Genomic DNA, 54,887 nt, shown 5'->3' with positions numbered 1-54,887 from the left:
GGGCGAGGTGAAGCGGAAGTTCTCGACGGCGTCCAGCACCCGGCCGGTGCCGGCCATGACGCCGTAGCGGCGGCCGCTCGGCAGGCGGCGGGTGAACACCTCGAAGACGGAGCTGCGGTGCGCGGCCCCGCTGCGCAGGGCGGCCTGCAGCATGGTGAGCTCGTAGCGGTCGGTGAGCAGGGCGGTCGAAGCGGCCGCTCGCACGGAAGTGGCGTCCATACGGATGATGCTACTACCACTTAGCGTCAGAGTGACGATTTCTCGTCGAGCGTGCCGGGGCGGAATCGCCCGGGTGTCCCCCGGATGGCAGCATGGGGCATGAGTGGTTACGGACGACTGTGCAGCGAGGAGGACCGGGGTGAGCGTCGCGCCCGTGGAGATCGAGCGCCCGGAGGTCGAGGGGGTGCCGGTGACCGAGCCGGACACGCCCTGGGTGACCATCGTGCACAACGACCCGGTCAATCTGATGAGCTACGTCCAGTACGTCTTCCAGGCCTACTTCGGCTACCCGAAGGACAAGGCCCGGAAGCTGATGATGGACGTCCACACCAAGGGCCGGGCGGTGGTCTCCAGCGGTTCCCGCGAGGAGATGGAGCGCGACGTCCAGGCGATGCACGGCTACGGCCTCTGGGCGACGCTGCAGCACGACTGATGCCGGGCTGACTGACGCCGAGCCGACTGACACCGGGCCGACCGGCGCCGGCCGTACGACCGAAGACGACGAAGACGGGCTGACCGATACAGATGGCTGGGTTGTTCGAGAGCGCCGGCAGTGGTGGCGCGGCGATCGCGCTGGACGAGTGGGAGGCCTCCATCCTGCGCTCGCTGGAAGTGCAGGTACTGGAGCTGATCGGCCCCGGTCCGGGCGGGGAGGGCGACGACCCGCTGGCCGCGCTGTTCGCCGAGGGCCCGACCGAGGCGCCCGCCGACCCGGTGCTGGCCCGGTTCTTCCCGGACGCCTACAGCGACCCGGAGGAGCCGGCGGACGAGGAGGCCGAGGTCGCGTCCGGGGAGTTCCGCCGCTTCACCGAGCTGGACCTGCGGGCCCGCAAGCGGGACGACGCGCTGTTCGTCGTCCGGGCGCTGGACGGGCTCGGCGGCGGCGGGGTGCTCAAGCTGGCCGCGCCGGACTGCCTGCGCTGGCTGGGCGCGCTGAACGACCTGCGGCTGGCCGTCGGCGTCCGGCTGGAGGTCACCGAGGACGACGAGGACGGCCTCTACGAGCTGCCCGACGAGGACGAGCGCAAGCCGCTGGTGATGGCGTACCTGTGGCTGGGCGCCCTGCAGGAGTCGCTGTTGGAGGCGATGGCGGACTGACCTGCGCGGACCGCTCCGCGCGGACCGCTCCGCGGGGGTCGCCGTATACGCACCGTGTCGCACGGATCGCCCTGCGGGGTCGATCCTGCCCGATTCCGGGCAAGCCCCGGCCGTTTTGTCCAGAATATGGACGATCAGCCGGGGCTTTTGCCATCAAAATGGGACAGAACATACCAGGTCATGCTCAAATAACGCTCAGATGGACGCCGCTATCCGAACCCTGCGTGGTACGACTTCTCCACCCCCGAGACCGACCAGGACGGTGCACAGTGGCCGAGAAGTTGTACGACGAAAGGGTCGATACTCCACCGGATGCGGAGGGCTACGAGCGCGGGCTCGGCAGTCGCCAGATCCAGATGATCGCGATCGGCGGTGCGATCGGCACCGGTCTGTTCCTCGGCGCGGGCACCGCGATCTCCCGCTCCGGTCCCAGCCTGATCCTCTCCTACGCCGTCGCCGGCCTGGTGATCTTCGTGATCATGCGGGCGCTCGGTGAACTGCTCACCTACCGCCCGGTCTCCGGCAGCTTCGCCGAGTACGCCCGGGAGTTCCTCGGTCCCTTCGCCGGCTACGTGACCGGCTGGACGTACTGGCTGTTCTGGGTCGTCACCGGCATGGCGGAGACCACCGCCGCCGCCGTCTACGTGCGGTTCTGGGCGCCCGGCATACCGCAGTGGGCCAGCGCGCTGACCTTCCTGGTCCTGCTCTACGCGGCCAACCTGATCTCGGTGAAGCTGTTCGGCGAGATCGAGTTCTGGTTCTCCATGGTCAAGGTCACCGCCATCATCGGCATGATCCTGATCGGCGTCGGCGTGCTGACCCTGGGCTTCAGCAAGGCCGGTGACACCGCGTCACTCGGCCACCTCTGGCAGGACGGCGGCTTCTTCCCCGAGGGCATCGGCTCCACCGTGATGACCCTTCAGATCGTCATGTTCGCCTACCTGGGCGTCGAACTCGTCGGCGTCACCGCGGGCGAGAGCGAGAACCCCGAGAAGACCCTGCCGCGGGCCATCAACACCCTGCCCTGGCGGATCATGCTGTTCTACATCGGCGCCCTGGTGGTCATCCTCTCGCTCGTGCCGTGGACCGAATTCCGGCCCGGCGTCAGCCCGTTCGTCGCCGCCTTCGGCAAGATCGGCATCCCGGCGGCGGCCGGCATCATCAACTTCGTGGTGCTCACCGCCGCGCTCTCCTCCTGCAACTCCGGGATGTACTCCACCGGCCGCATGCTGCGCGACCTCGCGCTGCGCGGGCAGGCCCCGGGACGGCTCACCAGGCTCAACTCCCGCCGCACCCCGGCCTTCGCGATCACCGTCTCCTGTCTGCTGATGGGCATCGGCGTGGTGCTCAACGGCGTCGTCCCGGCGCGGGCGTTCGAGTACATCACCTCGGTCGCCACGGTCTGCGGCCTGTGGACCTGGGCGATGATCCTGATCTCCCAGATCCGCTACCGCCGGGCCTGGCGGGCCGGCCACCTGCCGCCGCCCACCTTCAAGGCGCCCGGCGGCACCTGGGTCAGCGGGGCCGCGCTCGCCTTCCTCGCGGTGGTCGTGGTGCTGATCGCGCTGGACCGGGAGAACCGGATCTCGCTGTTCGTCTTCCCGGTCTGGGCCCTGCTGCTGGTCGGCGGCTACCAGGTGCTCAAGCGCCGCGACCCGCAGGCCGTCCTCGGCGCCGCGCCGGACGGGGCGCCCGCCCCCACCGGGAACACCCTCGACGGGAACGCCCTCGACGGGAACGTGGACGCCCGCTGACCGAGCCTCGGACACCCGGCGGACGGCCGCCGGGGCGTGGCTATCCTGACCGCATGCTGACCATCACCCGAGAACTCCGCGACCGGATCGTGGCCCACGCCCGCGCCGACCACCCGGACGAGGCCTGCGGCGTGGTCGCCGGACCGGCCGGCAGCGGCCGGCCCGAGCGGTTCGTCCCGATGCTCAACGCGGCCCGCTCGCCCACCTTCTACGAGTTCGACTCGGGCGACCTGCTCAAGCTCTACCGCGAGATGGACGACCGGGACGAGGAGCCGGTGATCGTCTACCACTCGCACACCGCCACCGAGGCCTACCCCTCCCGCACCGACGTGAGCTACGCCTCCGAGCCGTTCGCCCACTACGTCCTGGTCTCCACCGCCGAGGGCAACGGCGAGGAGGACCCCTACCAGTTCCGCTCGTTCCGCATCGTGGACGGCGAGATCACAGAGGAAGACGTGCAGGTCGTCGAGGCCTACCAGGTGTGACCGGTACCGGCGCGGACCCGGCCCGCCGACCCCTCCGAGGGGGCGGCGGGCCGTCGTCGTCTCAGCCCTGGGAACGGGAACATCCGGATCCCGAGACGGGCATGTCGAAGCGAGCCCGGGAATCTATACGATGAGCCCATGCGTTCCGTCGATGTGAGCACCCAGGCCCCGGGCACCCGCCTCGTGGCGCGCCTGCACATCGACCTGTGCCGGCACGCCGGTGCGATCTGTCCCGGCACGCCCGCGCGCTCGCGCTGAGAGCCGCTTCACCACCTCACCCGGGCCCGCCGCCCCGCGGCGACGCCGGGCCCCGGGCGCCCGCCCCGCCGCGTCCGCCGCGGCCCACCCACTCCACGACTCGCACAGGAGCGCACCCATGGCCATCGAGGTCCGCATCCCGACCATCCTCCGCACCTACACCGACGGCGCCAAGGCCGTCGAGGGCAACGGCAGCAACCTCGGGGAACTCTTCACCGACCTCGACGCCCGCCACCCGGGCATCGCCGCCCGCCTGGTCGAGGGCGGCGAGCTGCGCCGCTTCGTCAACGTCTACCTGAACGACGAGGACGTCCGCTTCCTGGAGGGCATCTCCACCGCCCTCGCCGACGGCGACAGCGTCACCATCCTGCCCGCCGTGGCCGGCGGCGCCCGCTAGCGTTGACCGGTTCCCCCGTCGCCACGGCGGGGGAACCATCCCTCTCCACCCTCACCGCCGTGGCCGGAGGCCTCCCTTGCGTTACGACAGTCCGCTCGAAGCCGTCGGCAACACCCCGCTGGTCCGCCTGCCGCGGCTGTCCGCCGCCGTCCCCGGCAACGCCGACGGCCTGGTGACCCTCTGGGCCAAGCTGGAGGACCGCAACCCCACCGGCTCGATCAAGGACCGCCCGGCCCTGCACATGATCGAGCGCGCCGAGGCCGACGGCCGGCTCACCCCCGGCTGCACCGTCCTGGAGCCCACCAGCGGCAACACCGGCATCTCGCTGGCCATGGCCGCCAAGCTCAAGGGCTACCGGATGGTCTGCGTGATGCCCGAGAACACCAGCGAGGAGCGGCGCGAGCTGCTGCGCATGTGGGGCGCCGAGATCATCCCGTCCCCGGCCGCGGGCGGCTCCAACACCGCCGTCCGGATGGCCAAGGAGATCGCCGCCGAGCACCCCGACTGGGTCATGCTCTACCAGTACGGCAACCCCGACAACGCCGGCGCCCACTACACCGGCACCGGCCCCGAGATCCTCGCCGACCTGCCGACCGTCACCCACTTCGTGGCCGGCCTCGGCACCACCGGCACCCTGATGGGCGTCGGCCGCTACCTGCGCGAGAAGGTCCCCGGCGTGAGGATCGTCGCCGCCGAGCCGCGCTACGACGACCTGGTGTACGGGCTGCGCAACCTGGACGAGGGCTTCGTCCCCGAGCTGTACGACGCCGAGGTGCTCACCACCCGGTTCTCGGTCGGCTCCGCGGACGCCGTCCGCCGCACCCGTGAACTCCTCCAGCAGGAGGGCATCTTCGCGGGCGTCTCGACCGGCGCCATCCTGCACGCGGCGATCGGCGTCGGCCGCAAGGCGGCGGCGGCCGGCGAGCGCGCGGACATCGTCTTCGTGGTCGCGGACGGCGGTTGGAAGTACCTCTCCACCGGCATCTACACCGCCGAGTCCACCGAGGCCGCGGTCGAGGCGCTGCAGGGCCAGCTCTGGGCGTAGGGCCTATCCGCCCTGCAACACCTTCCGCGCCCGGGCCCAGACCTGTCGGTCCACCGTGCCGGCCCGGCGGCGGAAGTCCGCCAGCGGCACCTCGCGCAGCTCGTCGGTCTCCAGCCAGCTGGCCCGGCCCTGCCGGTCGCCCACCACGCCGGGCGGCAGCGGCAGCACGCCCGGGCGCTCCGCGTGGTGCTTGCTGGTGATCTTCGCGACGGTGGCGGTCCGGCCGTGCACCCGCAGCACCAGGCACGGGCGGTCCTTGGCACCGGGGCCGTCCTCGAACGGCACCAGCGCCCACCAGACCTCCTGCGGCCGCGGGCCGGCCCCCGGCCGCGGTCGCGGACCGGCCGGCCCGGACGGACGCGGCGCCGGACGGGTGCGCCGCACCAGCGCCGCCGCGGCGGCGGCCAGCAGCGCGACGCCCAGCAGCGACAGGACGAGCCAGGTAGCGGTCATGCCGTTCATGCGGCGAACCGTACCGGGCCGGGGGTGAACGCCACCACCGCGGCGGCCGGACACCCGTCCGGGCATTTGTCCGCGCATTGCTCCCGGTTCGTCACGGAACTGCCACAATGCCCGTTCTGCGCCCGGAGCCCCGGCCGTCCCGGCAAGGCTGCGTCACGAACGTCCGCCCCCGTCCCCCGGAGGTGCCCCGTGGCCCGTGGCCCCGAGCTGTGGTCCTACGCCGAGATCGCCCGCCACATCAACGTCCGGCGCGAGACCGTCCGCAGCTACCGGAGGCACCGGCTGCTGCCCGATCCGGACGTGATCGACGGCAGCGGCCACCCGCGGTGGTACCCGTTCACCATCCGCAGCTGGGCCCGCAACCGGCCCCGCCGCCGCTGATCCCCCGGCCCGTCAACCGCCCGCGCCCCCGCCCCGGGCGTTCTGGTGATTCCGCCCACAGCCCGGCACGGGGACGGGGGCAAAGTGCCGCTCCGCCCTTACCCTCGACACACCAACGCAGTGCTACCGGCCGGTCCACCGGGCCCGGCCTGCCGTTTTCCATGCTGTTTTCCACGCTGTGCCCGTGGAGGACGGCGATGCCGTTTTCCAGCAGCAGCCAGGATGTGTCGGGGCGGAGGGGCTCGGATGAAACTGACCGTGGTGGGGTGCTCGGGGAGCTTCCCGGCCGCCGACTCGCCCTGCTCCAGCTACCTGGTCGAGGCCGAGGGCTACCGCGTCGTGCTCGACCTCGGCAACGGAGCCCTCGGCGCCCTCCAGAAGTACACCGGCCTCTACGACGTCGACGCCGTCCTGCTCAGCCACCTGCACGCCGACCACTGCGTCGACCTGTGCGCCTACTGGGTGGCCCGCAACTACCGCGCCGAGGGCTGCCCCGAACTGCTGCCCGTGTACGGCCCGGCCGGCACCGCCGAGCGGCTCGCCCGCGCCTACGACATGCCGGAGAACCCCGGCATGAAGGAGGTGTTCGAGTTCCGCACCCTCACCCCCGGCGGCTTCCGGCTCGGCCCGTTCCGGATCGACGTCGCCCAGGTCAACCACCCCGTCGACGCCTTCGCCTTCCGGCTGGAGCACGACGGCCGCTCGCTGGTCTACAGCGGGGACACCGGCGAGAGCGCCGAACTCGTCGAACTCGCCCGCGACACCGACCTCTTCCTCTGCGAGGCCGCGTACATCGACGGGCGCGACACCTACCAGGCCGTCCACCTCAACGGCCGCGAGGCCGGCGAGCACGCCGCCGCGGCCCGCGCCCGCCGGCTCGTCCTGACCCACATCCCCCCGTGGACCGACGCCGAGCACAACCGGCGGGACGCCGCGGCCGCCTACCCGGGGCCGGTCGAGGTCGCCCGGGCCGGCGCGGTGTACGAGGTCTGAGAGCGGACCGGCGAGGTCTGAGAGCGGGCCGGGCCTGAGAGTGGGCCGGCGGGGTCGGGCGGGATTCCCGGAAAAATGCTTCGGGACGACCCGCAACCTCCGCGCCCCCCGCACGTCCTTGTGAGTGAGCGGCGGGAAACGCCGCCGGAACGGCCGGCCCGTCGGGCACGGACGCGATCACACTACTCATCAGGCCCGCTTCGTGCTGCCCGGATCCGGTCGTACCGGTCCGGGACGGATATCCAGGGGGAAATCCCATGCGCAAGACCAACCGTGCCCTGAACCGGGCCCGCCGGCTCACCCCGGCGCTGGCGCTGACCGCCGCGCTGCTCGCCGGCGGCGCCGTGACCGCGGCCCCGGCCTTCGCCGCCGCCGGGCCGCTCAGCCTCACCGTGCACACCCCGGCGGTGGTCGGCTTCGCGGGCGGGCCGGTCGAGTTCACCGAACACCTCGGCAACCCGGGTGACCAGGGCACCTCCGTCGTGCTGGACTTCGAGATCGAGAGCGACCTCGGGACGCCGCCGAACGCCCTGAGCCTCGACTACTTCAGCGAGCTGACCGGCGGCTGGCTGCCGGTGGAGCTGACGGAGCGCCCCGGGGCGGACAAGGTGGTCAACGCGGGCGGCACCGGCAAGGTCGTGGTCCCGGCGGGCGGCACCGACGTCCGGCTGCGGCTCGGCGTGCCGATGGGCAGGCCCCACGACGGGGCCACCAACGGCGGCACCGGTCCGAGCCTCACCTTCCGCACCGGCGTCAAGGGCTGGTCGCAGGACTCCCCGGTCGAGCCGCCGCTCACCGACAGCCACGTGGTCAAGGTGGAGGGGATCAGCAACGGCGTGTCCGGGGTCCCGGCCGAGGTCGTCGCGGGCGGCGAGCCCGTCGAGTTCGACGCGGTGCTCTCGAACCCGACGCCGTCCGCCTACACCAACCTCGGCAACGTGCTGTTCACCGACCGCCTCGCCAAGGTCGAGGTCCGCGGCGCCGACGGGAAGTGGACCACCGTGCCGGGCGTCACGGCCCCGGCGGAGCCCGTGGCGGGCCACTACCTGGACGGTCGCAACTCCTCGGCGGCGCCCCAGAGTTCGACCACCCGGCGGGTCCGGGTCAGCTACCCCGCCGACAGCCCGCTGGGCAGGACGGCGCTGAACCCCTGCGTGTTCGTCAACGAGGGCGAGGAGATGCCCTTCCGGGGCACCACCATGTGCTCGCAGGGCGCCACCACCGAGGTCGTCGCCCCCGCGCCGAAGCCCTCACCGACCGGCACCCACAAGGCCGGCGAGCCCTCGACCGGGCCGGCCGGCTCCGACGGCTCGCAGCCGAAGCCGGACGGCGGCGCGGGCGTCGCCCAGCCGGCCGGCGACACCACCACGGCGCCGGCCGCCCCCGCTCCGGCCGCTTCGCAGCCCGCCGTGTTGTCCGCGGACAACGTTCCCGCCGCGGCCGCCCGGCCGGTGGACGCGAACCTGGCCTCCACCGGTGCGGACAGCGACCGGACCGGCCTGATCGCGGGCGTCGGCGCGCTGCTGGTCGGCGCCGGTGCGGGGGCCTTCGTGCTGATCCGCCGCCGCCGCACCGGCTGACCGCGCACGGCAGTGCCGTCCCCGGCCGGACGGCTAGCGCAGGCCGGGGACGGGCAGCCCGAGGTGGTCCCGCAGGGTGGGGCCGGTGTAGTCGGTGCGGAAGACCCCGCGCTCCTGGAGCAGCGGGACCACGCGGTCGACGAACTCGTCCAGACCGCCCGGGGTGAGGTGCGGGACGAGGATGAAGCCGTCGGCCGCGTCGCTCTGCACGAAGCGGTCGATCTCGGCGGCGACGGTGGCGGGCGCTCCGATGAAGGACTGCCGGCCGGTCAGTTCGATCACCAGTTCGCGGCTGGTCAGCTTCTTCTCCGCGGCCACCGCCCGCCACCGTTCGGCGACGGCCACCGGGTCGGCGTGCCGGACCCGGCCCTGGACCAGGCCGCTGTCCGGGTCGGGGTCGACGGCCGGCAGCGGTCCGTCCGGGTCGTGGTCGGACAGGTCGACGCCCCAGACCTGCTCCAGGAAGGCGATCGCGGTCTGCGGGCTCACCTGGGCCCGGCGGATCTCCCGGGCCCGTTCGTCCGCCTCGGCGTCGGTGTCGCCGAGGACGAAGGTGACCCCGGGCATGATCTTCAGCTCGTCCGGCTTGCGGCCGTACGCCGCGAGCCGGCGCTTGACGTCGGCGTGGAAGGCCTGGCCGTCGGCGAGGGTGGAGTGCCGGGAGAAGACCACGTCGGCGGCGGCGGCCGCGAACTCGCGCCCCTCGTCGGAGTCCCCGGCCTGGATCACCACCGGGTGGCCCTGCGGCGGCCGCGGCAGCGAGAGCCTGCCCTCGACCTCGAACTGCGGGCCGGAGTGCCGGACTGGCTCCTCCCCGGCGTCCCAGAACTTCCGTGCCAGCTGGACGGATTCGGCGGCCCGGATGTAGCGGTCGGCGCGGTCCAGGTACCCGCCGCGGCGGAAGTTCTCCCCGGTGAAGGCGTCCGAGGAGGTGACCACGTTCCAGGCCGCGCGGCCGCCGGAGAGGTGGTCCAACGAGGCGAAGCGGCGGGCCAGTTCGTACGGCTCGTTGAAGGTCGCGTTGACGGTGGCGGCCAGGCCGAGCCGTTCGGTGACGGCGGCCAGCGCGTTCAGCACGGTGATCGACTCGGGGCGGCCGACCACGTCGAGGTCGTGGATGAGGCCCTTGGTCTCGCGCAGCCGCAGGCCCTCGGCGAGGAAGAAGAAGTCGAACTTCCCGCGCTCGGCGGTCTGCGCGAGGTGGCGGAAGGAGGAGAACTCGATGTGGCTGCCGGCGGCCGGGTCGCTCCACACCGTGGTGTTGTTGACGCCGGGGAAGTGCGCGGCGAGGTGGATCTGCTTGAGCGGTCGGTCCGTCATCGGGTCACCTCGGCGAGGGCGGGAGCGGCGGTGGAGGCGGGGGAGGCAGGGGAGCCGTCGGCGGGGCGGGCGGCGTAGCGGCTGGCCGGGCGGGCCAGGCCGAGGTGGTCGCGCAGGGTGCGGCCGGTGTACCCGGTGCGCAGCAGTCCGGCGGCGCGCAGGGCGGGGGCGATCCGGTCGGCCAGCGCGGCGAGGTCGCGCGACGGGTCGGCGGGGGAGAGGTGGAAGCCGTCGACGCCGGTGCCGGGTGCGGTGAGCTCGGCGAGCAGCCGCTCGTCGGCGGCCCGGTCGGGCAGGGCGGACAGGTCGGTGTCGAGCCGGGCGAGGACGCGCAGGTTCTCGCCGGCCCGCAGCCGCAGTTCGGTGGCGGCGGTCAGCCGGGTGGCCCGGTCGGGGGCGTCGAGTAGGACGACGTCGGCGTGCCGGATCGCGGCGTCGACCCGGGCCCGCCCGCCCGGGGAGGCGTCCGGCGCGAGGTCGGCGGCGGCGACGGGCACCACGACCACCGGGCGGCCCTGCGGCGGGCGCGGGGTGATGGACGGGCCGCGGACGGAGAAGCGCGGGCCCTCGAAGTCGATGTAGTGCAGCTTGTCGCGGTCGATGAACCGTCCGGTGGCGGTGTCGCGGATCTCCGCGTCGTCCTCCCAGCTGTCCCAGAGCCGGGCGGCCACCTCGACGGCGTCGGCGGCCTCGGCCCACAGCTCGTCCTCGGCGGCGACGGGGCGGCGGCCGAAGGCCCGCGCCTCGGCCTCGGTCGTGGAGACGCCGACCAGCCAGCCGGCCCGGCCCTCGCTCACCCAGTCCAGGGTGTTGACCGAGATCGAGGTGTGGAAGGGCTCGGTGTGGGTGGTGGTGACGGTCGGCACCAGCCCGACCCGGCCGGTCAGCGGGGCGGTCCGGGCGAGGGCGGCGAGCGCGTCGGGGCGGCTCGGCTCGGCGGCGAAGGAGTCGTCGAGGGTGACGAAGTCCAGGGTGGCCCGCTCGGCGAGGCGGGCGAGGGCGGTGTAGTGCCCGGCGTCGAGACGGCCGGGGCTGTCGAGGGCTGCGGACAGGTGCAACTGGCGGGGCATGGTGAGCCTGGCTTCCTCGTGCGGACGCGTGCGGGCACCGGCGCACCCGTACGGGGACACGGGTGCGCGGGGGCGCGCCGGAGCGCGGTGGCGGCCCGCGGGCGGAGCCCGTACGGGCGGGGGAGGGAGGACCGGCGCCGGGCGGGACGTCAGCCGGGCGGCGGTGGGGGAACGGTCAGCTCAGCCGCGACACGCCGCGGACCACACGCGACCGAAGTCGATGTGGCTGCGGGTGACCAGCGGGCACGAGGCGTTCACCGCTTCAGTTGACCAGGGCGTCCGGCGGTTCGTCAACCGTCGTTTCCGCCCGCCGGAGCCCGCCGGAGCCCGCCGGAGTCCGGCGGAGTCCGGCGGGAGTCCGGTCGGGGAGCCGCCGGAGCCGCGTGGGCGCGCCCGGGTACGCCGAAGGCCCCGTCCCGCCGCGGGGGGAGCAGCGGCGGGACGGGGCCTTGGGAGCGGGCGGTGACGCGGGCGTCAGGCCTTGGTGACGTCCTCGATCTCGTCGTCGTCCTCGCGACCGGGGGTCTTGATGTTGAACTTGACGATGGCGAAGCGGAACGCGAAGTAGTAGATCGCGGCGAAGACCAGGCCGATCGGGATGATCAGCCACGGCTTGGTGGCCAGGTTCCAGTTGAGCGCGTAGTCGATCAGACCGGCGGAGAAGCCGAAGCCGTCGTGCACGCCCAGGCCCCAGGTCACGGCCATCGAGACGCCGGTGAGCACCGCGTGGATCAGGTAGAGCACCGGGGCGATGAACATGAACGAGAACTCGATCGGCTCGGTGACACCGGTCACGAAGCTGGTCAGCGCGAGCGAGATCATCAGGCCGAGGACGGCCTTGCGGCGCTCGGGGCGCGCGGTGTGGGCGATCGCGAGGGCGGCGGCCGGCAGGCCGAACATCATGATCGGGAAGAAGCCGGACATGAACTGGCCGGCGGTCGGGTCGCCGTGGAAGAAGCGCGGGATGTCGCCGGTCCAGGTGTGGCCGGAGGCGTCGGTGAAGCTGCCGACCTGCTGCTGGAAGAAGGTGTTGAGGAACTGGTGCATGCCGACCGGGATGAGGCCGCGGTTGGCGACACCGTAGATGGCGGCGCCGCCGGAGCCGAGGCCGGTCAGCCAGTCGCTGGCGTTGGTCAGGCCGGTGCCGATCGGGCCCCAGATCAGGCCCATGACGACGCCCAGCAGGGTGCCGACGAAGGCCATGATGATCGGCACGAGACGGCGGCCGTTGAAGAAGCCGAGCCAGTCGACGAGCTTCGTGCGGTGGAACCTCTGCCAGATCACGGCGCTCAGCAGACCGACGATGATGCCGCCGAAGACACCCGGGTCCTGCGGCTTTCCGGCCGGCAGCGCCTCGGTGACGGTGCCGTCCATCGGGAAGACGGTCAGCACGTTCTTGAAGACCAGGTAGCCGACCAGGGCCGCCAGCGCGGTGGAGCCGTCTGCCTTCTTGGCGAAGCCGATCGCGACGCCGACGCAGAAGAGGAGCGCGAGGTTCTTGAAGACGGCGTCACCGGCGGTGGCGAAGACCTCGGCGACCTTTCCCCAGCCGAGCCCGTCCTTGCCGAAGACGTCGGGCTGGCCCAGCCGGAGCAGGATGCCCGCGGCCGGGAGGACGGCGACCGGCAGCTGGAGGCTGCGGCCGATCTTCTGCAGACCCTGGAGGAGGTCCTGGCCGAACTTCTTGACGGGGCTGGGTGAGGCCGGAGCCGTGGCGGGCGCCGGTGCCTGCGCAGACTGACTCATGGGGGTGGGTTCCTAACGGCATGGCGGTCGGTCGGGGGGAAGGCACAGGGGCCGAACCGCGAACTGGTCTACACCACACGTGGTGTAGACCAGTTTTGTAGCACGGGTGGAGAAGTCGAGGAACCCCGGAAAGCGGTGTCGCCGGGAAGCGCTATGAAATCGAAACCTACTTACCGAATGGCGATCATGGTAGCGACCGCGATTGGGATTTTGGCCGACTGCGCAACAAAATCGATTTTGGCTAATCGCGCAACAAAAGCACAGCGTGCTCCGGTGGGCCCTGCCAGGCGCGTTGGGCCCGGTCGGCCGGGCTTTCGGAAATGCCGAAGGCCCCCGGACCGGTGGTCCGGAGGCCTTTGCGGGGATAACTCGGGTGACGCCCGTGTTCAGGCCTTGGTGACGTCCTCGACCTCGGCCTCGTCCTCCCGACCGGGAGTTTTCAGGTTGAATTTGACGATGATGAACCGGAAGAGCGCGTAGTACACGACGGCGAAGCAGAGGCCGATCGGGATGATCAGCCACGGTTTGGTGGCCAGTCCCCAGTTGATCACGTAGTCGATCAGGCCGGCCGAGAAGCTGAACCCGTCGTGCACCCCGAGCCCCCAGGTCACCGCCATCGAGGCGCCGGTCAGCAGCGCGTGCACGGCGTACAGGGCCGGGGCGATGTAGGCGAAGGAGTACTCGATCGGTTCGGTGACGCCCGTCACGAAGGAGGTCAGGCCGACCGAGAGCATCAGGCCGTAGATCTCCTTGCGCCGGTGCGGCTTCGCCGAGTGCGCGATCGCGAGCGCGGCGGCCGGCAGCGCGAACATCATGATCGGGAAGAAGCCGGACTGGAACTGGCCGGCCGTCGGGTCGCCCGCCAGGAAGCGCGGGATGTCGCCGTGCACGATCGCGCCGTCCGGCCTGGTGAACTCCCCGAACTGGAACCAGACGAAGGTGTTCAGCAGCTGGTGCATGCCGATCAGCAGCAGGGCCCGGTTGAACAGGCCGAAGATGCCGGCGCCGCCCGCGCCCAGGTCGGAGAGGGTCTGCGAGAAGTCGTTCAGGCCGCGGCCGATCGGCGGCCAGACCCAGAGCGCCACCACGGCGGTCAGCATGCCGACCAGCGCGGTGATCATCGGCACCAGGCGGCGGCCGTTGAAGAAGCCGAGCCAGTCGACCAGCTTGGTGCGGTGGAACCGCACCCACAGCCAGGCCGACATCAGGCCGATCAGGATGCCGCCGAGCACCCCCGGGTTCTGGAACGTCGCGGCGGCCGCCTTCGCCGAGCTGTAGTCCACGCACTGGTCGCTGACCAGCACCGTCGGCGGCTTGCAGCTCTCCGGGAAGGCGTGCAGGACCTTGTAGTACACCAGGAAGCCGACCACGGCGGCGAGCGCCGTCGAGCCGTCCGCCTTCTTCGCCATGCCGATCGCGACGCCGATGCAGAACAGCAGCGGCAGGCCGAAGGAGGAGTCGAGCAGCGCGCCGCCGGCGGAGGCGAAGACCTTCGCGACGTTGTCCCAGCCGAGGCCGTCCTTGCCGAACACGTCCGGCTGGCCGAGGCGGTTGAGGATGCCCGCGGCGGGGAGCACCGCCACCGGGAGCTGCAGGGAGCGGCCCATCTTCTGGAGGCCGCCGTAGAAGATGTGCCATCGTTTGGCCTGCGGGGCCGTGGCGCCTGCCGAACTCATCCTTCGCCCTCCGAGAGCAGTTGCCTGCCGGGGGCCCGGCGGGACCCTCGGGCAGGGCTCGGGAACACCCGGGGCCGTTCCCGCGTTCGTCGGAGTACACATATATTGGTGTAGACCACTTGACGCAGGTCGCACTCCGGAGGCGCGAGCCCCGCTGATCGTCATCCTCGGGCGGCGATCCGGAGCCTGCCCGCCGGAATGGGCCGAAAGTGGACTAACGTGGCGGACCGGACCGGCACGGGTGATGCTGGTCGCGCCGCTCGCAGGCCGACCGCGGCCGAACCCGCGTCAGCCACCGGCACGCACCTCACCGCACGACGGTCGAGGGACACCCAGCACCAGCGCAGGACGGCACCCGGCAGAGCCGCCGAAGGGCCGAGACAGAGGGAGAAACCAGATGGCCAGCAAGGCTGAGAAGATCGTCGCCGGTCTGGGCGGCATCGACAACATCGAAGAGGTCGAGGGCTGCATCACCCGCCTGCGCACCGAGGTCAAGGACGCCTCCCTGGTCGACGAGGCCGCCCTCAAGGCCGCCGGCGCCCACGGCGTCGTGAAGATGGGCACCGCGATCCAGGTCGTCATCGGCACCGACGCCGACCCGATCGCCGCCGACATCGAGGACATGATGTGAGCTGAACCACCCAGGTTCAGCCCGCCCGGCCCGCCGACCCGCTCAGGGGGACGGCGGGCCGTGGCGCGTCCCCGCCCTCTCCGGCTCGCCTCCGGAAGCGGCCCCCCGGAGCGACTACGCTCAGTGCCTATGTCACGCATCGACGGCCGCACCCCCGACCAGCTCCGCCCGATCACCATCGAACGGGGCTGGAGCAAGCACGCCGAAGGCTCCGTCCTCATCTCCTACGGCGACACCAAGGTGCTGTGCACCGCCAGCGTCACCGAGGGCGTGCCCCGCTGGCGCAAGGGCAGCGGCGAGGGCTGGGTCACCGCCGAGTACTCCATGCTCCCGCGCGCCACCAACACCCGCGGCGACCGCGAGGCCGTCAAGGGCCGCATCGGCGGCCGCACCCACGAGATCAGCCGGCTCATCGGCCGCTCGCTGCGCGCCGTGGTCGACCACCGCGCGCTCGCCGAGAACACCATCGTCCTCGACTGCGACGTCCTCCAGGCCGACGGCGGCACCCGCACCGCCGCCATCACCGGCGCCTACGTCGCCCTGGTCGACGCCGTCGCCTGGGCCCGCGACAAGAAGCTGCTGCGCGCCAAGGGCCAGCCGATCACCGGCGGCGTCAGCGCCGTCAGCGTCGGCATCATCGACGGCGTCCCGATGCTCGACCTCCAGTACGAGGAGGACGTGCGCGCCGAGACCGACATGAACATCGTCTGCACCTCCGACGGCCGCTTCGTCGAGGTCCAGGGCACCGCCGAGGGCGCCCCGTTCGACCGCGAGCTGCTCGACCGGCTGCTCGACCTCGGCAGCCTCGGCTGCGCGGAGCTCGACGAGATCCAGCGCAAGGCCCTGGAAGGCTGAACCGGCGAGGGCCCCGCGGCCGTGGAGCGGAACGGACGGACGGTCAACCCGTGGGTGGGGACGGCCGTTCGGACCGGTACGGACGCGCGTACGGGCCGCGGGTGGGGCCGCGGGGCGAACGGCCCGCCGAAGGGTCGACCTGACGGTCGGCCTGCTGTACAGGCCGGGTCCGGAGACCGTACGGTTCCCGCAGCACCCCCGCTGCGGGAACCGCGCACCCCTCTGCGCGCGTCCCACCCCACGGAACCCGCGCCCCCCAGGAGGATCGGATGCCGTCGAGCATCGCCCGCCCCGCCGCCCTCGCCGTGGCCGGACTCATCGCGATCCTCCCGCTCAGCATGGTGAGCTGCTCCGCCGCCCAGAAGGCGCTCGACTGCGGCAACACCGCCGTGAGGATCACCGGCGACCTCGCCGACGTCACCCAGGCGTACGACAACGCGAGCAACGACTCGGCGGCCGCCGGGAAGGCCCTGCAGAAGCTCAAGAACGACCTCGACCAGGTCGGGAAGAACTCCAAGAACACCGACGTCGCCAAGGCCGTGACCGATCTGCAGAAGCAGGTCGAGAACGTGCAGCGGGCGGCGGACAGGAACGAGGTCCCGGACCTCAAGCCGCTCGGCAACGCGGCCGGCAACCTCACCTCGCTCTGCACCGGCTGACCGCCTCCGGCCACTCGGTAGGGTGGGCGATATGTCCACCCGCCTGATCCTCGCCACCCGCAACCAGCACAAGGTCACCGAGCTCCGCGCCATCCTGGCGGACGCCGGCCTGGACGTCGAACTCGTCGGCGCCGACGCCTACCCGGAGATCCCGGACGTCCCCGAGACCGGCGTCACCTTCGCCGAGAACGCCCTGCTCAAGGCCCACGCCCTGGCCCGCGCCACCGGCCTGCCCGCCGTCGCCGACGACTCCGGCCTCTGCGTGGACGTGCTGAACGGCGCGCCCGGCATCTTCTCCGCGCGCTGGTCCGGCAAGCACGGCGACGACCGCGCCAACCTCGACCTGCTGCTCGCCCAGCTCTCCGACATCGCCGAGCCGCACCGCGGCGCCCACTTCTTCTGCGCCGCCGCCCTCGCCCTCCCCGACGGCACCGAGCGCGTCGTCGAGGGCCGCCTCCTCGGCACCCTGCGCACCGCCCCGGCCGGCGACGGCGGCTTCGGCTACGACCCGATCCTCCAGCCCCTCGGCGAGACCCGCACCTGCGCGGAGCTCACCGCCGACGAGAAGAACGCCATCAGCCACCGCGGCAAGGCCTTCCGCGCCCTCGCCCCGGTCGTGAAGGACCTCATCGCCTGACGCCCCGTCCGCCGGACACGTCGAAGGCCCGCCCCGAGATCACTCTCGGGGCGGGCCTTCGAATTTAAGGCTAGTGCGGCCTGAGGGACTCGAACCCTCACGGGATTTCTCCCATGGGCACCTAAAACCCAGGCGTCTGCCAATTCCGCCAAGGCCGCATGGCGACCAGTCTAGGGCTTCGCCGAGTGTGGGGACAGCGACTTCCGCCGTCGCCCCGCCGGTGCCGCGTCCGGGCCCCGCGGCGGCGGTGGCGCCGGGTCCGTCGGGTCGGCCCGGGGGTGTCGGGAGTGGGTTTCAGCCAGGGGGCTGACTGGATGTCGCGCGCTTCCGACCTGTGATGTTTGGCTGTTGATTACCAATTGGTACAGACCTATTGACCTATGTGGTTCAGACCACATAGCTTCTCCGCCAATTGCAACCCCCCACGTGCGTGCTCCCCCACAGGCACGCGCCGACACTCTCTCCTGGAGGACCGAGTGTTGATCCGAAACACGGCGGAGCGGCGTCCCACCGCCGCGCACCGCCGGAAGAGCCCGGCGGCCCGCGCCGGTGTGGCCTCGCTCGCGGCGGCCTCGTTGGCCGGACTGCTGATGGCGACGCTGGGTGCGGCGCCCTCGCAGGCGTCGGCGGCCGTCGACAACGCGGCCTGTCGGCCCGACGGCCTGTACCAGACGCCCGGCGTGGACGTCCCGTACTGCTCCGTCTACGACACCAGCGGGCGCGAGAAGATGGGCGCGGACCACCAGCGCCGCATCATCGGCTACTTCACCGGCTGGCGCACCGGCAAGAACGGCGACGCCCCGTACCTGGCGACCGACATCCCCTGGGACAAGGTCACCCACCTCAACTACGCCTTCGGCCACGTCGGCGGCGACAACAAGCTCTCGGTCGGCACCGACGGCCCGACCAACGAGGCCACCGGGATCTCCTTCCCCGGCGTCCCCGGTGCCGAGCTGGACCCGAGCCTGCCGTACAAGGGCCACTTCAACCTGCTGACGAAGTTCAAGAAGCAGTACCCGAACGTCAAGACCCTGATCTCGGTGGGCGGTTGGACCGAGACCGGCGGCTACTTCGGGGACGACGGCAAGCGCGTCAACTCCGGCGGCTTCTACTCGATGACCGTCAACCCGGACGGCAGCGTCAACCAGGCCGGCATCGACACCTTCGCCGCCTCCTCGGTCGACTTCATCCGCAAGTACGGCTTCAACGGCGTCGACGTCGACTACGAGTACCCGACCTCGATGAAGGACGCCGGCAACCCGCTGGACTGGCAGCTCGCCAACGCCAAGCGCGGTTCGCTGGCCAAGGGTTACGCGGCGCTGATGAAGACCCTGCGCGAGAGCCTGGACAAGGCCGGCGCCGCCGACGGCAGGCACTACCTGCTGTCGGTCGCCGCCCCGTCCTCCGGCTACCTGCTGCGCGGCATGGAGACCTTCCAGGTGGCGAAGTACCTGGACTACGTCAACATCATGTCGTACGACCTGCACGGCGCCTGGAACAAGTACGTGGGCCCGAACGCCTCGCTGTACGACGACGGCAAGGACGGCGAGCTGGCCGCCGCCAACGTCTACGGCACCGGGCAGTACGGCGGCATCGGCTACCTGAACGCCGACTGGTCGTACCACTACTTCCGCGGCTCGATGCCCGGCGGCCGGATCAACGTCGGCCTGCCGTACTACACCCGCGGCTTCAAGAACGTGCAGGGCGGCACCAACGGCCTCTGGGGCACCGCCTCGGCGACCACCTGCCCGGCCGGCTCCGGCCTGACGGCCTGCGGTGACGGCGCGGTCGGCATCGACAACATCTGGAACGACAAGGACGACGCGGGCAAGGAGTCCCCGGCCGGGTCGAACCCGATGTGGCACGCCAAGAACCTGGAGAAGGGCATCCTGCCCGACTACCTGGCCAAGTACGGCGTCTCCGACACCGCGCTGCAGGGCACCTACACCCGCAACTACAGCTCCGCGCTGGTGGCGCCGTGGCTGTGGAACGACGCCAAGAAGGTGTTCCTCTCCACCGAGGACGAGCAGTCGGTGGGCGCCAAGGCGGACTACATCGTCAACCAGGGCGCCGGCGGCGCGATGATCTGGGAGCTCGCGGGCGACTACAAGTGGGACGCGGCCGCCAACGGCGGCAAGGGCGAGTACGTGCCCGGTTCGACGCTGACCTCGCTGATGTACGACAAGTTCAAGTCGGCGGCCCCGTACGGCGCGATCCGCGCGACGACCGCGCTGCCGCAGCAGACCCTGCCGATCGACGTGTCGTTCACCAACTTCGCGCTGGGCGACTCGAACTACCCGATCAACCCGAAGCTGCACATCGTCAACAACTCGACGCTGACCCTGCCGGGCGGCACCGAGTTCCAGTTCGACTACGGCAACTCGGCCCCGGGCAACGCCAAGGACCAGTCCGGCTTCGGCCTCCAGGTCATCAAGCAGGACAACCCGGGCCCGGGCAACGTGGGCGGCCTGAAGGGCACCTACAACCGGGTGTCGGTCAAGCTGCCGGGCTGGCAGTCGCTGGCGCCGGGCGCCTCGATCGACATGGACTTCGTCTACTACCTGCCGGTGTCCACGCCGTCGAACTGGACGGTCAACGTGGGCGGCACGCTGTACGGGATCAAGGGCGACCTGACCCGCGGCGCGGTGGACGGCGGCACGCCGACCCCGACCCCGACGCCGTCGCAGACGGCCACCCCGACGCCGACCCCCACGGGCACGCCGACCGGCACGCCGACGGCCACCCCGACCGGGACGCCGACGCCGACCGCGACCCCGACCTCGGGCACCTGCGCGGCCGCCCCGAGCTGGGACGCCGGCACCACCTACGCGACGCCCACCAAGGTCTCGTGGAAGGGCCACTACTACCAGAACAAGTGGTGGACCAAGGGCGACGACCCCGCGGCCAGCGGCTCGTGGGGCGTCTGGAGCGACCTCGGGACCTGCTGATCAGGGCGGTCCGCTGAGGTGAGGACGGCGGTGGCGGTGCACCCGGTCGGGGGGTGTGCCGCCACCGCTTCGTCGTACCGGCCGTGCTTACGCGCCGACGCTTACGCGCCGACCTTGAGGTCGCGCAGCAGCTTGGCGACGTGGCCGGTGGCCCGCACGTTGTAGAACGCGTGCTCGACCTTGCCGTGCTCGTCCACGACGATCGTGGAGCGGATGACGCCCAGGTAGGTGCGGCCGTAGTTCTGCTTCTCGCCGAAGGCGGCGTACGCCTCCAGCACCTCCTTGTCCGGGTCGGACAGCAGGGTGACCTTGAGGTTCTCGGCCTCGCGGAACTTGCCGAGCTTCTCCGGCTTGTCCGGGGAGATGCCGATGACGTCGTAGCCGGCGTCCGCGAGGACCTCCAGGTTGTCGGTGAAGTCGCAGGCCTGCTTGGTGCAGCCGGGCGTCAGGGCGGCGGGGTAGAAGTAGACGATGACCTTGCGGCCCGCGTGGTCGGCGAGGGACACCTGGTTGCCGTCGGCGTCGGACAGGCTGAAGGCGGGCGCGGTGTCGCCGGGCTGGAGACGCTCACTCACGGTCGTACTCTCCTGGATGCTGGGACGGGCGGTCGTACCACGGCAAACTTACCTCCGATGGTGGGTGGGGCCGCGCGACCGTGTGCGGCAGCTGACACACTGGGTCAGTCGCACCGATCGCAGGGATCGGATGGAACAACATCGGCGAGTGAATGGGGTGGCCCGAGTGGGCGAGGCGAGCACGCAGGACAAGTCGGCGCGGACGACCGCCCAGATCGAGGCGGACATCGAGCGGACGCGTGACCGGCTGGCGTCGACCCTGGACGAGCTGGCCGTCCGCGTCCACCCGAGCACGGTGACCGCCCAGGTCAAGGCCAAGGCGGTGGCCGCCGTCGAGGAGAAGACCGCCCGGGCGTACGTGGCCGCCAGCGGCGTGGTGGAGAAGGTCCGGGCGCAGTTCGTGGACGAGAAGGGGCAGCCGCGCCGCGAGCGGATCGTCCCGGCCGCGCTGGTCGGCGTGGGCCTGGTGCTGCTGGTCGCCTCGGCGCGCAAGCGCCGCAAGGGCTGAGCGCACAGCGGGACGGCGGGGCCGGGCGCGACGGGTGCCCGGCCTTTCGCGTGCCCGGGCTTCCGCGCGCCCGGCGCTCCGCCTGCCGGGCCTTCCGGATACCGGGCCAGCGTCACGCCCCGCGCCCGGGGGAGGTACCTTCGGGACCGTGAGTACGAACCACGAACCGACGCGCTCCGACGACGCGCAGGAGCCCGCCCGCCACGACCGGCTCGGCGAGAAGCTGCCGATCCGGATGCTGCACGACCGCGTGCTGGTGCGGATCGAGGGCGGCGAGGGCGAGCGCCGTTCGACCGGCGGCATCCTGATCCCGGCCACGGCGGAGCTGTCCAAGCGCTGTACCTGGGCGGAGGCCGTCGCGGTGGGCCAGAGCGTGCGCTCGGTGGAGCCCGGCGACCGGGTGCTGTACGACCCGGAGGACAAGCTGGAGGTCGAGGTCCGCGGCGCCACCTACGTGCTGCTGCGCGAGCGCGACCTGCACGCCGTCGCCGCCACCCGCTTCGGCGACACGGAGGGCTCGACCGGGCTGTACCTGTGACGGTCTGATCCGCTCCGTGCCCTGAGGTGCCCCCGACCCGGGTCGGGGGCACCGTGCTTTCGCGGCGGGGGTCCGCGACATGGCGGTCCGCCGCGGGGATCGGGGGCGTTGTCGGTGCCGCGCGCTAGGGTCCCGGCATGAGTGTGCCGGTGATCGGGGACGGGGAGCGTCGGGCCAGGCTGGGGCGGCGTCAGCTGCTGGCGCCGTCGGTGCGGGCGGCGCGGGTGGAGGACGTGGCCGACGCGGTGGTCGGGCTGCACGCGACGGACGCGGCCACGGTGTACCTGTCGGCCTGCGCGCGGCTGGCCGAGCCCTCGGCGGCGGAGGTGGACCGGGCGCTGTACGAGGACGTCTCGCTGGTGAAGCTGCTGTCGATGCGGCGGACGATCTTCGCGGTGACGGAGGGCCTGGCCCCGTACGTGAGTTCGGCGGCGGCGCGGGCGATCGCGGCGAAGGAGCGGGCGACGTTGCTGAAGCACCTGCGGGACCACGCCGAGGGCTGGGACGAGGCCCGGCTGGCGGAGGCGGAGCGCGAGGTGCTGGCCGCGCTGGCCGGGCGCGGCGAGGCGACGACCAAGGAACTCTCCGAGGACGTACCGCAGTTGCGCGAGACGATGCTGATGTCGGCGGGCAAGGCGTACGAGGCGCGGCAGAGCGTGGGCAGCCGGCTGCTGCGGCTGCTGGCCTCGGACGGGCACGTGCGCCGCTGCCGTCCGCGCGGGTCGTGGCTGAGCAGCAGCTACCCGTGGGCGCTGGTGCCGCAGTGGCCGGAGGTGCCGGTGCGGGAGGCGAAGGCCGAGGTGGTGCGGCGCTGGCTGGCGGCGTACGGGCCGGCGACGGTCGAGGACGTGAAGTGGTGGACGGGCTGGACGCTGGGGGACGTCCGCCGGGCGCTGGCCGATCTCGGGGCGCTGGACGTGGCGTTGGCCGACGGGGCGCCGGCCCTGGTGCTGCCGGGGGACGAGGGGCCGGTGGCGGAGCCGGAGCCGTGGGCGGCGCTGCTGCCCGCGCTGGACCCGGCGGTGATGGGCTGGCGCGGGCGGGACTGGTACCTGCGGCCGGAGGACGTGTCGGCGCTGTTCGACCGGGCGGGCAACGCCGGGCCGACGGTGTGGTGGTGCGGCGAGGTGGTGGGCGGCTGGACGCAGCGCGCGGACGGCGAGGTGGTGTGGCGGTTGTTCCGGGGGGCCGGGGCGGAGGTGGAGCGGGCGGTCGCGGCGGAGGCGGAGCGGTTGGCGGGCTGGCTGGGCGAGGTGCGGGTGACGCCGCGGTTCCGCACCCCGCTGGAGAAGGAGCTCAGGGGCTGACCGGGAGCCGATCGGGGGCTCAGGGCGTCGGGGGCGGCGGCGGTACCGGGTGGCTCGCGGGGCCGCCGGTGGCGCTGGGCAGGGCCGTGGGGCGGGTCGGCTGGACCAGGGTGGGCTTCGGGGTGGGGCTGGGCTGCTCCGGGTCGGTGGTCGTCGGCCTGGTGGCCTGCGGGCTGGGGGTGTTGGGGCCGGTGGGGGGCTGGCCGGTGGCGGCGGGGGCGCTGGGCGTGTGGCCGGCGGGCGTGCCGGGGGCCGGGTCGGTGGTGGTGGGTTCGCCGCCGGCGGCCGGGGCGGTGGTCGGGGTGGTGGCGCTGGGGCTGCTGCCAGCGGACACGCCGGGCCAGGGGGTGGCGGTGGTGGCGCCGTGTCCGGTCCGGAGGTCGAAGTCCTGGGTGGGGGTGCCGTCGAGGGCGGCGGCGGTGTAGGCGGTCCAGATCCGGGTGGGGAAGGCGCCGCCGTTGATCCGGCTGAGTCCGGCGGTGCCGGCCAGCGGTTCCTTGGCGTGGGTCTTCGGGTTCTCCCGGAACAGGCCGACGGTGGTGGCGAGTTCGGGGGTGTAGCCGGCGAACCAGGCGGAGAGGTTGGAGTCGGTGGTGCCGGTCTTGCCGGCGGCGGGGCGGCCGAGGTCGAGGGCGGCGGCGCCGGTGCCGCGCGGGCTGATGACGTCGCGCAGCACGTCGGTGACGGAGTCGGCGATCTCCCGGTCGAGGGCGTCGGTGGGGTTGTGCTCGGGCATCTTGGGGACGTCGACGGCGCCGCCGGGGTTGACGCGTTCGAGTTTGAGGACGGACCAGGGGGTGTGCGCCTGGCCGTGGTCGGCGAGGGTGGCGTAGGCGCCGGCCAGGTCGAGGGCGCTGGGGGTGGCGGTGCCGAGGGTCATCGAGGTGTTGGCCGGGTCCATGCCGCGGACGCTGTCGGGGATGCCGAGTCTGACGGCGGTCTCCCGGACGCGGGCGAGTCCGGCGTCCACGCCCTCCTGGGCGTACACGGAGTTGACGGACTTCACCATGGCGTAGCGCAGGGTGATGTTGCCGTAGTCGACGCCGTCCTCGTTGGGCGGGGCGTAGGGGGTGGGGCCGCCGGTGACGGGGCGTTCGCTGGTGCCGTCGTAGCGGGACTCGGTGGTGATCGGGCGGCCGTCGAGGTCGTGCTGGGCGACCAGGCCGGCGGCGAGGTCGATGGGCTTGAAGGTGGAGCCGATCTGGTTGTCCTGGCGCAGTGCGTCGTTGTAGGGCTGCTTGGCGTAGTCGGGGCCGCCGTAGACGGCGACGACCCGGCCGGTGGCGGGTTCGACGGAGGCGCCGGCGACCCGGACGTCGGTGTCGGTGGTGGGGCGGGCCTGGGGGTCGAGTTCGCCGGTGAGCTGCTCCTGGACGGCCTTGGCGAAGGCGTCCTGCCGGGGCTTGTCGAAGGTGGTGGTGATGCGCCAGCCGCCGGCCTTGAGGGTGGCGGCGTCGATGGTGCCGGAGGAGACGAGGTAGTCGTCGGCGACGCCGACCAGGTACCCGGCCTGGCCGGCGAGGCCGGTGGCGGGCTGGGGGTCGATCGGGTCGGGGAAGGTGGTGGCGGCGCGGTCGGCGGGGGTGAGGAAGCCGAGTTGGACCATGCCGTCGAGGGCGTAGTTCCAGCGGGCGACGGCCTTCTCGCGGTTGGCGGGGGTGGCGGTCTTGACGTCGTAGAGGCTGGGGGCCTGGAGCAGGGAGGCGAGGTAGGCGCCCTGGCCGAGGGTGAGTTGGGAGACGTCGACGCCGTAGTAGGCGTGGGCGGCGCTCTGGATGCCGTAGGCGCCGCGGCCGAAGTAGCTGCTGTTGAGGTAGCCGGCGAGGATCTCGCGCTTGTCGCGCTGCTGGTCGACCTTGAGGGCGATGAGCAGTTCGCGGCCCTTGCGCTCGATGGTGCGGTCCTGGGTGAGGTAGTAGTTCTTGACGTACTGCTGGGTGATGGTGGAGCCGCCCTGCATGCCCTTGCCGAGCAGGGTGTTCCAGCCGGCCCGGAGCATGCCCTTCAGGTCGATGCCGCGGTTCTGGTAGAAGGTGCGGTCCTCGGCGGAGACGACGGCCTGCTGGGTCGGGAGCGGGATCTGGTCGATGGTGACGTCGGTGCGGTTGACGGCGCCGGTGCGGGCGATCTCGGTGGTGCCGTCGGCGTAGAGGTAGATGTTGTTCTGGGCGACGGCGTGGGCGTTGGGGTCGGGCACCGGGACGATGACGTAGAGCACGGCGAAGCCGCCGGCGGCGAGCAGGAGCAGCGCGGTGAGGGTGCCGAGGGTGATCCGCCAGGTGGGCAGGAGCCGGCGCCAGAGCGGGAGGGCGCGGCGGGCCTCGCGGCGGGCGGCCCGTTTGGCCTGGCGGCGGGTGCTCAAGGTCATGCCGAGATTATCTGCTATTTGACGTCGGCTCAGGTCGGAAAAACCGGGTGCGGGTGGTGCGGGCCGGAGGTACGGTGAAAGGTGAAAACCGCATAGCGCACCGACTTTTCGGCGCACTGGCCTTCCAGTGCACCGGCTTTCCGGCGCACCGACTTCCGCAGCTCCGCCCGCCAGGCCCGGCACCCCCCGGGTACGGCCGGTCGGAGCCGCTGGGGCGTGCGCGGATGTCGAGGGGCGCCTCCCTCTGCCCACATTTGTCGACAAGGAGACAATATGCTCTACGCCGCCGTTGCCCGCGGCGCCTTCCGCCGCTACTCCACCTACCGGGCCGCCACCGTGGCCGGCACCTTCACCAACACCGTCTTCGGCATCATCCTGGCCTCCTCCTTCCTCGCCCTCTGGCAGGCCCGCCCCGGCCTCGGCGGCTACGACCAGAGCCAGGCCGTCACGTACATCTGGGTCAGCCAGAGCCTGCTGGTCACCGTCGCGGTGTGGGGCGGCGGCTTCCAGGACGACCTCCAGGACCGCTTCCGCAGCGGCGACATCGCCGTCGACCTCTACCGCCCGGTCGACTTCCAGGGCTGGTGGCTGGCCTCCGACCTCGGCCGGGCCGGCTTCCAGGCGCTGGTGCGCGGCACCGTGCCGATGCTGATCGGCGCGCTGGTGTTCCGCATCCGGCTGCCCGAACACCCGCTGACCTGGGCGTTCTTCCTGCTCTCGGCGCTGCTCGCGGTGATCGTCAGCTTCGGGCTGCGCTTCCTGGTCTCGATCACCGGCTTCTGGCTGCACGACTCGGAGGGGGTGCGCTCGGTGATGCTGGTGGTCTCGATGTTCTTCTCCGGGATGCTGCTGCCGGTCGCGCTGTTCCCCGGCTGGCTCGGCGACCTCGGCCGGGTGCTGCCCTGGTCGGCCCTGGTGAACGTCCCCACCGACGTCTTCCTGGAGCGGACCGGCGGCGCCGCGCTGCTCGGGGCGCTCGGCTTCCAGCTCGGCTGGGCGGCGGTGCTGCTCGCCGCCGGGCGGGGCGCCCAGTGGCTGGCCACCCGCAGGGTGGTGGTGCAGGGTGGCTGAGCAGCTCGTACGGGAGCCCCTCGGGCCCCGCGACTCCTTCGGGCCCCGCGAGCCCCTCGGGCCCCGCACCGCCTGGGCGCTGCGCTCCTGGTGGCTCTGCGCCCGGATGTGGATGCGTTCGATGATGGCCTACCGGGCCTCCTTCGCCCTGAACCTGGTGGCCAGCCTGGTCACCCACTCCCTCGACTTCGTGGTGCTGGTGATCATGTTCCGGCACACCGACCGGCTCGGCGGCTGGAGCCTGCCGGAGACCGCCTTCCTCTACGCCACCGCGGCCTTCTCGCTCGGCACGGCCAACCTGCTGGTCGGCTCGGCCGAGGGCCTGGGCGCGCGGATCAGGAGCGGCTCGCTGGACACCATGCTGATCCGGCCCGCGCCCGCGCTCTCCCAGCTGTGCGCGGAGCGCTTCTCGCTGCGCCGGCTCGGCCGCCCGCTCCAGGCCGTCGCCGTGCTGGTCTGGTCGCTGACCGCCCTGGACGTGCACTGGACCTGGGACCGGGTGCTGCTGGTGCCCGTCCTGCTGCTCTGCGGCACCGTCATCTTCGGCGCGGTCTACGTCGGCGGCGCCACCGTCCAGTTCTGGTGGGGCGAGTCCAAGGAGATCCAGAACTCCTTCACCTACGGCGGCGCGACCCTGCTGCACTACCCGCCGACGATCTTCGCCAAGGAGCTGGTCGCCGCGGTGGTCTTCGGCGTCCCGCTGGCCTTCGTCAACTGGCTGCCCACGCTGCGCATCCTCGACCGGCCCGACCCGCTCGGCCTGCCCACCGCCTTCCAGTTCGCCTCCCCGGTGGCCGCCGCGGTCTGCGTCCTCGCCGCCGGACTCGCCTGGCGGGCCGGGCTGCGCGCCTACCGCGGCACCGGCAGCTGAACCCCCCGCTTCGCTTCGCTTCGTGAGGAACCCCATGGCACTGATCGAACTGCAGGACGTCCACCGCACCTTCACCGTGCGGACCCGCACCGGCCGGTTCAGCCGGGCCAGGCGCGAGGTCCGCGCGGTGGACGGGCTCGGCTTCACCGTCGAGGCCGGCGAGTGCGTCGGCTACATCGGGCCCAACGGGGCCGGCAAGTCCACCACCATCAAGATGCTCACCGGCATCCTCGTTCCCAGCTCCGGACGGCTGCGGGTGGCCGGGGTCGACCCGGCCCGGGAGCGCGTCGCGCTGGCCCGCCGGATCGGCGTCGTCTTCGGCCAGCGCACCACCCTCTGGTGGGACCTGCCGCTGCGCGACTCCTTCGAGCTCGCCCGCCGGATCTACCGGATCCCGGACGCCCGGTACCGCGAGAACCTCGACCGCTGCGTCGAACTGCTCGACCTCGGCGGGCTGTTGGACACCCCGGTGCGCCAGCTCTCGCTCGGCCAGCGGATGCGCGGCGACCTCGCGGCGGCGCTGCTGCACGACCCCCGGGTGCTCTACCTGGACGAGCCGACCATCGGCCTGGACGTGGTCAGCAAGGGCCGGGTGCGGGAGTTCCTGCGCGAGGTCAACCGGGACCGGGGCACCACCGTGCTGCTCACCACCCACGACCTGACCGACATCGAGCAGCTCTGCGGCCGGGTGATGGTGATCGACCACGGCCGGCTGGTGTACGACGGCGGGCTGGAGGGGCTGCACGCCACCGGCCGCAGCGAGCGGACGCTGGTGGTGGACCTCGCGCAGGAACTCGGGCACCCGGTCGAGGTGCCCGGGGCCCGGGTCACCAGGGTCGAGGGGCCGCGCCAGTGGCTGGCCTTCCCGGCCCAGGAGAGCGCCGCGCCGATCGTGGCGGCGGTCGCCGCGCGCTACCCGCTGGTGGACCTGTCGGTGCGGGAGCCGGCCATCGAGGACGTGATCGCCCGGATGTACGCGGAGGTCGCGATCGGCTGACGGGTGCCGGACCGCGGTTCGCCTTCCCGGCCGTCGCTCACCCGTGCGACGGTCGGGGGTGCGTTCTGTTCCGCGTCACCGGTGTGGGTGATCGTCGTGACCCCCGGCCCCCACCGTGAGTTGACCCGGCATCACTCGCCGATGTCCGGAACCGGAGGCCCGCCACCCGATGGCCGTACCCGACGTGACCGTGGTGGTCGCGGTCTACAACACCATGCCGTACCTCACCGCCTGCCTGGACTCGCTGGTCGGGCAGTCCCTGGCGCCGGGGCGGCTGGAGGTGGTGGCGGTGGACGACGGCTCCACGGACGGCGGCGGGGAGCTGCTGGACGAGTACGCCGCCCGCCACCCCGGGCTGTTCACGGTGGTGCACCAGTCCAACTCGGGCGGCCCGGCCGGCCCGACCAACCGCGGCCTGGAGCTCGCCCGCGGCCGCTACGTGCTGTTCCTCGGCGCGGACGACTGGCTCGGCGAGGAGGCGCTGGAGCGACTGGTCACGGCCGCCGACGCCTGGGGCTCGGACGTGGTGGTGCCCAAGCAGGTCGGGGTGAACGGGCGGCTGGTGCCGCAGGGGATCTTCCACGCCGACGCCGAGTCGGTGGGCTTCGCCGACTCCGCGCTGGCCTGGGCGCTGGCCGACACCAAGCTGTTCCGGCTCGACCTCGTCCGGCGCCACGGGCTGCGCCGCGACGAGGGGTTGAAGGTCTTCTCGGACCAGCCGTTCACCCTGGAGGCCTGCCTGCGGGCGGCCAGGGTGTCCGTCCTCGCCTCCTACGACTGCTACTTCCTGGTGCTGCGCGAGGACCGGGGCAACGTCACCGAGCGGGCCGGGGTGCTGGACCGGCTGCGCGGGATCGCCGCGCTGCAGCAGGTGGCCGTCGAACTGGCCGAGCCGGGCGAGGAGTTGGACGCCATCCGGGCCCGCAGCTTCGGCTGGGACGTGCCCCGGCTGCTGCGGGAGGGCTTCCTGCTGCTGACCGCGGACATGCAGGAGCGGGTGTGCGTCGAGACCGCCCGGCTGGTCGAGCGGTTCGGTGCCCGCGAGGTGTACCACCGGCTGCCGGTCGCCGAGCGGGTGCGGCTCGAACTCGCCTGCGCGGTACGGCCGGAGGCGCTGCGCGACCAGGTCCGCTACGAGGCGGCGCACGGCGATCCGCCGGTGGTGGTGGACGGACGGCGGCAGTACGCGGGCTACCCGGCGTTCCGGGACGCCCGGCTCGGTCTGCCGGACGAGCTGTTCCTGCTGCGCGAGGAGGCGGCGGTGGCGGAGGTCGAGGCGGCCGCCGGGCCGCTGGACCTGGCGCGGCAGCTGTGGCGCGGTCTCGTCCCGGAGCAGGTGCGGCGCGGGCTGCGGAGGAACCCGGCGTGGCGCCGGCTGGCCGACTCGGTGAACGGAGGACGGGGATGAGCCTGGACGTCTGCGTGATCGGGCTGGGCAAGCTGGGCCTGCCACTGGCGGTGCAGTTCGCGCTGAAGGGCCACCGGGTGACCGGCGCGGACATCGCGCCGGGCGTGGTGGACAGCGTCAACCGGGGCGTGCCGCCGTTCCCCCGGGAGGCGGGCCTGGACCAGGCGCTCAAGCGGGTCGTCGCCGAGGGCCTGCTGCGGGCCACCACCGACACCACGGCCGCGGTCGCCCGGGCCGAGGCCGTCGTCGTGGTCGTCCCGCTGGTCACCGCCGCCGACGGCAGCCCGGACTTCGCCCTGCTGGACGCGGCCACCGACGCCGTCGCGGCCGGGCTGCGCCGGGGCACCCTGGTCAGCTACGAGACCACCCTGCCGGTCGGCACCACCAGGGAGCGCTGGGCGCCGCGACTGTCGGCCCGGTCGGGGCTCGCGGCCGGGACGGACTTCGCGCTGGTGTTCAGTCCGGAGCGGGTCCGCACCGGACGGGTCTTCGCGGATCTGCGGCGCTACCCCAAGCTGGTCGGCGGTCTGGACGCGTCCTCCACCCGGCGCGGCGCCGAGTTCTACCGGGCGGTGCTGGACTTCGACCCGCGCCCCGACCTGCCCCGGCCCAACGGCGTCTGGGAGCTGGCCTCGGTGGAGGCGGCCGAGTTCAGCAAGCTCGCCGAGACGACGTACCGGGACGTGAACATCGCGCTGGCCAACCAGTTCGCCCGCTACGCGGACGAGGTCGGGGTGGACTTCGCGGAGATCGCCGACGCCTGCAACTCGCAGCCGTACAGCCACCTGCACCGGCCGGGCATCGCGGTCGGCGGGCACTGCATCCCGGTGTACCCGCGGCTGTACCTGTGGAACGACCCGGGGGCGACGGTGGTCCGGGCGGCGCGCGAGGCCAACCTGGCGGTGCCGGGGTACGCGGTGGGCGTGCTGGCGGGCGCGGTGCCGGGCGGGATCGCCGGGCAGGGCGTGCTGGTGCTCGGCGCCTCGTACCGGGGCGGGGTCAAGGAGACGGCGTACTCCGGGGTGTTCCCGCTGGTCGAGGCGGTGCGGTCGGCGGGCGCGCGGCCGTACGTCAGCGACCCGCTGTACGAGGCGGAGGAGCTGGCGGCGCTCGGGCTGCCGCCGTACGGCGGGGAGCCGGTGGTGGCGGCGGTGCTGCAGGCGGACCACCCGGAGTACCGGGACCTGGCGCCGGTGGACCTGCCGGGGGTGAGGGTGCTGCTGGACGGGCGGCGGTGCACGGACCCGAAGCGCTGGGCGGGCGCGGAGGTGCGGCGGATGGTGCTGGGCGGGGAGTGAGGCCCCTCCTCGCCCGGCATGTGAGGCCCCCGGGGGCGCGTGATCGCGATGCGCGCCCCCGTCCGCGCCGGGCAACGGGCAGACTGGCGGGGTGAGTGACGATGCCTTCAGCGGGACCGGCCCCGGAGTCCGGTTCACCGCGGCCGACGAGGAGAAGAGACGCGGCGTCCGCCGGATGAAGACCATCGCGACCGGCCTGCTGGCCTTCGCGACCCTGGTCTTCGCCCTGGCCACCTGGGCCAAGGCGGCCGGCGCCGGCCCCTGGGCCGGGTACGTGGCGGCCGCCGCCGAAGCGGGCATGGTCGGCGCGCTGGCCGACTGGTTCGCGGTGACCGCGCTGTTCCGCCGGCCGTTCGGCCTGCCGATCCCGCACACCGCGATCATCCCGACCAAGAAGGACGCCTTCGGCCGCTCGCTCGGCGACTTCGTCGGCGAGAACTTCCTCTCCGGCCACGTGGTCCGCGGCCGCCTGGCGGCGCTCGGCATCGGCCGCCGGCTGGGGGAGTGGCTGGCCGCGCCGGGCAGCGCCGAGCGGGTCACCAAGGAGGCCTCGGCGGCGCTGCGCGGCCTGCTCGCGGTGCTCCGCGACGACGACGTGCGGGCGGTGGTCGCCGAGGCGGTGACCAGGCGGGCCGCGGCCACCTCGGTGGCCGAGCCGATGGGCCGGATGCTCGGCAAGGTGGTCGCGGACGGCGGGCACCACGGGGTGGTGGACCTGGTCGCCGTCCGGGCGCACGGCTGGCTGACCACCAACCACGAGGAGGTGGTCCAGAAGGTCACCCAGAAGACCCCGGGCTGGACGCCCAGGTTCATCGACCACCAGGTCGGCGAGCGGGTCTACAAGGAGCTGATGCGGTTCGTCACCGAGATCCGGGACGACCCGGACCACCCGGCCCGCGGCGCGATCGACAACTTCCTCGCCGACTTCGCGACCGAGCTGCAGACCGACCCGGAGACCATCGCCCGGGTCGAGCGGGCCAAGGGCGAACTGCTGGCCCGCCCCGAGGTGCAGGACCTGATCAACTCCACCTGGGCGGCCGTGCGCACCCTGGTGATGGGCGCGGCCGAGGACGAGGACAGCGAACTGCGCCGGCGCATCCGCGACGGCGTGCGCCGCTTCGGCGAGCGCCTGGCCACCGACCCCAAGCTCCAGGCCAAGGTGGACGGCTGGCTCCAGGACGCCGCCCAGTACCTGGTCGACACCTACCGCACCGAGATCACCTCGCTGATCTCCGAGACGGTGGCGGGCTGGGACGCCGACGACGCCTCCCGCAAGATCGAGGCCAACGTCGGCCGCGACCTCCAGTTCATCCGGATCAACGGCACCGTGGTCGGCGCCCTGGCCGGGCTGCTGATCCACACCGTGGCGGTCGCGCTCGGGGGGTGATCCGGGGACGGCGCCCCCGGCGTGGGCCTATCCTGGGCCGAACTTCGCGATACGCGCGTAGAAGCACGGAGAAGGAAGAAGGGAACCACCGTGGTCCAGCCGGACGGAAGTCGGATCGTCCCCCACACCAGCCGGATCGGCTCCACCGACCGGAGCATCGAGGCGTTCATCGCCGGGATGCCCAAGGCGGAGCTGCACGTCCACCACGTCGGCTCGGCCTCGCCGCGCGTCGTCGCGGAGCTGGCCGCCCGGTACGCCGGGAACTCCAAGGTGCCGACCGACCCGGCGGCGCTCGCCGAGTACTTCACCTTCACCGACTTCGCGCACTTCATCGAGGTCTACCTCAGCGTGGTGGACCTGGTCCGGGACGCCGAGGACGTCCGCGCGCTCACCTACGGCGTGGCCGAGGACATGGCCCGGCAGAACATCCGGTACGCCGAGCTGACCATCACCCCGTACTCCTCGGTCCGCCGGGGCATCCCCGAGGTCGCCTTCATGGAGGCGATCGAGGACGCCCGGCTGCGCGCCGAGAAGGAGCTCGGCGTGGTGCTGCGCTGGTGCTTCGACATCCCGGGCGAGGCCGGGCTGCGGTCCGCCGAGGAGACCGCCCGGCTGGCCACCGAGCTGGGCCCCGAGGGCCTGGTCAGCTTCGGCCTGGGCGGCCCGGAGATCGGCGTGCCGCGCCCGCAGTTCAAGCCGTACTTCGACCGGGCCCGGGCGGCCGGCCTGCACAGCGTGCCGCACGCGGGCGAGACCACCGGGCCGGAGACGGTCTGGGACGCGATCCGGATGCTCGGCGCCGAGCGCATCGGGCACGGCACCCAGGCGGTGAAGGACCCGGCGCTGCTCGATCACCTGGGCGAGCACCGCATCCCGCTGGAGGTCTGCCCGACCTCCAACATCGCCACCCGGGCCGTGGAGCGGATCGAGGACCACCCGATCAAGCGGATGGTGGACGCCGGACTGCTGGTGACGGTCAACAGCGACGACCCGCCGATGTTCGGCACCGACCTCAACACCGAGTACGCGGTGGCGGCGCGGCTGCTGGGCCTGGACGAGGCCGGGGTGGCGGGGCTGGCCCGCAACGCCGTCGAGGCCTCCTTCCTGGACGGGGCGGGCAAGACCCGGCTGACCGGGGAGATCGACGCCTACCTGGCGGGCTGGCAGCAGGCCTGACCGTCCCGCGGTCCGCGTTTCCCCTGGTGAACCGCCCCGTCGACCCCCTCGTTCCCGGGGGTCGGCGGGGCGGTTCCGTGTTCCGGCATGGGTTGGCGCCACCGCCGTTCGGGTGATGGCGCCACAGTGGTGCCATAAATGCTCGACATGGTGCCATCGCTGTGCCATGCTTACGGCCATGGACCTCACGCCATATGTGGAAAACCTCCGGAACGAGCTCGCGGTGGCCGCCGCCACCGGCGGGGACGAAGCCCGCGCGCTGGCCGAGCGGCTGACGCTCCCGCTGGAGTCGGCCGTGCGGCTCACCCTGCTCAACGCGCTGTCGGCGGCCATGGGAGAAGTCACCCGCGACCTCGCCCCCGGCTCGGTGGACGTGCGCCTGCGCGGACTCGACCCGGAGTTCGTGGTGACGGCGCCGCCCGGATCGGATGCCTTCCACGGCGATATGGCGCCACCGCCGGCACCGGTGGCACCAGTCGTGCCGCCCGTGGTGCCACCGGTGGTGCCTCCGGTGTCGCCGGAGTCGGACGAGACGGGCACCGCCCGGATCAACCTCCGGCTGCCCGCCCACCTCAAGGCCCGGGCGGAGGAGGCCGCCGTCGAGGCCGGCCTCTCGCTCAACGCCTGGCTGGTCCGGGCCCTGGCCGGTGCCCTGGAGGGCGGTGAGCCGGCCCGCCGGCCGGTCGCCGACCCGGGCAGCCGGGTCCCGCGCAGCATCGGCGGCCAGGGCTTCACCGGCTGGGTCCACTGACAGCTCCGTAGCGCCCGCAGCACCTCCCGCACCACCTTCTGCACCTTCGACGTCACCCCCGCTCCGACCAGCGGGGACACCCACACGAGTCAAGAGGACGGGACAGCCATGCCTACGTACGAGACCGACGGACCGATCTCCGCCATCCTCGAGTTCGACATCGGCTCGGTCTGGATCAAGGCGAGCAAGCGCACCGACGCCGTGGTCGAGGTCCGGCCCGCCAACCCGGCCAAGGAGGCGGACGTCAAGGCCGCCGAGCAGACCCAGGTCGACTTCTCGGGTGGCCGGCTCGGCATCAAGGCCCCCAAGCAGCGCTCCGTCTTCAGCGGCAAGAAGGGCGCGGTCGAGATCCTGGTCGAGCTGCCGGTCGGCTCCGAGGTCCACAGCGAGTCCCCGATGGCCGAGTTCGTCACCGAGGGGGCGCTCGGCGCCTGCCGGCTGAAGACCTCGCTCGGCCGGATCCAGGTCGAGCACGCCGACAGCGCCCGGCTCGACAGCGGCTTCGGGGACATCCGGCTCGGCGGGACGGCCTGGGACGCCGAGGTCTCCGGAGCGGGCCGGATCGAGATCGGCTCCGTCGGCGGCCGGCTGACGGTCAAGAACAGCAGCGGCGACACCGAGATCGACGAGGTCCGCGGCGAGCTGCACGCCAACGCCTCCAACGGCCGGATCCACGTCGGTCAGGCGGAGGGGAACGTGACCGCCAAGTCGGCGCACGGCCACATCCGGGTCGGCCGGGTGGTCCGCGGCCAGGTCACCCTGCAGACCAGCGTGGGGGACGTGGAGGTCGGCATCGCGGAGGGCACGGCGGCCTGGCTCGACGTGCACAGCAAGGTCGGCGGCGTCCGCAACGACCTCGGCCCCACCAAGGGCCCGGGCGACGCCGTGGAGACGGTCGAGGTCCGCGGCCGCACCCAGGTCGGCAACGTCATCGTCCGGCGGGCGTGATGGCGGCGAACGCGGCGGCCCCGGCGGACGCGGCGGTCCGTTCGCTCCCGGCGGTCTCGGCGACGGGGCTCACCAAGTCCTACGGGGACAAGGCGGTCCTGCGGGGCATCGACCTGGAGATCCCGGCGGGCAGCGTGTTCGCCCTGCTCGGGCCCAACGGCGCCGGCAAGACCACCACCGTGCAGATCCTCTCCACCCTGATCCCCGCCGACGGCGGCTCGGCCCGGGTGGCCGGGCACGACGTGGAACGCGAGGCCGACGGGGTGCGGAGGGCGATCGGGGTGACGGGCCAGTTCTCCGCGGTGGACAACCTGCTCACCGCCGAGGAGAACCTGCTGCTGATGGCCGACCTCAACCACCTCCGCCGTCGGGAGGGGCGGAGGCGGGCCGAGGAGCTGATGCGGCGCTTCGACCTCACCGAGGCGTCCCGCGAGGCCGTCGCCACCTTCTCCGGCGGCATGCGGCGCAAGCTCGACCTCGCGATGACCCTGGTCGGGGACCCGAGGGTGATCTTCCTGGACGAGCCGACCACCGGGCTGGACCCGCGCAGCCGGCGCACCATGTGGGAGATCATCCGGAGCCTGGTCGCCGACCACGGGGTGACGATCTTCCTCACCACCCAGTACCTGGAGGAGGCCGACCAACTCGCCGACCGGATAGCCGTCCTGGACGGCGGCCGGATCGTCGCCGAGGGCACGGCCGAGGAGCTGAAGCGGTACGCCCCCGGCGGGCGGATCCGGCTCCGGTTCGCCGACGCCGGCTCGCTGGCCGCCGCCGCCGTCCTGTTCCCGTACGCCACGGCCGACACCGAGGCGCTGCGGCTGGAGATCCCGGGGGACAACTCCGTCCTCACGGTGAAGGCCGTGCTGGACGCCCTCGACAACGCGTCCGTGCAGGCCGAGTCGCTGGTCGTGGAGACGGCCGACCTGGACGACGTGTTCCTGCAACTGACCGGGGAGGGCTCGCGATGAGCACGGCCACGCACACGGCCACGCGTATGGCCACCAGTACCGCCGGCCACGCGCTCGGCGACTCGCTGACCATGCTGCGCCGCAACCTCAAGCACGCGCTGCGGTACCCGTCCCTGACCTTCGCGGTCGTGGTGACGCCGGTCATGATGCTGCTGCTCTTCAACTACGCCTACGGCAGCACGCTGGGCGCCGGCATCGGGGGCGGCCACTACATCGACTACGTCACGCCCGGCATCGTGCTGATGGCGGCCACGTCCGGGGCGCTGGTCACCGCGATCGGCATCTGCACCGACATGACCGAGGGCATCGTCAACCGCTTCCGCACGATGGCGATATCGCGCTCCGCCTTCCTGGCGGGGCACGTGGTCGGCAGCGTCATCCAGACCATGATCGGGCTGGTGCTGGTGGTCGGCACGGCCCTCGCGATGGGCTTCCGGCCCAACGCCGGACCGGTGGAGTGGCTGGCCGCGGCAGGGCTGCTGCTCTTCCTCACCATCGCCCTGACCTGGATATCGGCCGGCATCGGCCTGGTGGCCAAGACGGTCGAGAGCGCCAGCAACATGCCGATGCCGCTGCAGTTCCTGCCCTTCATCGGCAGCGCCATCGTGCCGACGGACTCCATGCCCACGGCGCTGCACTGGTTCGCCGAGTACCAGCCCTTCACGCCCATGATCGAGACCCTGCGCGGGCTGCTGCTGGGCACCGGGATCGGCAGCAGCGCCTGGATCGCCCTCGCCTGGTGCACCGCGCTGACGCTGGTCGGTTACTTCTGGTCGCGGAGCGTCTTCTACCGGCGGTGACGGGGGTATCGCCGGTGCGCCGAGTGACCAGGGCCGAGTGACCAGCGCCGGGTGACCAGTACGCAGTGACCAGGCCGGGCGGCCCGGACAGCGGAGCACCCGCCGTCCGGGCCGCCCGGCACCCCCGTAGTAAAGTCCCGGCAAAGGGCAACTCCGGGGGGAGCAAATGACGGTGACGCGCCGCGGGCAGGTCGTCTGGTGGCTCCGTGGCGCGGCGCTGGCGGCCTTCCTGGTGTACCTGCCGGGCTACTTCTCCTCCCGCCAGGGCGGGCTGGTCGAGGTCGAGCGCTGGCTGAACCACCCGGTGCTGCTGCTCGGCACGGCCGTCACCCTGGCCATGGCCTCGGCGGTGGCCCAGGTCGAGTTCCGCACCAGGTGGGCGCAGATCGGTTTCGCGGCCGTCCTGTCGCCGCTGCTCGTCATCGGGGCGGCGGTCGGCGGCCTGGCGTACGTCTTCGGCGGCGACGGCCGGCTGGTCGACCGCAAGCCCGACCCGAGCCGCTCCGACCACGTGCTGAGCGTCACCGACGTCGCCTTCTCGATCGATCCGGTCTACCGGGTGGAGCTGGTGGCCGGCAGCGGCTGGTCGGCCCGTCACTGGGGCCTCGGCACCTGGGAGGAGGAGGACGGCTTCGTCAGGGCCGAGTGGTCCGGTCCGGGCCGGATCACGGTGACCTTGGAGAAGGAGATCGAGGTCTTCACCGTGGGCGAGGACGGGACGCCGGCCGGCCCGTCGTCCACGCCCCGGCCGCGGTAGGGGGCCTGTAGTAGGGTCCGCGCCAAAGTTCGGTCAAGAACCGCCGGGGGGCGAAGGTGACAGCGGTACGCCGCAGAGGGATCGCGTGGGGGCTCAGAGGCGTGGCGCTCGTGGCGCTGTCGGCCTACCTGGTGGGCCGGCACGCCTCCCGTTCGGGAGGGCTGGTGGAGCTCGAACGCTGGCTCGACCACCCGGTCCTGCTGGGCGGGGCGACGGTCGTGCTGGTGCTGGTCTCGCTGATCGTCGAGCTGGACTTCCGTACGCCGGAGTCGCAGATCGGCCTGGCCGGCGGCCTGGTGGCGCTGGTCCTGCTCGGGGTGCCGCTCGCGCTGTCGACGCTCGCGGCCGGGGACTCCGGGGGGCGGACCGCGCGGGAGGCCGCCCCGGGCCACCCGGACCGGGTGCTCGTCTTCACCGATGCCGCCGACTCGTTCGAGCCGGACCGCCGGGTGGAGCTGCTGACCGGCAGCGGCTGGTCGGCGCGCCACTGGTCCCTCGGTGCCAGGGGGCCGGGCGAACGCCTGCTCAGGGCCGAGTGGTCGGGCCCGGACCGGATCACGGTGACCTCGGAGAAGGAGGTCCAGGTGTTCACCGTGGGCGAGGACGGGACATTGGGCGGCCCGTCGTCCACGCCCCGGCCGCGGTAGCGGGCCTGTAGTAGGGTCCGCGCCAACGTTCGGTCAAGAACCGCCGGGGGGCGAAGGTGACAGCGGTACGCCGCAGAAGGATCGTGTGGGGGCTCGGAGGGGCGGCGCTCCTGGCGCTGCTGGCCTACGCGGTGGGTCGGTACGAGTCCCGGTCGGGAGGGCTCGTGGTGGTCGAGCGCTGGCTCGACCACCCGGTCCTGCTGGTCGGGACGGCGGTCGTGCTGACCGCCGTCGCGTTGTACATCGGGATGGAGTTCCGGACCTGGGTGTCGCAGATCGGCTGCGCCGTCGCCATGGTGGCGCTGGTCTTCGGTGGGCCGCTGATCGCGTTCCTTGCGCTCGTGAGCGGCGAGGGGCGGACCGCGCGGACGGCCGCCCCGGGCCACCCGGACCGGGTGCTGACCATGACCAACGTGGCCTCGATCGACCCGGTCTACCGGGTGGAGCTGGTGGCCGGCAGCGGCTGGTCGGCCCGCCACTGGAGCATGGGGATCTGGGACACCCGGGGCGGCGACTTCGTGCGCGCCGACTGGTCCGGCCCGGACCGGATCACCATCACCGGCCGCAAGAAGCTCACGGTCTTCGACGTCCACCCGGACGGCAGCCTGAGCGCGCCCCGGGAGGAGCCCAAGCCCCCGGAGGGCTGAGGCCGGCCCGGCCCTCCTCCGAAGTCCGGGGGAGGGCCGGGGCGTTCGGGCTCAGCGGGGCGGTGTCACCACGTGTCGATGTGCATCGTGTTGGCCGCGTTGTGGATGGCGTTGTAGTGCGGGATCGACATGTCGGACCTCTTCTGGCTCGCCGGCAGGTTCTTGTCGGCGGCGCGGAACTCGTCGCGGGCCTCCGCCAGCAGGCTGACGCCGTGGGAGACCGGGACGTCCTTCGTGCCGTGCGCCGGGTGGGACTTGGCGGCCGTCTTGCTGCCGGCGTTGATCAGGGTGCCGCGGGCCTGGTTGTAGTCGGCCACCTTGATCGTCTTCGGGTTGCGGAGCTCTGCCTGCACCCCCGCGGTCGGCGGCGTCTGCTCGGCGGCCAGGGCGGCGGGGGCGGCGGCGGTCGTGAGCGCACCCGTCACGATGACGGTGGCGAGGGCGTTGCGGAGGGTCCTGTGCATGAGGGTGTCCTTCCGATAAGAAAGCATCAAGGATTTCGCGCCCGCCGTGATGATGAAACGGTCGGGATGCGAACGTCTCGGCCCTACCCCGGCCCTCGGTGGCGGAAAACCGGCTTCCGTTCCGGGAATTCGCAGAGGATGAGATCAGGCCTTTTTCTGATGATGCGCCAATACGATTGGTGTAATGGGGCGATGGGGAATCACCGGCCCCGGCCCCGGTGCCGCGAGCGCGGCGTCCAGGCTCGGCCGAGGGACTGCGCCGGGGGGAGGGGGAGCCCGGGCGCGGCCCCGCGCTGCGGCAGACGGGGCAATGCGATTCGTACGCTGACTCCACCCGGGTTACTCGGCGTTGCGGGGGCCCGGTGCGGGTGGTTCCCTCGCGTTCGTGACCGGAAGTGCGGTCACGCGATTCGAGGAATCACCCTCGCAGAAGGAGAGATCCTTGTTCAGCATCAAGAAGGCGGCCGTCGTCACGGCCGCCGCCCTGGCCGTCGCCGGCTCGGTGGGCGCGGCGGAGCCCGTCAAGGCGGGCGGAGTGCGGGGCCCGGGCCAGGAAGTGCGCTTCTTCAACGAGGCCGTGAACGGCTTCCTGGACTCGGCCAAGCACGGGCCCGTCGCCATCACCTGGCAGGCCAACGGCACGGAGTGGCAGAACTGGGTCCTCCGCCCGACCTCCAACGGGTACCTGGTCGAGGCCAAGGCGAAGCCGGACAAGTGCCTCCAGGCGATCATGAAGCCCGGTTCGGAGGTCCCGCTCGTTCCGTGCAACGTCGACGTCCCGACCCAGCACTGGCAGCTCGACCGGGCGGGCGACAAGTACGTCATCGCCGAGGCCACGGACGAGGACTACGTCATCGCGGCACAGGGCAACGACAGCCCCGTGGTGAAGGCGCTCCGCGACAACAGCCCGCGTCAGCTCTGGGACGTGGTGTCCCCGAACTGACCGACCGATGGTCTGAGGGTTCCCGCCGGATCCGCCTCCCTCCGGCCGGGTCGTCGATGTGTTCCTGATGGCGGCCCGACCGGAGTGAACCGGATCGCGGCGGTGAAGGAGGGCCGGGCGATCTGCCACACTCTTGCCCACTCTCGCCGACGCGGACGGAGTGTGGATGGAAGAGCAGAGGAACGGTTCAGGGGCGGGCCCGGCGGCAGGCCGGCGTCGGCCCCGGAGGACGCGGGGGGCGGAGAACTCCGCAGGCCAGGGCCCCGTCCAGCCGGTCATGTTGGAGGTCGAGAAGAACGCCGAAGGAGTCCGGGGCCGTGTTTCGGCACCGGATTCGCCCCGGGCCCATGGGACGGTCCGGATCGTGGCGTCCCTCGGTGCCGCGGTGGCCATCGTCCTGGGCGGGGGGTCGCTCGCGGTCAAGTACGCGACCAGTACGGGCAGCGCCGGTTCGACACCGTCCGCGCAGCACCCGGAGCCGCCGCCGGCCGCGGTGGCGGGGGAGCAGTGCGCTGCGGAGTCGCCCGGTGACGCCGCAGGGAGCACGATCAGGGTCTGCTTCCGGCGGGCCGGGAACACCGTCTACATGGTGGCCTACGCCAAGGCGGACCCGGCGACGTCCGCGGACGTGTACCTGTGGCTCAAGGACGGCAGCGGCACCGCGGCCGTGTACCCGGCGAACGGCCAGGCCGTGTCGTGGACCGGCGTCCCCCTGGAGTCCTCCGCCGAGGTGCGCAAGGAGACGCCCGTCAACCAGTCCCTGGTCCGCGGTACGACCTACAACGTGTCCCTCGCCGTGAAGCCGGCCGGCGGTCCGGCGCCGAACATCAGGAACCACGCCGTGGACGGCCGACAGATCCAGTTCACGTACTGAGGCTTCGGCGGGCGACTGGGCGCCGAGTGATCAAGTGCCGGGGGGAACGCGGAAGGGTCCGGCACCTGTGTGGTGCCGGACCCTTTCGACTGTGGAGCGCCAGGCCCGGGTTGCACGGACTCTTCCTACTGAAAGTAGGACGTGCTCTGGTAGCACCGCTGACGCCTGACGAGGACTCATGTCCCTCGCGACATCAGGAATATTAGCAGCTCAACGCCGGTGCGCCGAATCGCGTCCCCGGTACCAGGGCCTTGCCGAACTCCAGTGGGGCGTGCGCATGTCGGAGGCTGTCGGCCCGAACCCGGTTGGCCGGGCGCCGGCCGGGTGCCATCACCATCAGCTGACCGTATTCGTGTGCGTGGCCTGCGACCGTCCGACCACCGGGGAGCTGACCGGGCTCCCCGGGGTCCCGGAGCGGCCGATGGGCTAGGGCAGCAGCAAGGCCGACGGGTCCCGGTAGGCCACGTCCACCGTGCTGCTCGGCTTCTTCGCCGTGGAGCCCGAGCCGTGGGGCGCCCCGCTCGTTCCCTCCAGGGAGTGCCTGGCGGTCTTCCTGGGCGGGCCCGCCGTCGTGGACCCGGACGGCTCCGGGTTCCTGGTGTCGCGGGGCCCCGCGACACGGTCGTCCTCCACCCCGGGGATGCGGCGGAACTCCAGCCGCATCCCCGGGGTGGGGGCACGCGGGGTGCTGCGGCACCACAGGTCGGAGCGGCATGAACCGGCTGTGCCCCCGCGGTGCGGAAGTGGCCACGCTGGTCAGCGATTGCAGTACCCCGTACGAGCTGCACCTGGATCCCGACCGGGTGCGCGCCGTCCGCCAGGGTTCGCCCCGCGAACGCGAAAGGGTCCGGCACCTGTGTGGTGCCGGACCCTTCCGACTGTGGAGCGCCAGGCCCGGGTTGCACGGACTCTTCCTACTGAAAGTAGGACGTACTCTGGTAGTACCGCTGACGCCTGACGAGGAATCATGTTCCTCGCGACATCAGGAATATTAGCAGTTCAGCGCCGGTGTGCCGAATCGCGTTGCCACGAGGCCGGGGGTTCGGGGTTCAGGGGGCGACGGCGTACTCGGTGAACAGGCCGCAGGGCTGGAATCCGAGGCGGCGGTAGACGGGCTCACCGTCGGAGGAGGCCTGGAGGACGGCGGTGCGGTAGCCCGCGTCGTAGGCCGTGCGCAGGGTGGCCAGGGTGATGGCTCCGCCGTAGCCGCGCCGGCGCTCGGAGGCGAGGGTGGCGATGTTGTAGATCCCGGCGACCCCGGCGAAGAGGAAGACCTCGGCCGAGCAGACCGGCCGCCCGGCCACGTACCCGACGAGGTAGCGGGCGGGGCAGTCGGGGGAGAGGGCGTTCTCGGTCGCGTCGGCGTAGAAGCGGCGGACCGTGGCGGCCGGCGGGTCCCAGTTCGCGGCCACGATCGTCGCGTAGTCGGCGAGTTGTTCGGGAGTTGTCGCGAGGCGGATGTCCAGGTCGTCGGCGGACGGCTCCGGCGGGGCGGTGTGCAGGTCCAGGCACATCCCGGTCTCGGTCTCGGAGGCCTGGAGGCCGGCGGTGGAGAGGAGAGTGGGGAGATCTGAGGGAGTGGTGGCGGGGCCGACCCACCAGGAGAAGGGGCGGCCGGTCCCGGTGAGCGTCCGGACGGTCTCCGCGATCCGGGAGGGAGCGGTGTCGGCGGTGAAGCGTGCCGCCGCAACGATGTTGAAGGTGTCGTCGTCGAGCCCGCTGTCGGCGATGAGGAGGTCGGCGGTCTCGGTGACGGTCGCGTGCTCCAGGCGGCGGTGCAGGTGGCAGGCGTGCTCGGCGAGGTTCTGTTCGATGCTGCTGTGCAGGTCGGGAACGGGTGGCTTCGTCTGGTCCATGCCCGCCACGATGTCAGTCGGGGGAGAGGATGCCGAGTGATTAAGTGCCGGGGGGAACGCGAAAGGGTCCGGCACCTGTGTGGTGCCGGACCCTTCCGGTGATGGAGCGCCAGGCCCGGGTTGCACGGACTCTTCCTACTGAAAGTAGGACGTGCTCTGGTAGCACCGCTGACGCCTGACGAGAGCTCATGTCCCTCGCGCTGAAGGGAATATTAGCAGCTCAGTGCCCGTGCGCCGAATCGGGGCGGCCGGGGCACCGGCCGGAGGGTGGAGCGGGCCGGCCGGTGCGGCGGGGGAGGCGTCAGACGTCGAACTCGCCCGCGCGGATGGCGGAGACGAGGTCGCGCCACTCGGTGGGGGTGAGCTGGGCGATGGCGTCGGGCAGGAAGCTGCTGCGGACATAGACGGCGTCGGTGGTGATTGCTACCTCTGGGCAGTTGCCCGCATTGGAGCACGCGTTGGGTCGAGTCCAGATGAGGTTCTTCATCGAACTGCCTCCGTAGTCCGAGCGCTACAGGTCGAACTCGCCCGCGCGGATGGCGGAGACGAGGTCGTGCCATTCGTCGGGGGTGAGCTGGGCGACGGCGTCAGGCGCGAGGCTGCTGCGGACGTAGACGGCGTCGGGGGCTACGGCTACCTCTGGGCAGCTTGCGCCATCGGGGCAAGCCATGGGCCGTTTCCAGGCGAGGTCCTTCATCGAACTCCCTCGTAGTCCGGGTGCTACAGGTCGAACTCGCCGCTGCGGATGGCGGAGACGAGGTCGCGCCATTCGTCGGGGGTGAGCTGGGCGATGGCGTCGGGCAGGAGGCTGCTGCGGACGTAGACGGCGTCGGATGTGACAGCTACTTCAGGGCAGTTGTTCCCGTCTCCGCACGCGGTAGGCCTTCGCCAGGTGAGTTCATCCACGATGATTCCTCTCACAGGGTCTTCGCTATGCGGGAGATGAGGTCGCGTGACTCGTCAGGGCCAAGCGCTCGGTCTCTCATTGCCGCAATGACGTCCTGATAGTTCTTGAGCTGGTTCACATCGGTCAGGAATGCCGGTGTGCCGATGGAGTCGAGCTGCACGGTGTCCAAGCGGGAGATCGGACCTCGTGCGTACATGACCGCCTGCCCCGCCCCCTTGAAGCCGCCGGCCCGGAACTCCACCACTCGCAGCGTCACGTTGGGGAGTTCTGACAGCGTCAGTAGGTGGTCGAGCTGGGCGCGGGCTACGGCTGCCCCGCCGAACATCATTCGGAGCGCGGCCTCGTGGACGATCGCCTCGTAGGGCATGGGGTTGGCGCGGGTGAGGAGCTGCGCCCTGCCCATGCGGTTCTCCACTCGCGCCTCGATGTTCAGCGGCCGCAATGGCGGATAGACCTCGCGGAATATCTCCCGGGCCGTGTCCTCGGTCTGCATCAAGCCAGGCACGTGGCAGATCTGATAGGTCGCGAGGCCGTGTGCGTGATGTTCGACCTCTGAGATGTCAAGCAGGCCGGTGGAGACGAGTCCACGGTGGTCCTCCCACCAGCCTTTGGACTTGTCTCCGGCCATCGCGGCAAGCGCGTCGACGTAGTCGGAGTCGCCTTCCTCGTACTCGGACGCAAGGGCGATCACCCGATCGGGAGTGACGGCGTACATCCCCTGTTCGATGAGCGTGATCTTCGTGCGATTCAACCCAAGGACGGCGGCGGCCTCAGCGGTGGTTCTACCGGCGGCATCGCGCATCTTCCGTAGCTCGATACCGATTCGCTGCTTGCGAGCGCTCGGAGTGTGGGGCATGGGGCCAAGCATCTAACGCAGCGGTGGTGCGAGTCCAGCCACTCTTTTTAGGGACATGTTCCCAACCGTATGGCACATGTCCCACATCTTGCCCTACAGTCTGTGATGCACCGATCACCGAACGGATCGTCAGTAACGCCGCTCGGGCACCGAAGAACACCCATGTCCAGTGGGTTCGTTCACGGCGACGCATCCGCCGGTCTCACCCTTTCCCCCATCGGGAGACACTGTGCGCAACATCAACTCCCCCTCCCTCACCCTCTCCCGCGACGCCCTCCGCGACGGCATGGCCAGCGCCGGCTGGCCGCCCTCCCTCATCGCGGACGCCGAGCTCGCCATGGTCGAACTCATCGTCAACGCGTGGCGCCACGGTGAGACGACCTCCCCGGTCATCCTCATCGACCACCGCGTCGACACCCTCCGCGTCGCCGTCTCCGACCGCAGTCCACTCCTCCCGAACCTGGGCCCCCACGCCCTCCTCTCCGAGACCGGCCGGGGCCTCCAGCTCGTCGCCGGCCTCACCCACCGCTGGGGTGTCGACCCGCAGCATCTCGGCAAAACCGTCTGGTTTGAGCTGCGGCAGGACGGTGCCGCGTGAGCGCCCATCACCCGATCCACCCCGCCGACCCGGCCCTGCTCCACCTCACCTCGCGCCAGGTCACCGAACTCATCGTGGAACTCCGCACCGAGGGCCGTGAGTTCGGCCTCCTCTGGCCGTCCGCCATCCCCGGTGACATCAACCTCCACGGCCGCCGCCTGGTCGACATCGGCAACGTTCCGGCCAGCACTCTGATCAACCTCCTCGCGCTCATGCGCGAGTACAAGCGCAACCGCGACGTCCGCCACCGGCTGGAGTGACGACACCTTCCCGGGAACAGTCCCGCTCTGTGATCCTGTTCGCATGCTGCTCCCCGACGTCGCCTCGCAGACCCTGCTGATCGAAGTGGTCCGGATCGCGGATCCGGCGAGGGCCTACGGCTCGGACTCCGTCACCGGCGAGGTCCTCACCGTCTGGGATTCCGAGCACCTCCGGCAGGCCCTCGACCTGATGGGCGAGCTGCCGGAGGGCGAACTGCGCCGCTGTTTCGCGCCCGGGTACGGGATCCGGGCGCACGGCCCCGGCGGGCTCCTCTTCGAGGTCTCCTTCTGCTTCAGCTGCCACGGCGTCTGGCTCGCCGGCCCCGGGGTGCCGTTCGACCTCCACGGCATGCAGGCCTTCGACGCCGACAGCCCGCCCGCCCGCGAACTGCTCCACCGCTTCCGTACGTCCGCCGGAAATCCGGCGTGACACCTCGTCCCTGACCGGACCGACCGCACCCCGAGGAGCCGCCATGCCCGTACCGCAGCAGCCCGCCGACCCGTACGCGGCGATCGGCGTCGTGGGCCCCGCCCCCGAAGGGGTCACCCTGCCGCTGCCGCCGGTGTTCGACTCGGTGGAGGAGGAGCGCCGGTACCGCAAGGAGCAACTCGCCGCGGGCTTCCGCCTGTTCGGGCGGTTCGGCTTCTCGGAGGGCGTCGCCGGGCACATCACCGTCCGCGACCCGGAGCATCCGGACCGGTTCTGGGTGAACCCGTTCGGCATGAGCTTCAGCCAGATCAAGGCCTCCGACCTGATCCTGGTCGACCACGAGGGCACCCTGCTGCACGGCACCCGCCCGGTGAACCGGGCCGCCTTCGCCATCCACTCCCAGGTGCACGCCGCCCGCCCCGACGCGGTCGCCGCCGCCCACTCGCACTCGCTCCACGGCAAGGCCTTCTCCAGCCTCGGCATCCCGCTCGCCCCGCTGACCCAGGACGCCTGCGCCTTCTTCGAGGACCACGGCCTGTACAGCGACTACCGGGGCGTCGTGACCGACACCGAGGAGGGCAAGAGGGTTGCCGCCGCGCTCGGCAGTCACAAGGCCGTCATCCTGCAGAACCACGGCCTGTTGACCGTCGGCCAGTCCGTGGCCGAGGCGGTCTGGTGGTTCGTCACCATGGAGCGCTCCTGCCAGGCGCAGCTGCTCGCGATGGCGGCCGGCACCCCCAAGCCGATCGACCGGGAGACCGCGCTGATCACCCGGGGCCAGGTCGGGACCCCGCTGGCCGGCTGGTTCCAGGCCCGCCCGCTGTGGGACCAGATCACCGCCTCCGACCCCGACCTCTTCGACTGACGGCCCCCGCCCTCCCCGTCCCCCTCCCCGTCCGCCCACCCCTCGGAGAAGCCCCCCGTGCCCGCCAGCCCCGCCCAACGCAGGCTCCGGATCGCCGTGTTCGGCGCCGGCTCCATCGGCTGCCACCTCGGCGGCATGCTCGCCGCGACCGCCGACGTCACCCTGATCGGGCGGCCGGCGGCGATGGCGGCGATCGACGCGGCCGGGCTGACCCTCACCGGCCCGGGCGGGGCCCGCCGCGAGGTACGGGGCCTGACCGCCGCCACCGACCCGGCGGCCGTGGCCGGCGCCGACCACGTCCTGGTCACCGTGAAGTCCGCCGACACCGCGACCGCCGCCCGCGAACTCGCCCCGCACCTCGGCCCGGACACCGTGGTGGTGAGCTTCCAGAACGGCCTGCGCAACACCCGGGCGCTCGCGGCCGCGCTGCCCGCCCACCGGGTGCTGGCCGGCATGGTCCCGTACAACGTGGTGCGGACCGGGCCCGCCGCCGTTCACCAGGGCAGCGGCGGGTCGCTGATGCTGGCGGCGGGGGAGGGGGCCGCCGCCCTCGCCGGGGCGGCCCGGGCGAGCGGGCTCCGGCTGGACCTGCGGCCGGACATGCCGGCCGTCCAGGCGGCCAAGCTGCTGCTGAACCTCAACAACGCCGTCAACGCGCTCTCCGGGCTTCCGCTGCGCGAGCAGGTCGGGCAGCGGGCGTTCCGGCGGTGCGTGGCGCGCTGCCAGCGGGAGGCGCTGGCGGCGTTCCGGGCCGCCGGGGTCACCCCGGCGCGGCTCGGCCCGGTGCCGCCGGGGCTGATGCCCTGGGTGCTCGGCCTGCCGGACGCCCTGTTCCAGCGGCTGGCCGGGGCGAGCCTGCGGATCGACGCCACCGCCCGCTCCTCGATGTGGGAGGACCTCCAGCGAGGCCGCCCCACCGAGATCGACTCGCTCCAGGGCGAGATCGTCGCCCTCGCCGAACGCCACGGCCTCGCCGCCCCCGCCAACGCCCGCCTGATCGCCCTCGTCCGCCGGGCCGAGGCCGCCGCCCCCGCCGCCACCCCCGCCTGGACCGGCCCCGCCCTCCTCGCCCAACTCCCCCCGGCCCGCTGACGGGTGGCGCCCGTCGACCTGGTTGGATCGCCGCATGACGGACTGGTCGCGCCTCCACCACGCCTACGGCTCCGCCGAGGACGTACCCGCCCTGCTGGACCGGATCGCGGCGGAGCCCAGCGCCGAACTCTGGAACGACCTGTGGTCGGCCCTGTGCCACCAGGGCAGCGTCTACCCGGCCAGCTTCGCGGCACTGCCCTGGCTGGCGGACCTGGCCGGGTGCGGGGACCGGGACCAGGCGGTCAACGCCGTGGTGCTGGCAGGCGCGATCACCGCCGGAGCCGACCAGCTGCACGAGGCGGGTGACGTCCGCGCGGAGCACGCGGCGGAGATCGCCGGGCTGCTGGAAGCCGCGAACCGGTACCTGCGGACCGCCACGGACCGCGGGGAGTACGTCCACCTCCTGGAAGCCGTGTTGGGCTTCGAAGGCGTCGCGGGGTGGAGCGAGGACCTGGCCTGGGGGCTCGGGAGCGAGGAGTACGAGGTCTCCTGCCCGGGCTGCGGGGCGGGCCTGTTCATCGTCTTCGGCGAACGCGGCCACTTCTCCACCGGCGAGGACTACGCGCTCGCCGACGGGGACATCGAGACCCGGCCCCTGCGGCCGGCCGACCCCGCGGACCTGGACGGCATCGGGCGGCGCCTCCACGACCTCGCGCTCGCCGACGGACAGCGCGAGGTCGCGCACGCGCTCACCCACGTGTTCGGCGGTGCGACGTGCCCCGACTGCGGGACCGACTTCCCGGTCGCCGACCGGATCCGGGCCGAGGGCTGAGCCGACTGCCGAGCTGCGACCGGCGGGCGGCGGGCAGTGCTTGCGGGCGGGCGCCGCTCAGTAGTCGAACCAGACCACCAGCCGGACGTTGTCGTCACCGTGCTGCGAGGCGAGGGCCTCCATGACCGTCCAGACCGGCTTCCACTCGCCGCCATCGCGGACGGCGTCGCGGCGGTCCATCCGCTCGGAGCGGTAGACGACGTCGTCGACCACCCACTCGCTGCCCTCGGGCCAGGTCCGCACCTCGCCCGGCTCCGGCCCCGGTCCCGGTGTCGGCACCGGTTCGGGAATGCCGAGGGTCTCGCCGAAGCGCCGGTTCCAGGCGCTCTTGCCGACGAGCACGAGCCCGTCGGGGGTCCGCCGGTACTCGTGGAGCCGGCTGTCGGGTGCCTCCGCCGCCTCGGCCCAGTCCACGGCCCTCACCTCGGCCCAGGTGATCCAGGTGGTGCCGTAGAAGGTGGTCCCGTAGGTGTCCACCGCCGCCCGCACGGTCTGCGAGGCGTCCGGCGGCAGCCCGCGATCGGCGGCCAGCGGACGGAAGTTGGCGTGGTTGCGGACCCCGAAGAGGCAGCCGAACGCGTCGTAGTTCCTGGTGGTGTTGAGGAGGTCGAGGGCGACGGCGGCCTGCCAGGCCGGCTTCCCGTCCTCGTCGCGCGGGAACCACGCCCGGCACTCGATGAATCCGTTGATGTCCGTTCCCATGCCGGGCATTCTCCAGGCCGCCCCGCGCGAGAAGTCGGCCCCGCCGACTTCCCGTGCGCTCCCCTGCCGGGCCGACGTCCCGCGCGGCGCCCGCGTCGGCTCAGTCGCGCGGCCAGGGGCGGCCGTCGAGCCGCTCGATGCCGGTGTTGAAGCGGCGCAGGAAGCCGGCGAAGGAGGCGATGTCCTCCTCCGGCCAGTCCGTCATCACGAGGTTCAGTGCCCGTACGTGGGCCTCGCGTTCCGCGTCCAGCCGGCGCCGGCCCTCCTCGGTGAGGCGGAACTTGCGGGCGATGCCGCCGTCCGGGTCCGGGATGCGTTCGAGCAGTCCCGCGCTCTTCAGGGCCGCCGTCTGCCGGTTGAGGGTGGAGACGTCCAGGGCGAAGGCGTCGCTCAGCTGGCCGATGGACATCGGCCCTTCGGCGTCGACCCGGCTGAGCAGGATGTAGGCGCTGCGTTCGAGCTGGCTGCCCTCGGGGCGGGCGTTGACCTGGCTGAGGTCGCGGTGCCGGGCGAACACCAGGAACTCGAGGGCGACCTCGTGCGTGGGGCTGGTCATGTCGAAGTCCCTTCATCACCGCTTCGACCTGCGGGTTCTCCGTGGATCACCCTTCAGTATGCCAGAGGCATGCGCGGCACACATGATGTGCATCGCGCACATCCTGTGTAAGCTGACCGTCTTGTGTTTCATGCACATCGTGTGTTTTGTGCATGTTTCCGCTCTCGAACGCTCTTCGAACGTTCTTCGACTGCTCTTCGACCGCCCGAGGAGGCCCGTCATCAACGGCCCCGCCCCCACCCCCCGCACCGGTCCGATCGTGGCGGTGCTCGCCTTCACCGGCACCGTCGCCGCGATCATGCAGACCCTGGTCACCCCGCTGATCAGTCAGCTCCCGCAACTCCTGCACACCAGCGCGTCCAATGCCTCCTGGGTCATCACCGCGACCCTGCTCTCCGCCGCCGTCTTCGTCCCGATCAGCGGCCGCCTCGGCGACCTCCTCGGCAAGCGGACGATGCTCATCGCCTCCTGCGTCCCGCTGCTGCTCGGCTCGGTGCTGTGCGCGGTGGCCGACTCCGTGGTGCCGATGATCGCCGGACGGGCCCTGCAGGGCATGGGCATGGGCCTGGTGCCGATCGGCATCAGCCTGCTGCGCGACGTGCTGCCGCCCGAGCGGCTCGGCTCGGCGATCGCCCTGGTCAGCGCCTCCATGGGGATCGGCGGCGGCCTCGGCCTGCCGATCGCGGCCGGCGTCGCCGACTACGCCAGCTGGCGCGTGCTGTTCTGGGGCACCGCCGTACTGGCCGTCGTCATCATCGGCCTGCTCTGGGTCATCATCCCGGCCCCGGCCGCTTCCGCTTCCGCGGACGGCCGCCCCGCCGCCGGCGGGCGCTTCGACTACGTCGGCGCGATCGGCCTCAGCGTCGGCCTGGTCTGCCTGCTGCTGCCCGTCTCCAAGGGCGGCGACTGGGGCTGGGGCAGCACCCGGACCCTCGGCCTGTTCACCGCCTCCGCCGCGATCCTGCTGCTCTGGGCCCGCTGGGAGCTGCGCGTCAACGAGCCGCTGGTGGACCTGCGGGTCACCGCGCGCCCCCGGGTGCTGCTGACCAACGCCGCCTCCGTCCTGGTCGGCTTCGGCATGTACGCCCAGGCGCTGATCGTGCCGCAGCTGCTCCAGCTGCCGGAGGCCACCGGCTACGGGCTCGGGCAGTCGATGCTGGCGATGGGCCTGTGGATGGCGCCCGGCGGGCTGATGATGATGGTCGTCTCCCCGTTCGGCGGCAAGCTGTCGGCCGCGCGCGGACCGAAGTTCACCCTGGTCGCCGGGGCGCTGACGATCGCCGTCGGGTACGGGCTGGCGCTGCCGCTGATGGGCTCCACCTGGGGCGTGCTGATCGTGACGATCGTCTGCAACAGCGGCGTGGGCCTGGCCTACGGCGCGATGCCCGCGCTGATCATGAGCGCGGTGCCGCTGACCGCGACGGCCTCGGCGAACAGCTTCAACACCCTGATGCGCTCGCTGGGCACCTCGGTGTCCGCCGCCGTGATGGGCGTGGTGCTGTCGCAGATGACCGTCACCCTGGGCGGCCACACCCTGCCCTCGGAGGGCGGCTTCCGGGTCGGCCTGGTGATCGGCTGCGGCGTCGCGCTGATCGCGGCCGCCGTCGCCGCCGTCATCCCCGCGCCGCCCGCGTCCCGGCTGCGCTCCGTTCCGGTGCCGGCGGGGGCCGGTGCCGAGGAGGCGGACCAGGCCAAGGCCTGAGCTCCGCCGGTCCTCGAAGCCCCGCCCCGGGCGCGCCGTGCTCGCGCGCCCGGGGCGATTCGTCTTTCCCGAGTCCGCCGTTCCGCCGGGGGCCCGGGCCACTCGGACGGGTCAGGAGCTGTCGCTGTGGAGCGGGATGTTGCCAAGCATGGGGACGTACGGGCCCCTCGGCCGCCGAACACCGACCAGGAGAGGGATCCCTCGGTGCGTGAACTCCACAGTCCCCCCAGCCACCGCCGACCGGGCCGGAGGTGGACGCCGCAGCGGACGGTCGCGCTGATCGTGGCGGCCTCCGGCGTCGCCGTGCTCGCGGCCTGCAGCAGCAGCTCCTCGGGCACGGCGGCCGGCTCGGCGACGGCCACCCCGCCCAACGCGGGCGCCTTCTCCGGCGAGCCGCCCTCCGCCGTCGCCTCCGCCGCCGAGTCGCTGCTGGCCTCGGCGTCCGCGGCCATCGCCTCGGCCTCGGAGGCCTCCGCGGCGTCCGTCGCCTCCAAGGCCGCGGCGGCCTCCGCCTTCGAGGCCTCCGTCTCGGCGCAGCAGGTGACGACCAGGGAGAAGGCCGCCTCGGTGCTCAGCGGGGAGCCGGACGGCGGCAACGCGGTGAACGACGTCGCGATCACCGGCATCAACCGGCAGAACACCGGCGGCCTGCACGCCGTGGTCGTCACGATCCGCAACCGGGGGCTCGAAGCGGCCTCCTACGCCGTCCAGGTCGACTTCACCGACACCAGCGGCAAGACCGTGGACAGCGCCGTCGTCGGCGCCGAGAACGTCCCGGCGAACGGCACGGCCGAGCCCGTCGCCTTCAGCAGGCAGCCGGCCGACCGGACGCTGCTGCCGGTGGTGGTCAAGGCCGTCCGGTACTGACCCCCGCCCGGGCCGATCTAGCGGAAGTCCGCCGCGTGGTCCCGCACCCAGCTGCGGACATCGCGCGGCGGACGCCCGAGCACCTCCCGCACGGTGCCGGTCACCCGCTCCGGCTCCCGGGTGAACGACTCCCAGGCGCGCAGCCGGGCCGCCACGAACGCGGCGTTCCCCCCAGGCCGCCGTCAGCTCCTCGCGGGCCGTCTCCGGCGGCAGCTCCTCCCACCGCACCGCGACGCCCAGCTCCTCGCCGATGATCCCGGCCGGCTCGGCGTGCGAGAGCGACTCCGGGCCGGTGAGCACGTACGCGGCGCCGCCGTGCCCGTCCTCGGTGAGCGCCCGCACCGCGACGTCCGCGATGTCCCGCTCGTGCACCGGTGATCGCCGCGCCCGCCCGTACGGCCGGCGGACCACGCCCTCCCGCACCTGGTCGGCCCAGGCCGGCAGGTTGCCCGCGAAGTCGATCGCCCGGACGAAGGTCCACTCCAGGCCCGAGCGCCGGATCAGCCGCTCGATCTCCTGGTGGAAGACGACGGCCGGCTCGTCGTCGGCGAGGTCCGCCACGTCCGTCGACAGGTAGACGACCCGCCGGGCGTGCCGGGCGATCAGCTCCACCACCCGGGGCCGCACGGGCAGCCCGGGCCACATCAGGTAGACCGCCTCCACCCCGCCGGCCAGCGCCGGCTCCAGGCTCTCGGGCCGGGTCAGGTCGCCCTGGACGGCCTCGACGCCCGCCGGGAGCCGGGACGTCGCCTCGTCGCGCACCAACGCCCGCACCTCGTGGCCGCCTTCGACCAGCGAGGCCACAACGTGCCTGCCCACACTGCCGGTTGCGCCGATCACCAGAACCTTGGTCATGCCCGCCCCCGACACCGGTGCGCCCGGGGCTATGCCCGGGCGGCTACCGGCCCGACTCCACCAGCCCGACTCCACCGGCCCGACTCCACCGGCCCGGTTCGCGGGCGCATCCCGGGTTACGTCACGCCGCCGGGGGGTTACGTGACGCCGTCCGCGCGTTCCCGCTGCCGGGTGCGGTAGGCGCGGGAGCGGCAGCGGGGCGAGCAGTAGCGGGGCGGGCGGCCGCCGGGGCGCGGGCCGGCGGGGGAGGGGGCGGTGGCCGTCAGCGGGCCGCCGCAGGCGGGGCAGGCCGGGGCCGGTTCGGGCTCCTCGTCGGGGGCCGGGGCGTCCGGGACCGGGTGCGAGGTCAGGCCCAGCCGTTCGGCGACCACGCCGGCCTGGAAGCGGCTGTGCGCGCCGAGGCCGTCCAGCAGGTCCGAGACGTGGCGGCGGCAGGTGCGCAGGGAGATGCCGAGGCGGCGGGCGATGGACTCGTCCTTGAGGCCCTTCGCGAGCAGCACCAGGATGCTCTGCTTCATCGTCTTGGTGACGTCGTGCGCGGCCTGCGGGCCGCTGGCGAACGGGGCCGCGTTCTCCCAGTCCCGTTCGAAGACCGTCAGCAGGTAGGAGAGCAGGTCGGGCTCGCGGATGATCAGGGCGCCGCCGGAGCTGGCGGGCAGCAGGGCCAGCGAGCCGTCCACGATGATCAGTTGCGGCAGCACCTCCGGCAGCGTCCGGATCTCGGCGCCGGCCTCGATGAGCTGCTCGGCGTGCACCCGGGTGGGCTGGTCGAAGCGGGTCGCGTGCTGGTAGAGGCTGCGCATCCGGACGCCCCGGTCGAGCAGCGCCAGGTCGCGCGGCAGCGCCTCGCGCAGGGCGGCCGGGGAGAACGAACCGCCGTGCTTGGAGACCAGCACCTCGCTGCGGCAGGAGTCGATCACGTCGGCGAGCAGCGAGCGCACCGCGAACTTGTCCGGCAGGCGGTCGATGGTGCCCTGGGGGAAGGCGTGCTGACGGGCCTGGAGGTAGACGGGCACCAGCGCCGCGAGGCCGTCGCGCTGCTGCTGGAC

The 54,887-nt window shown here is 72.4% G+C and carries 60 protein-coding genes, 1 tRNA gene and 1 pseudogene (2 of these 62 only partly in view); 42 read left to right on the top strand and 20 right to left on the bottom strand.

All coding sequences use genetic code 11. The features are described 5' to 3' along the window. Positions 1-219, bottom strand: partial view of a nicotinate phosphoribosyltransferase gene (locus tag ACFCY1_RS14645; RefSeq protein ID WP_049654311.1) — the 5' portion only. It extends 1,116 nt beyond the left edge of the window; the window shows 219 of its 1,335 coding nt (coding positions 1-219); its start codon is at positions 217-219; its stop codon lies off the left edge, out of view. A gap of 139 nt (positions 220-358) precedes the next feature. On the opposite strand from ACFCY1_RS14645, the gene clpS reads away from it, so the two are divergent. From clpS to ACFCY1_RS14610, 7 genes are all read left to right on the top strand, one after another. Further along, on the top strand, positions 359-652 hold the full coding sequence (gene clpS / locus ACFCY1_RS14640; protein WP_049654313.1) for an ATP-dependent Clp protease adapter ClpS: 294 nt from the start codon (positions 359-361) through the stop codon (positions 650-652). A gap of 92 nt (positions 653-744) precedes the next feature. Further along, positions 745-1,317, top strand: coding sequence for a DUF2017 domain-containing protein (locus tag ACFCY1_RS14635; protein WP_375874761.1), 573 nt, complete (start codon positions 745-747; stop codon positions 1,315-1,317). A 269-nt stretch (positions 1,318-1,586) separates the two neighbouring features. Further along, entirely contained in the window at positions 1,587-3,071 is a 1,485-nt protein-coding gene (locus ACFCY1_RS14630; protein WP_375874760.1) for an amino acid permease, read from the top strand. 53 nt (positions 3,072-3,124) lie between these two features. Next, on the top strand, positions 3,125-3,556 hold the full coding sequence (locus ACFCY1_RS14625; RefSeq protein WP_049654318.1) for a Mov34/MPN/PAD-1 family protein: 432 nt from the start codon (positions 3,125-3,127) through the stop codon (positions 3,554-3,556). A gap of 138 nt (positions 3,557-3,694) precedes the next feature. Then, positions 3,695-3,814 carry a putative leader peptide gene (locus ACFCY1_RS14620; RefSeq protein WP_310593142.1) on the top strand — a complete coding sequence of 40 codons (120 nt, stop codon included), beginning with the start codon at positions 3,695-3,697 and terminating at the stop codon, positions 3,812-3,814. A 118-nt stretch (positions 3,815-3,932) separates the two neighbouring features. After that, a complete protein-coding gene (locus ACFCY1_RS14615; protein WP_030242903.1) occupies positions 3,933-4,211 on the top strand; it encodes a MoaD/ThiS family protein in 279 nt (92 codons plus the stop codon). 76 nt (positions 4,212-4,287) lie between these two features. After that, complete coding sequence (locus ACFCY1_RS14610) at positions 4,288-5,256, top strand: PLP-dependent cysteine synthase family protein (RefSeq protein ID WP_049654320.1); 969 nt, start codon at positions 4,288-4,290, stop codon at positions 5,254-5,256. A 3-nt stretch (positions 5,257-5,259) separates the two neighbouring features. On the opposite strand, the gene ACFCY1_RS14605 is transcribed toward ACFCY1_RS14610, so the two are convergent. Continuing rightward, positions 5,260-5,709: a type II toxin-antitoxin system PemK/MazF family toxin gene (locus tag ACFCY1_RS14605; RefSeq protein WP_375874795.1), complete on the bottom strand. Its 450-nt coding sequence runs from the start codon at positions 5,707-5,709 to the stop codon at positions 5,260-5,262. A gap of 198 nt (positions 5,710-5,907) precedes the next feature. Between ACFCY1_RS14605 and ACFCY1_RS14600 the strand changes: the two genes are divergently transcribed. The 3 genes from ACFCY1_RS14600 to ACFCY1_RS14590 all read left to right on the top strand — a co-directional run bounded on the left by ACFCY1_RS14600 (position 5,908) and on the right by ACFCY1_RS14590 (position 8,672). Then, on the top strand, positions 5,908-6,099 hold the full coding sequence (locus tag ACFCY1_RS14600) for a MarR family transcriptional regulator (protein WP_079272642.1): 192 nt from the start codon (positions 5,908-5,910) through the stop codon (positions 6,097-6,099). Between the two features lie 246 nt (positions 6,100-6,345). Continuing rightward, positions 6,346-7,092 (top strand): MBL fold metallo-hydrolase, encoded by a 747-nt coding sequence (locus tag ACFCY1_RS14595; RefSeq protein ID WP_074005047.1) that lies wholly within the window; start codon positions 6,346-6,348, stop codon positions 7,090-7,092. Positions 7,093-7,349: 257 nt separating this feature from the next. Continuing rightward, entirely contained in the window at positions 7,350-8,672 is a 1,323-nt protein-coding gene (locus tag ACFCY1_RS14590; protein ID WP_375874759.1) for an LAETG motif-containing sortase-dependent surface protein, read from the top strand. Positions 8,673-8,705: 33 nt separating this feature from the next. Here the strand turns inward: ACFCY1_RS14590 and ACFCY1_RS14585 are convergent, their stop codons facing one another. The 4 genes from ACFCY1_RS14585 to ACFCY1_RS14570 all read right to left on the bottom strand — a co-directional run bounded on the left by ACFCY1_RS14585 (position 8,706) and on the right by ACFCY1_RS14570 (position 14,484). Beyond that, on the bottom strand, positions 8,706-9,992 hold the full coding sequence (locus ACFCY1_RS14585; protein ID WP_375874758.1) for an LLM class flavin-dependent oxidoreductase: 1,287 nt from the start codon (positions 9,990-9,992) through the stop codon (positions 8,706-8,708). After that, positions 9,989-11,062, bottom strand: a complete 1,074-nt coding sequence (locus tag ACFCY1_RS14580; protein ID WP_375874757.1) for an LLM class flavin-dependent oxidoreductase — start codon at positions 11,060-11,062, stop codon at positions 9,989-9,991. Before ACFCY1_RS14580 ends, ACFCY1_RS14585 begins: the two co-directional genes overlap by 4 nt. A 474-nt stretch (positions 11,063-11,536) precedes the next feature. Beyond that, positions 11,537-12,808 (bottom strand): PTS transporter subunit EIIC, encoded by a 1,272-nt coding sequence (locus ACFCY1_RS14575; protein WP_375874756.1) that lies wholly within the window; start codon positions 12,806-12,808, stop codon positions 11,537-11,539. Between the two features lie 386 nt (positions 12,809-13,194). Then, entirely contained in the window at positions 13,195-14,484 is a 1,290-nt protein-coding gene (locus ACFCY1_RS14570; protein WP_049655706.1) for a PTS transporter subunit EIIC, read from the bottom strand. Between the two features lie 397 nt (positions 14,485-14,881). On the opposite strand from ACFCY1_RS14570, the gene ACFCY1_RS14565 reads away from it, so the two are divergent. The 4 genes from ACFCY1_RS14565 (at position 14,882) to rdgB (ending at position 17,266) form a co-directional block, all read left to right on the top strand. Then, positions 14,882-15,115 (top strand): glucose PTS transporter subunit EIIB, encoded by a 234-nt coding sequence (locus tag ACFCY1_RS14565; protein WP_030060521.1) that lies wholly within the window; start codon positions 14,882-14,884, stop codon positions 15,113-15,115. A 129-nt stretch (positions 15,116-15,244) separates the two neighbouring features. Then, positions 15,245-15,970: a ribonuclease PH gene (gene rph, locus ACFCY1_RS14560; RefSeq protein ID WP_049655704.1), complete on the top strand. Its 726-nt coding sequence runs from the start codon at positions 15,245-15,247 to the stop codon at positions 15,968-15,970. A 269-nt stretch (positions 15,971-16,239) separates the two neighbouring features. Continuing rightward, positions 16,240-16,629, top strand: coding sequence for a hypothetical protein (locus ACFCY1_RS14555; RefSeq protein ID WP_049655703.1), 390 nt, complete (start codon positions 16,240-16,242; stop codon positions 16,627-16,629). A 31-nt stretch (positions 16,630-16,660) separates the two neighbouring features. Then, the gene (rdgB, locus tag ACFCY1_RS14550) at positions 16,661-17,266 is read left to right on the top strand and encodes an RdgB/HAM1 family non-canonical purine NTP pyrophosphatase (RefSeq protein ID WP_074005051.1); all 606 of its coding nucleotides are present in this window, start codon (positions 16,661-16,663) and stop codon (positions 17,264-17,266) included. Positions 17,267-17,340: 74 nt separating this feature from the next. Here rdgB and ACFCY1_RS14545 read toward each other — a convergent pair. Then, positions 17,341-17,424, bottom strand: a tRNA-Leu gene (locus ACFCY1_RS14545). 432 nt (positions 17,425-17,856) lie between these two features. On the opposite strand from ACFCY1_RS14545, the gene ACFCY1_RS14540 reads away from it, so the two are divergent. Then, a complete protein-coding gene (locus tag ACFCY1_RS14540; RefSeq protein ID WP_375874794.1) occupies positions 17,857-20,214 on the top strand; it encodes a chitinase C-terminal domain-containing protein in 2,358 nt (785 codons plus the stop codon). Between the two features lie 101 nt (positions 20,215-20,315). Here the strand turns inward: ACFCY1_RS14540 and bcp are convergent, their stop codons facing one another. Next, entirely contained in the window at positions 20,316-20,789 is a 474-nt protein-coding gene (gene bcp / locus ACFCY1_RS14535; protein WP_049655699.1) for a thioredoxin-dependent thiol peroxidase, read from the bottom strand. Between the two features lie 166 nt (positions 20,790-20,955). Here bcp and ACFCY1_RS14530 point away from each other — a divergent pair, with 166 nt between their 5' ends. From ACFCY1_RS14530 to ACFCY1_RS14520, 3 genes are all read left to right on the top strand, one after another. Next, on the top strand, positions 20,956-21,297 hold the full coding sequence (locus ACFCY1_RS14530; RefSeq protein WP_049655697.1) for a DUF3618 domain-containing protein: 342 nt from the start codon (positions 20,956-20,958) through the stop codon (positions 21,295-21,297). 235 nt (positions 21,298-21,532) lie between these two features. Continuing rightward, positions 21,533-21,835, top strand: a complete 303-nt coding sequence (locus ACFCY1_RS14525) for a co-chaperone GroES (protein WP_049655715.1) — start codon at positions 21,533-21,535, stop codon at positions 21,833-21,835. A 137-nt stretch (positions 21,836-21,972) separates the two neighbouring features. Beyond that, entirely contained in the window at positions 21,973-23,142 is a 1,170-nt protein-coding gene (locus ACFCY1_RS14520) for a winged helix DNA-binding domain-containing protein (RefSeq protein WP_375874755.1), read from the top strand. 19 nt (positions 23,143-23,161) lie between these two features. Here the strand turns inward: ACFCY1_RS14520 and ACFCY1_RS14515 are convergent, their stop codons facing one another. Then, entirely contained in the window at positions 23,162-25,510 is a 2,349-nt protein-coding gene (locus tag ACFCY1_RS14515) for a transglycosylase domain-containing protein (protein ID WP_375874754.1), read from the bottom strand. A 273-nt stretch (positions 25,511-25,783) separates the two neighbouring features. On the opposite strand from ACFCY1_RS14515, the gene ACFCY1_RS14510 reads away from it, so the two are divergent. The 14 genes from ACFCY1_RS14510 (at position 25,784) to ACFCY1_RS14445 (ending at position 39,239) form a co-directional block, all read left to right on the top strand. Then, positions 25,784-26,581 carry an ABC-2 family transporter protein gene (locus ACFCY1_RS14510; protein ID WP_074005053.1) on the top strand — a complete coding sequence of 266 codons (798 nt, stop codon included), beginning with the start codon at positions 25,784-25,786 and terminating at the stop codon, positions 26,579-26,581. Further along, on the top strand, positions 26,574-27,452 hold the full coding sequence (locus tag ACFCY1_RS14505) for an ABC transporter permease (protein WP_375874753.1): 879 nt from the start codon (positions 26,574-26,576) through the stop codon (positions 27,450-27,452). The genes ACFCY1_RS14510 and ACFCY1_RS14505 overlap by 8 nt, the downstream gene beginning before the upstream one ends. Positions 27,453-27,486: 34 nt before the next feature. After that, positions 27,487-28,449, top strand: coding sequence for an ATP-binding cassette domain-containing protein (locus ACFCY1_RS14500; protein WP_049650304.1), 963 nt, complete (start codon positions 27,487-27,489; stop codon positions 28,447-28,449). Positions 28,450-28,618: 169 nt separating this feature from the next. After that, positions 28,619-29,857, top strand: coding sequence for a glycosyltransferase (locus tag ACFCY1_RS14495; protein ID WP_053111993.1), 1,239 nt, complete (start codon positions 28,619-28,621; stop codon positions 29,855-29,857). After that, a complete protein-coding gene (locus tag ACFCY1_RS14490) occupies positions 29,854-31,155 on the top strand; it encodes a nucleotide sugar dehydrogenase (protein ID WP_375874752.1) in 1,302 nt (433 codons plus the stop codon). Before ACFCY1_RS14495 ends, ACFCY1_RS14490 begins: the two co-directional genes overlap by 4 nt. Before the next feature lie 91 nt (positions 31,156-31,246). After that, positions 31,247-32,542, top strand: coding sequence for a DUF445 domain-containing protein (locus ACFCY1_RS14485; protein WP_259316613.1), 1,296 nt, complete (start codon positions 31,247-31,249; stop codon positions 32,540-32,542). Positions 32,543-32,677: 135 nt separating this feature from the next. Beyond that, positions 32,678-33,718, top strand: coding sequence for an adenosine deaminase (locus tag ACFCY1_RS14480; protein ID WP_375874793.1), 1,041 nt, complete (start codon positions 32,678-32,680; stop codon positions 33,716-33,718). A 178-nt stretch (positions 33,719-33,896) separates the two neighbouring features. Further along, the gene (locus ACFCY1_RS14475; RefSeq protein ID WP_375874751.1) at positions 33,897-34,469 is read left to right on the top strand and encodes a toxin-antitoxin system HicB family antitoxin; all 573 of its coding nucleotides are present in this window, start codon (positions 33,897-33,899) and stop codon (positions 34,467-34,469) included. Positions 34,470-34,577: 108 nt separating this feature from the next. Next, positions 34,578-35,417: a DUF4097 family beta strand repeat-containing protein gene (locus ACFCY1_RS14470; protein WP_049650301.1), complete on the top strand. Its 840-nt coding sequence runs from the start codon at positions 34,578-34,580 to the stop codon at positions 35,415-35,417. Beyond that, a complete protein-coding gene (locus tag ACFCY1_RS14465; protein ID WP_375874792.1) occupies positions 35,417-36,388 on the top strand; it encodes an ATP-binding cassette domain-containing protein in 972 nt (323 codons plus the stop codon). The genes ACFCY1_RS14470 and ACFCY1_RS14465 overlap by 1 nt, the downstream gene beginning before the upstream one ends. 26 nt (positions 36,389-36,414) lie before the next feature. Continuing rightward, the gene (locus ACFCY1_RS14460) at positions 36,415-37,188 is read left to right on the top strand and encodes an ABC transporter permease (RefSeq protein WP_375874750.1); all 774 of its coding nucleotides are present in this window, start codon (positions 36,415-36,417) and stop codon (positions 37,186-37,188) included. Between the two features lie 166 nt (positions 37,189-37,354). After that, entirely contained in the window at positions 37,355-37,945 is a 591-nt protein-coding gene (locus tag ACFCY1_RS14455) for a hypothetical protein (RefSeq protein ID WP_074005059.1), read from the top strand. Between the two features lie 101 nt (positions 37,946-38,046). Next, a complete protein-coding gene (locus ACFCY1_RS14450; RefSeq protein ID WP_375874749.1) occupies positions 38,047-38,592 on the top strand; it encodes a hypothetical protein in 546 nt (181 codons plus the stop codon). A gap of 83 nt (positions 38,593-38,675) precedes the next feature. Continuing rightward, positions 38,676-39,239 carry a hypothetical protein gene (locus ACFCY1_RS14445; RefSeq protein ID WP_049650297.1) on the top strand — a complete coding sequence of 188 codons (564 nt, stop codon included), beginning with the start codon at positions 38,676-38,678 and terminating at the stop codon, positions 39,237-39,239. A gap of 65 nt (positions 39,240-39,304) precedes the next feature. Here ACFCY1_RS14445 and ACFCY1_RS14440 read toward each other — a convergent pair whose 3' ends face one another. After that, positions 39,305-39,703 (bottom strand): hypothetical protein, encoded by a 399-nt coding sequence (locus tag ACFCY1_RS14440; protein WP_198959475.1) that lies wholly within the window; start codon positions 39,701-39,703, stop codon positions 39,305-39,307. 442 nt (positions 39,704-40,145) lie between these two features. On the opposite strand from ACFCY1_RS14440, the gene ACFCY1_RS14435 reads away from it, so the two are divergent. Continuing rightward, positions 40,146-40,646 carry a ricin-type beta-trefoil lectin domain protein gene (locus ACFCY1_RS14435; protein ID WP_074005062.1) on the top strand — a complete coding sequence of 167 codons (501 nt, stop codon included), beginning with the start codon at positions 40,146-40,148 and terminating at the stop codon, positions 40,644-40,646. A 364-nt stretch (positions 40,647-41,010) separates the two neighbouring features. Next, entirely contained in the window at positions 41,011-41,520 is a 510-nt protein-coding gene (locus ACFCY1_RS14430; protein WP_074005063.1) for a hypothetical protein, read from the top strand. 1,049 nt (positions 41,521-42,569) lie between these two features. On the opposite strand, the gene ACFCY1_RS14425 is transcribed toward ACFCY1_RS14430, so the two are convergent. The 5 genes from ACFCY1_RS14425 to ACFCY1_RS14405 all read right to left on the bottom strand — a co-directional run bounded on the left by ACFCY1_RS14425 (position 42,570) and on the right by ACFCY1_RS14405 (position 45,139). After that, on the bottom strand, positions 42,570-43,334 hold the full coding sequence (locus ACFCY1_RS14425; protein WP_375874791.1) for a GNAT family N-acetyltransferase: 765 nt from the start codon (positions 43,332-43,334) through the stop codon (positions 42,570-42,572). A gap of 343 nt (positions 43,335-43,677) precedes the next feature. Beyond that, positions 43,678-43,863: a DUF397 domain-containing protein gene (locus ACFCY1_RS14420; RefSeq protein ID WP_375874748.1), complete on the bottom strand. Its 186-nt coding sequence runs from the start codon at positions 43,861-43,863 to the stop codon at positions 43,678-43,680. A gap of 24 nt (positions 43,864-43,887) precedes the next feature. Continuing rightward, positions 43,888-44,073: a DUF397 domain-containing protein gene (locus ACFCY1_RS14415; RefSeq protein WP_375874747.1), complete on the bottom strand. Its 186-nt coding sequence runs from the start codon at positions 44,071-44,073 to the stop codon at positions 43,888-43,890. 23 nt (positions 44,074-44,096) lie between these two features. After that, positions 44,097-44,282 (bottom strand): DUF397 domain-containing protein, encoded by a 186-nt coding sequence (locus tag ACFCY1_RS14410; protein ID WP_375874746.1) that lies wholly within the window; start codon positions 44,280-44,282, stop codon positions 44,097-44,099. An 11-nt stretch (positions 44,283-44,293) separates the two neighbouring features. Further along, positions 44,294-45,139 (bottom strand): helix-turn-helix domain-containing protein, encoded by an 846-nt coding sequence (locus ACFCY1_RS14405; RefSeq protein ID WP_375874745.1) that lies wholly within the window; start codon positions 45,137-45,139, stop codon positions 44,294-44,296. A gap of 229 nt (positions 45,140-45,368) precedes the next feature. On the opposite strand from ACFCY1_RS14405, the gene ACFCY1_RS14400 reads away from it, so the two are divergent. From ACFCY1_RS14400 to ACFCY1_RS14375, 6 genes are read left to right on the top strand one after another with little or no spacing between them, the layout of a single operon-like run. After that, positions 45,369-45,737, top strand: a complete 369-nt coding sequence (locus tag ACFCY1_RS14400; protein WP_079272654.1) for an ATP-binding protein — start codon at positions 45,369-45,371, stop codon at positions 45,735-45,737. Beyond that, positions 45,734-45,997 carry a hypothetical protein gene (locus ACFCY1_RS14395; protein WP_074005068.1) on the top strand — a complete coding sequence of 88 codons (264 nt, stop codon included), beginning with the start codon at positions 45,734-45,736 and terminating at the stop codon, positions 45,995-45,997. The genes ACFCY1_RS14400 and ACFCY1_RS14395 overlap by 4 nt, the downstream gene beginning before the upstream one ends. Positions 45,998-46,040: 43 nt before the next feature. Beyond that, positions 46,041-46,427, top strand: a complete 387-nt coding sequence (locus ACFCY1_RS14390; RefSeq protein ID WP_375874744.1) for a hypothetical protein — start codon at positions 46,041-46,043, stop codon at positions 46,425-46,427. A gap of 43 nt (positions 46,428-46,470) precedes the next feature. Then, complete coding sequence (locus tag ACFCY1_RS14385; protein WP_375874743.1) at positions 46,471-47,292, top strand: class II aldolase/adducin family protein; 822 nt, start codon at positions 46,471-46,473, stop codon at positions 47,290-47,292. Positions 47,293-47,349: 57 nt separating this feature from the next. Beyond that, positions 47,350-48,384, top strand: a complete 1,035-nt coding sequence (locus ACFCY1_RS14380) for a 2-dehydropantoate 2-reductase (protein WP_375874742.1) — start codon at positions 47,350-47,352, stop codon at positions 48,382-48,384. 34 nt (positions 48,385-48,418) lie between these two features. Next, positions 48,419-49,156 (top strand): hypothetical protein, encoded by a 738-nt coding sequence (locus tag ACFCY1_RS14375; RefSeq protein WP_375874741.1) that lies wholly within the window; start codon positions 48,419-48,421, stop codon positions 49,154-49,156. A gap of 57 nt (positions 49,157-49,213) precedes the next feature. Here the strand turns inward: ACFCY1_RS14375 and ACFCY1_RS14370 are convergent, their stop codons facing one another. Both ACFCY1_RS14370 and ACFCY1_RS14365 read right to left on the bottom strand, forming a co-directional pair. Beyond that, positions 49,214-49,858, bottom strand: a complete 645-nt coding sequence (locus ACFCY1_RS14370; protein ID WP_375874740.1) for a hypothetical protein — start codon at positions 49,856-49,858, stop codon at positions 49,214-49,216. Positions 49,859-49,958: 100 nt separating this feature from the next. Beyond that, on the bottom strand, positions 49,959-50,414 hold the full coding sequence (locus ACFCY1_RS14365; protein WP_049650286.1) for a MarR family winged helix-turn-helix transcriptional regulator: 456 nt from the start codon (positions 50,412-50,414) through the stop codon (positions 49,959-49,961). A gap of 220 nt (positions 50,415-50,634) precedes the next feature. Here ACFCY1_RS14365 and ACFCY1_RS14360 point away from each other — a divergent pair, with 220 nt between their 5' ends. Together ACFCY1_RS14360 and ACFCY1_RS14355 are read left to right on the top strand one after the other, a co-directional pair. After that, positions 50,635-52,116, top strand: a complete 1,482-nt coding sequence (locus tag ACFCY1_RS14360; protein WP_375874790.1) for an MFS transporter — start codon at positions 50,635-50,637, stop codon at positions 52,114-52,116. 204 nt (positions 52,117-52,320) lie between these two features. After that, positions 52,321-52,983: a hypothetical protein gene (locus ACFCY1_RS14355; protein ID WP_234348259.1), complete on the top strand. Its 663-nt coding sequence runs from the start codon at positions 52,321-52,323 to the stop codon at positions 52,981-52,983. Positions 52,984-53,000: 17 nt separating this feature from the next. Here the strand turns inward: ACFCY1_RS14355 and ACFCY1_RS14350 are convergent, their stop codons facing one another. The 3 genes and pseudogenes from ACFCY1_RS14350 to ACFCY1_RS14340 form a co-directional block, all read right to left on the bottom strand. Continuing rightward, positions 53,001-53,138: a hypothetical protein gene (locus tag ACFCY1_RS14350; protein ID WP_375874739.1), complete on the bottom strand. Its 138-nt coding sequence runs from the start codon at positions 53,136-53,138 to the stop codon at positions 53,001-53,003. Positions 53,139-53,262: 124 nt separating this feature from the next. Further along, positions 53,263-53,838 (bottom strand): annotated as a pseudogene (locus ACFCY1_RS14345) (SDR family oxidoreductase); the annotation flags it as partial. 137 nt (positions 53,839-53,975) lie between these two features. Further along, positions 53,976-54,887, bottom strand: partial view of a LuxR C-terminal-related transcriptional regulator gene (locus tag ACFCY1_RS14340; protein WP_375874738.1) — the 3' portion only. 375 nt of this gene lie beyond the right edge of the window; 912 of the gene's 1,287 nt are visible here — the last part of the coding sequence; its start codon lies beyond the right edge, outside the window; the stop codon is at positions 53,976-53,978.

This window comes from Kitasatospora sp. NPDC056273, assembly GCF_042268845.1.
Classification (GTDB): domain Bacteria; phylum Actinomycetota; class Actinomycetes; order Streptomycetales; family Streptomycetaceae; genus Kitasatospora.
Note: the sequence above shows the minus strand (reverse complement) of the source record. Positions and strands in the feature narration are given on the sequence as shown.

Bases quoted from the DNA above. Each gene is read 5' to 3' on its own strand.
- ACFCY1_RS14520 (WP_375874755.1), top strand. From the start codon at position 21,973: ATGAGTGTGCCGGTGATCGGGGACGGGGAGCGTCGGGCCAGGCTGGGG.
- ACFCY1_RS14375 (WP_375874741.1), top strand. From the start codon at position 48,419: ATGACGGACTGGTCGCGCCTCCACCACGCCTACGGCTCCGCCGAGGAC.
- ACFCY1_RS14465 (WP_375874792.1), top strand. From the start codon at position 35,417: ATGGCGGCGAACGCGGCGGCCCCGGCGGACGCGGCGGTCCGTTCGCTC.
- ACFCY1_RS14625 (WP_049654318.1), top strand. From the start codon at position 3,125: ATGCTGACCATCACCCGAGAACTCCGCGACCGGATCGTGGCCCACGCC.
- ACFCY1_RS14565 (WP_030060521.1), top strand. From the start codon at position 14,882: ATGGCCAGCAAGGCTGAGAAGATCGTCGCCGGTCTGGGCGGCATCGAC.
- ACFCY1_RS14580 (WP_375874757.1), bottom strand. From the start codon at position 11,062: ATGCCCCGCCAGTTGCACCTGTCCGCAGCCCTCGACAGCCCCGGCCGT.
- ACFCY1_RS14555 (WP_049655703.1), top strand. From the start codon at position 16,240: ATGCCGTCGAGCATCGCCCGCCCCGCCGCCCTCGCCGTGGCCGGACTC.
- ACFCY1_RS14615 (WP_030242903.1), top strand. From the start codon at position 3,933: ATGGCCATCGAGGTCCGCATCCCGACCATCCTCCGCACCTACACCGAC.
- ACFCY1_RS14590 (WP_375874759.1), top strand. From the start codon at position 7,350: ATGCGCAAGACCAACCGTGCCCTGAACCGGGCCCGCCGGCTCACCCCG.
- ACFCY1_RS14475 (WP_375874751.1), top strand. From the start codon at position 33,897: ATGGACCTCACGCCATATGTGGAAAACCTCCGGAACGAGCTCGCGGTG.
- ACFCY1_RS14595 (WP_074005047.1), top strand. From the start codon at position 6,346: ATGAAACTGACCGTGGTGGGGTGCTCGGGGAGCTTCCCGGCCGCCGAC.
- ACFCY1_RS14385 (WP_375874743.1), top strand. From the start codon at position 46,471: ATGCCCGTACCGCAGCAGCCCGCCGACCCGTACGCGGCGATCGGCGTC.
- ACFCY1_RS14495 (WP_053111993.1), top strand. From the start codon at position 28,619: ATGGCCGTACCCGACGTGACCGTGGTGGTCGCGGTCTACAACACCATG.
- ACFCY1_RS14620 (WP_310593142.1), top strand. From the start codon at position 3,695: ATGCGTTCCGTCGATGTGAGCACCCAGGCCCCGGGCACCCGCCTCGTG.
- ACFCY1_RS14420 (WP_375874748.1), bottom strand. From the start codon at position 43,863: ATGAAGAACCTCATCTGGACTCGACCCAACGCGTGCTCCAATGCGGGC.
- rdgB (WP_074005051.1), top strand. From the start codon at position 16,661: ATGTCCACCCGCCTGATCCTCGCCACCCGCAACCAGCACAAGGTCACC.
- ACFCY1_RS14490 (WP_375874752.1), top strand. From the start codon at position 29,854: ATGAGCCTGGACGTCTGCGTGATCGGGCTGGGCAAGCTGGGCCTGCCA.
- ACFCY1_RS14415 (WP_375874747.1), bottom strand. From the start codon at position 44,073: ATGAAGGACCTCGCCTGGAAACGGCCCATGGCTTGCCCCGATGGCGCA.
- ACFCY1_RS14635 (WP_375874761.1), top strand. From the start codon at position 745: ATGGCTGGGTTGTTCGAGAGCGCCGGCAGTGGTGGCGCGGCGATCGCG.
- ACFCY1_RS14470 (WP_049650301.1), top strand. From the start codon at position 34,578: ATGCCTACGTACGAGACCGACGGACCGATCTCCGCCATCCTCGAGTTC.
- ACFCY1_RS14370 (WP_375874740.1), bottom strand. From the start codon at position 49,858: ATGGGAACGGACATCAACGGATTCATCGAGTGCCGGGCGTGGTTCCCG.
- ACFCY1_RS14510 (WP_074005053.1), top strand. From the start codon at position 25,784: ATGCTCTACGCCGCCGTTGCCCGCGGCGCCTTCCGCCGCTACTCCACC.
- ACFCY1_RS14390 (WP_375874744.1), top strand. From the start codon at position 46,041: ATGCTGCTCCCCGACGTCGCCTCGCAGACCCTGCTGATCGAAGTGGTC.
- ACFCY1_RS14540 (WP_375874794.1), top strand. From the start codon at position 17,857: ATGGCGACGCTGGGTGCGGCGCCCTCGCAGGCGTCGGCGGCCGTCGAC.
- ACFCY1_RS14585 (WP_375874758.1), bottom strand. From the start codon at position 9,992: ATGACGGACCGACCGCTCAAGCAGATCCACCTCGCCGCGCACTTCCCC.
- ACFCY1_RS14515 (WP_375874754.1), bottom strand. From the start codon at position 25,510: ATGACCTTGAGCACCCGCCGCCAGGCCAAACGGGCCGCCCGCCGCGAG.
- ACFCY1_RS14405 (WP_375874745.1), bottom strand. From the start codon at position 45,139: ATGCCCCACACTCCGAGCGCTCGCAAGCAGCGAATCGGTATCGAGCTA.
- ACFCY1_RS14570 (WP_049655706.1), bottom strand. From the start codon at position 14,484: ATGAGTTCGGCAGGCGCCACGGCCCCGCAGGCCAAACGATGGCACATC.
- ACFCY1_RS14525 (WP_049655715.1), top strand. From the start codon at position 21,533: ATGCTGCACGACCGCGTGCTGGTGCGGATCGAGGGCGGCGAGGGCGAG.
- rph (WP_049655704.1), top strand. From the start codon at position 15,245: ATGTCACGCATCGACGGCCGCACCCCCGACCAGCTCCGCCCGATCACC.
- ACFCY1_RS14500 (WP_049650304.1), top strand. From the start codon at position 27,487: ATGGCACTGATCGAACTGCAGGACGTCCACCGCACCTTCACCGTGCGG.
- ACFCY1_RS14455 (WP_074005059.1), top strand. From the start codon at position 37,355: ATGACGGTGACGCGCCGCGGGCAGGTCGTCTGGTGGCTCCGTGGCGCG.
- ACFCY1_RS14575 (WP_375874756.1), bottom strand. From the start codon at position 12,808: ATGAGTCAGTCTGCGCAGGCACCGGCGCCCGCCACGGCTCCGGCCTCA.
- ACFCY1_RS14460 (WP_375874750.1), top strand. From the start codon at position 36,415: ATGGCCACCAGTACCGCCGGCCACGCGCTCGGCGACTCGCTGACCATG.
- ACFCY1_RS14605 (WP_375874795.1), bottom strand. From the start codon at position 5,709: ATGACCGCTACCTGGCTCGTCCTGTCGCTGCTGGGCGTCGCGCTGCTG.
- ACFCY1_RS14365 (WP_049650286.1), bottom strand. From the start codon at position 50,414: ATGACCAGCCCCACGCACGAGGTCGCCCTCGAGTTCCTGGTGTTCGCC.
- ACFCY1_RS14440 (WP_198959475.1), bottom strand. From the start codon at position 39,703: ATGCACAGGACCCTCCGCAACGCCCTCGCCACCGTCATCGTGACGGGT.